Consider the following 46,567-nt stretch of genomic DNA (forward strand, 5'->3'; position numbering starts at 1 on the left):
TGAAGCAGGGCCTTGCGTCGATCATTGATCGTTTTCCGAGCGTGGTTTCGGAAATCCGTGGTCGTGGTCTTCTGATGGGTATCAAATGCGTTGTGCCAAATGTGACGCTCATTCAGGCTCTGCGTGACGAACATTTTCTGAGCGTTGGCGCTGGTGACAACGTCATCCGACTTCTTCCGCCACTGGTCACGACGCCTGAAGAGGCTCGTGAAGCATTGAAGCGTATTGAGATGGCCGTAGAACGGCTTGCAATCGCAAATCCGACCAGTAAGACGGCGTGAGATTATGGCAAACAATAACGGTATCAAGCACTTCATCGACCTTTCAACTGTACCAGCCGGCGAACTCCGCGCTATCATGGAAGACGCCAAGGCGCGAAAGGCACGCTTGAAGGCTGGCGAACTCGAAAAGCCATTTGCGGGCAAGGTGCTGGCGATGATTTTCGAGAAGCCGTCCACACGTACCCGCGTCTCGTTTGATGTGGGTATGCGTCAGCTTGGCGGTGAGACGATCATGCTCACAGGCTCGGAAATGCAGCTCGGTCGCAGCGAGACCATCGCGGACACAGCCAAGGTGCTTTCGCGCTATGTGGATGCGATTATGATCCGCACAACGTCGCATGATCGCATGCTGGAACTGGCCGAGTATGCGACCGTTCCGGTTATTAATGCACTAACCGATGACACGCACCCTTGTCAGATCATGGCCGACGTTCTTACATATGAGGAACATCGCGGCTCGATCAAAGGCAAGACCTTTGCCTGGATGGGGGACGGTAACAACGTCCTTCATTCGCTTGTGGAAGCTGCGGCGCGTTTTGATTTCAACGTCAATATCGCAACGCCGGAAGGCAGCGAGCCGAAGCAGCAATATATCGATTGGGCAAAGGCAAACGGCGCGAACATCATGTCCACAGCGGACCCGGATAAGGCGGTACGCGGTGCAGATTGCATCGTGACCGACACTTGGGTTTCGATGGGGCAGGAAGATCATGCTCGTGGCCATAATGTTTTCATGCCCTATCAGGTTAATGCACATCTGATGGCTAAAGCTGACCAAGAGGCGCTTTTCATGCACTGCCTGCCCGCGCATCGCGGCGAGGAAGTGACCGACGAAGTGATCGACGGCCCTCAATCGGTCGTATTCGATGAAGCTGAAAACAGGCTCCATGCCCAGAAAGCCATTCTGGCCTGGTGCCTGCAAGGCGGCAATTTAGGAGCATAAATTGTCTGATAAGATCAGCAATGAGCAAATCGAAGTCGAAGACATCCAGATCGCTCTGGAAGACCTCGACTTCGCTGGCGACGATGCCGTTGTGCCCTTCCAGGTGGAGGGGCTCGACGTGCGTGGTCGCGCCGTACAATTGGGCGGCAGCATTGATGCCATTCTGAAGCGCCACAACTATCCGGAACATGTCGCGCGCCTTCTGGCCGAAGCAACGGTTCTGGCTGTGCTTCTTGGCACGTCCCTTAAATTTGAAGGCAAGTTTATCTTCCAGACCCAGTCCGACGGTCCTGTCGATATGCTGGTGGTCGATTTCCGTACGCCACGTTCCGTACGTGCCTATGCGCGTTTCGACGCGGAGCGCGTAAAGGAAGCGGTAGCGGCTGGTCAGACGCGTCCTGAGGAGCTACTTGGTCGCGGCACGCTGGCCTTCACCGTTGATCAGGGTGCTTATACGCAGCGCTATCAGGGCATCGTTGCTCTTGATGGATCGACACTGGAAGAGATTGCACGCACATATTTCCGCCAGTCGGAACAGATACCGACCGATATGAAGCTGAGCGTTGCCAAGCTTATTGAACGCGGTGCGGACGGTAAACTTGTCGAGCGTTGGCGCGCCGGGGGGCTGGTTATTCAGTTCCTGCCTGAGTCCGAATTGCGATCGCGCATACCGGATCTTCCGGGTGGTGATGGCGATGAAAACACGGTTGCGCGTGATCTGGAAGATGACGGCTGGGATGAGGCACGTTCGCTGGTCGGCACGATTGAAAGCTCTGAGCTGACCGATCCGCAAGTTGGCTCGGAACGTCTGCTTTATCGTCTGTTCCATGAACGCGGCGTGCGCATCTATGAAGCCGTTCGGGTTCTCGATGAATGCTCGTGCTCGCGCGAGAAGATTGAAGGTGTGTTTTCCAATCTCTCGGCTGAAGAAATTCAGGACAGCATCGAGGACGGAAAGATTTCAGTGACGTGCGAGTTTTGCTCGACACTTTACGAGTTTGACCCAGCGCAGTTTACGAAATAACAACAAGAAAAAGGCGCTTCGTGAGAAGCGCCTTTTTCAATTCAGCGTGCGGCGTGTTTCGGGAATATCGAGCGAGAACGCCGGAATATCGACTTCAAAAGCTTTTCCATCAGATGCCTGCATCTGATAGCGCCCGACCATCACGCCGGATGTGGTGTTGAGTGGACAGCCTGAAGAATACTGGTAGGAGTCTCCGGGGTTGAGCGTCGGCTGATCTCCGATAACACCGTCTCCGCGTACTTCTTCTATGTGGCCGTTGCCATCAGTGATCTGCCAGTACCGCGAGCGCAACTGCACGGTGTCGGAAGAATTGTTGGCGATCGTGATCCGATAGCCCCAGACATAGCGATTTTCTTCAGGCTCTGACTGATCTTCAAGATAAAAGGGCTCGGCTGTTACTTCGATACCCCGCGTCACCGCTCTGTACATACGCACCCGCCTTTGAATCGCATCAAGTCTTCATCTTCAACCTATCGCCAAAGTTGCGCTGGAGGTCAACGATTTGAAGCGGACAATTGCGCTACAATTGCCGAAATGTTCCGGCAATTGCGTTGTTTATGCATCATTTTGCGATCAAAAGGCGCTAAATTAGTCGATTTTTATTAACGAGCGGCGACAAGCGCTTCCAGCACGTCTTCAATCAGATCGTCCGTGTCCTCAAGACCCACCGAGATGCGCAGCATGCCATCTGAAATGCCAAGCTCGCTTCGGACTTCGTCGGTGAGGCTCTGATGCGTAGTGGTCGCCGGATGGGTGATGATGCTCTTTGCATCGCCCAGATTGTTGGAGATGCTGAAGACCTGAAGCGCATTCTCAAACTTGAACGCCGCTTCTTTGCCGCCTTCCAGCTCCAAAGCAATCAGCGTAGAGCCACCAGTCATCTGCTTGGCGATGATGTCGGCCTGCGGGTGGTCGGCGCGGCCCGGATAGATAACTTGCTTGACGCCAGCCTGGCCTGCAAGCGCGTCTGCAACGGCTGCTGCCGATTGTGTCTGCTGACGCACGCGTACGCCGAGCGTTTCAAGACCTTTGAGCATGATCCATGCATTGAACGGGCTCATGCCGGGACCGGTATGACGGAAGTAAGGCTGCAAAACTTCTTCAGTCCATTCCTGATCGGAAAGGACGATGCCGCCGAGGCAACGACCCTGACCGTCGATGTGCTTGGTCGTCGAATAGACGACGATATGCGCGCCCAGTTCCAGTGGCTTCTGGAAGAGGGGGGTCGCAAAGACGTTATCCACGATCAGCTTGGCACCGATCTCATTGGCAATATCTGCGACAGCGGCAATGTCGATGACTTCCAGCGTTGGGTTCGACGGGCTTTCAAGCAGCATTACCTTGGTGTTGGGACGGACGGCGGCTTTCCAGTTCTCGATATTCGCGCCATCGATTACGGAAATTTCCACGCCATATCGTGGCAATAGCGTTTCGACGATATAACGCGACGAGCCGAAGACGGCTCGGGCGCAGATCAGGTGATCGCCAGCCTGTACCTGACAAAGAATGGATGCAGCAACTGCTGCCATGCCTGATGTCAGTGCGCGAGCATCTTCCGCGCCTTCAAGCGCGCACATCCGCTTTTCAAACATATCGGTGGTTGGATTGGCATAACGCGAATAGATGAACCCAGGGTCTTCACCCTTAAAGCGAGCCTCAGCGGCTTCCGCCGTTGGATAAAGAAAGCCCTGCGTTAGATAGAGGGCTTCTGACAACTCTGCGAAACCCGAACGCAGCGATCCTGCGTGAACGAGCTGAGTTGCCGGGCGGAACTTGCGGGTAGTCTCATTCGTCATTTTTCCAACCTGTCGAAAGCTGGTCGGCCGGGGCGCGGAATTGCCTCGGCGGCCAATAAAAAACCGGCCTTGCGAAAACGCAAAAGGCCGGTAACGAACCGCGGCCTCATTTAGCGAATTCTTTAACGTGGCTGCAAGCCGGCCGGCCAAATCACCACGGAACACTTTTTCCTTATGCCTCTTGGGCGGGGTCGTCAATGCCAGAAGGATCAGTTTTCAGGAAAACGCCTGTCTGCCAAAGCTCTGATGGCTGTGATTCCTGCGGAAAACCCGCGAGCTGTGGGGTTTCAGGGTTGGCATTGGGGTCGAGAGCGGTCAATGGTCATAGACCAAATTTAAGTAAGTCACGGAGTTCAGTGTTATGACGCAGAGGGATGCGGGAATTCTGGCAGATGCGGATATTGCTGCACTGTTTGAAAGCGGTTTGCTGGCATCTGCGCGTCCATTGGATGCCGATCAGATTCAGCCTGCCAGTCTTGATCTGCGGTTGGGTGCCAAAGCCTATCGTGTGCGCGCATCCTTCATGCCCGGTCCCGGAACCCCGGTTATCGACAAGCTGGAACGTCTCAAGCTGCACGAGATCGACTTGACTGCGGGTGCAGTGCTTGAAACGGGTTGTGTCTATATCGTGCCTTTGCTTGAAAGCCTGTCACTTTCGCCAGAGCTTTCAGCATCCGCCAATCCAAAAAGCTCGACCGGTCGTCTTGATATCTTCACCCGCGTCATCACCGATGGTGCGCAGGAATTCGACAAGGTTCCGGCTGGTTACAAAGGCCCGCTCTATCTTGAAGTCAGCCCACGCACATTCCCGATTGTGGCACGTACTGGTTCTCGCCTGTCGCAGATCCGTTTCCGAAAGGGCCGCGCGCAGTTGAGCGAAGCGGAACTGGCAATCCTTCATCAGAACGAGACGCTGGTTGCTTCTGAAATGCCGAATATTTCAGGCGGCGGCATCGCGCTTTCGGTTGATCTGTCAGGCAGCGAAGACAGATTGATTGGTTATCGCGGCAAGCATCACACGGCTGTCGTCGATGTCGATAAACGCGCCGCGCATGACGTGCTCGATTTCTGGGAGCCGATCTATGATCGCGGTTCACGAGAGCTCGTGCTCGATCCTGATGAGTTCTATATTTTGGTTTCGCGTGAAGCCGTACATGTGCCGCCGCTTTTCGCAGCTGAAATGACGCCTTTCGACCCGCTGGTTGGTGAATTCCGTGTGCATTATGCGGGCTTCTTTGATCCAGGTTTCGGCCATAGCTCTGCTGGTGGTACTGGAAGCCGCGCGGTTCTGGAAGTGCGCAGTCATGAAGTCCCGTTCATTCTCGAACATGGACAGATTGTCGGCCGTCTTGTTTATGAGCATATGTTGAATCGCCCGAAGGCGCTTTACGGTGTCGATCTCGGATCGAACTATCAGGCGCAGCAACTCAAGCTCTCCAAGCATTTCAGGTGATTGCGCTCTTCCCGATCCTACTTCTATAAATTGGAGCGAAGTGGAGGAGGCCGGAAGAGTGAAGCATGGTAAGGATGATGTACGGGAAAACACAGTAGATGTGCCACCGCGCCGTCTGTTGGTGGGTATCGTCGCGCTGCCGGGCTTTACACTGACAGCACTCAGCCTGTTTCTTGATCCGTTTCGACTGGCAGCCGATGACCGTGACAAGAGCCGTCAGATCAGATGCGGGTGGAAAATCTGCACCTTGTCTGGCGATCCGGTTACGTCCAGTTCCGGCATGGTCATTGAACCGACCGCGCCCATAGGTGAACTTGATGAATGTGATTATGTGGCGGTGGTTGGCGGTTTGCTTGCGCAATATCGCCCGCGCCAGCAGGCGTTGATTGATCTCATCAAACGAGCCGACAAACGCGGCAAGACGGTGGTGGGCCTTTGCACGGCAGCTTTCCTGCTTGCTGAAGGCGGCTTGCTCGATGACCGCAATTGCTGCGTTAGCTGGTTTCACCGCGACGACTTCGTCGATCTTTTCGACGGTCATACGGCTGATACAACCAGCCTTTTTCATCGCAGCGGCCGACACTACACCTGTGCAGGCGGACTGGGCGCTGCGTCGCTTTCGCTGTCGATCATTCAGAATGAAATCTCCGAGGAACTGGCGCGCAAAAGCGCATCCATTTTGATGATCCCTTATGAGCTGGTACGATCTGAACAACCGGCGCTCAGCTTCAATGGCGTTCGCTCACCGATGATCCGCAAGGCGATCCGCATTTTCGAGGAAACGCTGGAAGAGCCAGTGCCGATGATTGATGTGGCGCGCAAGCTCGGTATTTCTGTCCGCCAGATGGAGCGAGGTTTCCGCATGGCTGTTGGGCGCACCGCTTTCGAGGTCCGTGAGGAGTTACGGGTCAAGAAGGCGCGCGAGCTGTTGTCTGAAACCGGGCTCTCGCTTCTGGAAGTGGCGGTCGCCAGCGGCTTTACCGACACCCGCAGCATGAACCGTTCGTTTATCAGACAGAAGCAAAAAGCCCCGCGCGAATATCGCAAACAGCACTGAGCTTGTCAGATAGCTTGCGAATCCCCCACTGACCTCCTATTTTCCGCGACGAAACTGCCAGTTTGGCAGAGGGGCTGAAACGCGTCGCATTTTATCGTATCCATACCGCGCGTTTAATGCCCTTTGTTTTTACACATGTCTTTAACGGAAAACCGGTTCCCGCTTTTCGGAGACATGCTTTTATGCAGGAGATTTGCATGTCTGATGGTGTAAACCGTTTTCTTGGCGATACGCCAGCGCGCGTGCTGATCAAGCTGGTACTGATCTCGCTTGTTGTCGGCGTGGTGATGAGCGCATTCCACTGGACGCCGTATGATATTCTCTATGGCATCCGCGATTTTGTGCTGCGTCTGTGGAATATGGGCTTCTCAGCAATTGCTGGTTTTGCCGATTATCTCATTCTTGGTGCGGCAGTCGTTATTCCTGCCTTTATTTTGCTCCGTATCCTGAGTTACCGGAAATAATCAGAGCATTTGAGCCAAGAGTGCGAAGCATTTTTGTGCCGAACAATGCTTCAATTTGAACCGCTCAGAAACCGGACAAATGCAGCAGAACGACACGTTTATTCTTTCCCGGCGGGGATTTTTGATCCTCGCCGGTGGTGCACTGGCTTTCGCCGCCTTGCCTGCGGGCTTTGCGGATGCCGCAGCAGACGTCGATCCAACGGACTTGTTCAATCAGATCCGCAAGGCCAACGGCCTGTCGTCGATGGCGACCGATAGCAAGCTCGAACAGGCCGCGCTTTATCAGGCACAGCGTATGGCAACCCATGGCAAGATTGGCCACTCGGTTGGCTGGGGTAATGGCTTCGTCTCGCGGCTTAAGCAGGCAGGCATTCGCGGTCCTGCTGCGGAAAACGTCGCTTCGGGCCAGCCCAATACCCAAGCGGTATTCGATGCCTGGATGAAATCGCCCGGCCATCGCAAAAACATGCTCGATCCCACATTCGGGCATTATGGCCTTGCCTGGGCAACACCTGAAAATAATCCGCGTCGCATTTATTGGGCGATGATGTTGGGGCTTTGAATTCTTTTGTCGGCCAAGAGTCCGGAAGCCAGATGCTGAAACACATCTACAGCCTTTTTCAGCGCTGACGCTGGATTGTCGCTTGCGGCAACCCAAAGCGCTGCATTCAGTGCTGCTCCGCTTAACAGGCGCGCCGCAGCATCCACATCGACGGACTTCAAAACACCTTCTGCGATCAGAACTTCAACCGTTTTGCGCGTGACGTCGAGGCAGGCATTCTGGCTGGGCCATTGTGAAGGGTCTCCCAGAAAAGCCGGGCCATCTAAGAGGACGATCCGCTGCACTTCTGGTTCCAATGCCATCTCGATATAGGTCGTAGCCTCCGTTATCAGCGCATCCCAAGGGTCAGCTTTAACGGACGCTGCTTCCTTGGCACGTGCAGCCATTTCACCATCAATCTGTGCAACGACGGCGGCCAGCAAGCCCTTCTTGTCACCAAAATTATGATAGAGCGCGCCGCGTGTCAGCCCCGCTTCAGCGGTTAGATCGTCCATGGATGCGGCTGCAAAGCCTTTTTCGGCGAAGGCTTTCCTCGCTGCAACCAGCAGCAATTGGCGGTTTTCCATCATGGTTTCAGCACGAGACCTCGGGGCCATGCAAATCTCCGGTGTTGACATACGGTGCGTATATGAAATACACATACGTTACGTATATCAAACTTGTAGGCTTAAAAAAAGCTGTATATCGAAAGGATGTTCCATGAGCCGCATCGCTATATTTCCCGATGGTCGCCAGGACCTTTATGAACAAAACGGTTACTCGGCTGCCATTCGCTCCGGCGACCTTCTCTTTGTATCTGGGCAGGTTGGTAGCCGTGAAGACGGATCGCCCGAACCTGAATTCAAAGCACAGGTTGAACGCGCATTCGATAATCTGCGCAATGTATTGGCAGTGGCGGGCTGCACATTCGATAACATCGTGGACGTGACTACATTTCATACAGACCCGCAAAACCAGTTTACGACAATCATGGACGTGAAGACGCGCATGTTTGCCGAGAAGCCTTATCCAAACTGGACCGCTGTGGGCGTCAACTGGCTTGCTGGTTTTGACTTCGAGATCAAGGTTATTGCGCGCATTCCGAACGCTTAAACGCATTTCCAGCAAAAGTTGGAACCGGTTTTGCGTTCGGAAATGCGTAAAAACAAATAGTTACAGGGGTTCCAACGATTCAATATTAACTGGAACCGCTGTAATGAATTGAAAACTCTGCGGACATAGTGTTGTCAGGCCTGCGACAATGCGGTGGCCGAATTTTCTGTCGTTTCCAGAAATTCCAGAGTAGAGCTTCCTCCAATTGCTAATGAGTTGTTGGGGTCAGCCATGGATCAGATGCTGCACGAAAAGAGCATCGTTTCCAGACCATTTGATGTGACGCATCGCATGGTGATGATGATCGCCGTGCCGATGACGCTGGCGGCTGTCACCACGCCTTTGCTCGGCCTTGTCGACATGGGCGTGGTCGGTCAGATGGGGCAGGCCGAACTGATTGGCGGATTGGCAATTGGCGCGCTGGTTTTCGATTTTCTGCTGACGATGTTCAGCTTCCTGCGCTCGGGCACGACCGGCCTTGTGGCACAAGCCATGGGTGCGGAGGACAAGGCAGAAGAACAGGCGATCTTCTGGCGCGCAATCATCATTGCAATCGTTGCGGGTTGTCTGATGATCCTGAGCTTGCCGCTTGTTCTCACTGTCGCGTCCGATTTTATTCATCCAACGCCTGCAACACAGGCTGCGATGGTAAGCTATGTTTCCATCCGCATGTTGTCGGCACCTGTGGCGCTGATCAATTATTCAGTGCTCGGTTTGCTGCTTGGCCGCGGGCAGGGCGTGCTTGGCTTGAGCCTCCAGGTGCTTATCAACGGCATTAACATTGTGCTGTGCATCGTGCTCGGTCTGGAACTGGGCTGGGGTGTCGAAGGCGTTGCCTGGGCGACAGTGACTGGCGAAACGGTGGCCGCTATTGTCGGGCTGTACCTTGTTATGCGCCATTTTCACAAGCAAACGGGTCGCCACCCAGATATCAAGCACATTCTGCACAAGGCTGGTATTGTGCGGATGATCGCGCTCAATCGAGACATCATGATCCGCTCGATCCTGCTTTTGACGGCATTTGCTTTCTTCACGCGCGCGGGCTCGGAGCTTGGACCAGTGACGCTTGCAGCAAATGCGGTGTTGATGAACTTCTTCCTCGTCTGTGGCTTCTTCCTTGATGGAATGGCAGCGGCGGTTGAGCAGATCGTCGGGCGTTCGGTCGGCGCGCGTCACAGTCCGGCTTTTGTGCGTGGCGCCAAGCTGACCTTCGTCTGGGGACTGGTCATGGCCAGCGCGATTGCGCTCATCCTGATGGTGTTTGGTGATGCGATTATTGGTCTGCTGTCGAAGGCCGAAGACGTGCGCGATGAGGCGATCAAATATCTGCCGTGGGCGGCACTGACAGGCCTCACGGGTCTTCTCGCTTTTCACATGGACGGCGTCTATATCGGCGCAACATGGTCGCGTGATATGCGCAACATGATGTTCTTCTCGCTGATATTCTTTTTGGTGGTGCTTTATGCAGCAAAGCCCATGATGGGAAATCACGGGCTTTGGTTGGCACTCAATCTGTTTTTATCGATCCGCGGCGTAACGCTTCTGACGCTGTTGCCGCGCAGATATCGATCAGAATTTTCCCGGAATTAATCCGGAAGGCGACGCGCGGCCCATTGCTTGGTGTCGCGGTCACGCAGTTCGGCGATATTGGCAGCACCTTCGTTTTTCACAGCCTCTGAGAGGCCGCGCAGGATTTCTGACGCGAGGCCCGGACCGCGATAGATCATGCCGGTGTAAAGCTGGATGAGATCGGCACCAGCCTTGATTTTGGCGAGCGCTGTTTCGGCACTATCGATACCACCTACGCCGATCAGCGGCATGTCAGCGCCGACGCGTTCGCGCATACGGGCCAGAATGACTGTTGAACGCTCGAAAAGTGGTGCGCCAGAAAGACCACCGGTTTCTTCATGGTTCTCGGCACTTTTCAGGCCATGGCGTGAAAGCGTGGTGTTGGAAACGATAATGCCGTCGAGCTTCTGTGCTGTAGCTTCGGCCGCGATATCGTCCAATTCTTCATTGCTGAGATCGGGTGCGATCTTGAGAAAGACAGGCCGCTTCAGGGTGCACATCTTGCCTTCTTCGTCGCGCGCTGCAAGCACGCGCGATAGCAGTTCGCGCAATGCCTCTCGCGACTGAAGGTTGCGCAGGCCGGGCGTGTTGGGCGAAGAAACATTGACGGTAAAATAGCGCGCAAGCTGATAGAACTTACGGATACCAGCCACATAATCGCCGATACGATCTTCAGCATCCTTGTTGGCACCGATATTGACGCCGACAATGCCGCTTTTGCCTGCACGTTGCGACAATCGCTTGAAAGCTGCATCGTGGCCTTCATTGTTGAAGCCAAGGCGGTTGATGACGGCGTGATCATCTGGCAGGCGGAAAATACGCGGGCGTGGATTACCGCTTTGCGGACGCGGGGTGATCGTGCCGACTTCTGTGAAGCCGAAACCGATTTTCAAAAGCGCATCCGGCACTTCGGCATTCTTGTCATAGCCTGCGGCCATGCCCAGCGGGTTCGGGAATTGCAGTCCTGCAATCTTAACCGAAAGCGCAGGGTCATTGGAGCGGTTGCATGTAACGATGCCGGTTTTAAGACCGGCAATGGACAAACCATGCGCCTGCTCGGCATCGAGCGAGAACAATGCACGTCGCCCGATAAGTTCAAAAAGCCCGCTCATTTATCCTCAAGCTCCGGAAAGATATGGAGACCATCTTTGTCGAGCGGCAAGGGCTCGACTTTTGTGACTGCCGACATTGGCAGCGCTGCATAAAGATGCGGAAAGAGTGCTCCGCCACGCGAGGCTTCATATTTCAGCGCATCGCCCAAACTGCTTGTAAGAAAATCCGCATCCACGCTCACAAGCAGCAGATCCGTTTGCCCGGCAAAGTGTTTGGCGGCTGTTTCCCGCACCTGTGTATAGGTAGAGAAATGGATATAGCCATCAGCAATATCAACCGGTGCCCCGGTAAAAATGCCAGCTTCTTCTGCCTGCGCCCAGAGATCGCGCGGGGCGATCTTGTAGATGGTCGTTTTGGTCATGGCAGCTCTCTAGACCGAATTAGTTAGAAAATCAAAGCATGACGTGTTCGTTTTTCTTGCATAGCTCCCATATGATGGGTGGAAGTTGAAAGCGCGTCACGAAAAGTGTGACACGGATTTCGGACAAGCTGCGCTTAGAACATGCGTTAAAGGAGATCGAAACATGTCTGGCAAAACCATCCCGTTATTTCGCACACTAGCCGCTGTTTCATTGCTGGGTACAAGCTTTGCAGCAAGCGGTGCTCATGCTGAGGAAAATGGGCGCTATCGCCTTGAAGGCACCGAAACCGGTTACGTGCGGCTCGATACTCGCACCGGCGCATTGTCGGTTTGCAACGAGCAGCAGGGGCAGCTTATCTGCAAGATGGCGACCGAGGATCGAGAAGCTTACGAAAATGATATTTCCGATTTGCAGGATCGGGTGAAGAAGCTTGAGGGCAAGGTTACAGCTCTTGAAGCAGGTGGTGCATCTGCTTCTGCATCCAAGCTGCCAACAGATGCGGAGTTCGAGCAGTCTCTTGGCTATATGGAGCGTTTCATGCGTCGTTTCATGGATGTAACGAAGAGTTTCGACAGCGAGACCGATAAGCCCGCAGAGGGTGCGGCACCCGCTCAATAGAAGGGCGCATTTTTGTGGGACGGCTCTAACTAATTGATAATAGGGTAGACCTTGCGCGCTAACTATGAAAATGCTTGCCTTCCCCTGTGTGTTACCTCCAATTATTAGGGTAACAGCAGGGGAGGATGGTCCGGCAATGCAGGGCTGGGGAATTATAGGCGCGGCCTTTTTATATCTGTTGATGCTGTTTGCGGTTGCAAGCATCGGCGACAGGCGCGCCGCTCGCTGGAGCAGCGCTCCACGCCCCTATATTTATGCACTCAGCCTCGCGGTTTACTGCACATCGTGGACATTCTTCGGCTCCGTCGGCCTTTCGGCCCAACGAGGGCTTGAGTTTTTGGGCATCTATATCGGCCCGATTCTCGTCTTCACGCTTGGCAATCGCCTCTTGCGCCACATCGTGCGGTTAGCGAAGTCAGAACACATCACCTCCATCGCTGATTTTTTGGCCGCTCGCTATGGCAAGAGCTTTGGCGTGGCCTCTCTTGCTACCTGTATCGCAGCCGTCGGCTCCATTCCTTATATTGCGCTGCAACTCAAAGCCGTTTCTGGCAGCGTCGGGTTGGTGATGGAGCATTACGGCTCGGCTTTTGACCCAGCCTCTTTTGTTTTTGGCGATATTTCTTTGCCGGTGGCGGCTGTTCTGGCTGTCTTTGCCATTCTGTTCGGCACACGCCACACAGATGCGACCGAACATCAGAACGGCCTGATTCTGGCTGTTGCACTTGAATCGGTGATCAAGCTTTCCGCATTTCTTGCAGTTGGTTTTGCCTGCACGTTCTTTGTTTTCGGCTCACCGGGAGAATTGATCGAGAAGATTTCGCAATCTCCTGCGGCCCTTGAGGCCTTTCATTATGAAACCTCAATCGGTACGTGGATCGTGCACACAACGCTGAGTGCTGCCGCTATCATCATGCTGCCGCGCCAGTTTCATGTGACGGTTGTCGAAAGCCGCAGTGAAAAAGAATTGCGCACCGCCTCCTGGCTGTTTCCGCTTTATCTGATCCTGATCAATATTTTCGTTTTCCCGATTGCACTCATCGGCGTCATGACGCTTGGCAATACAGTCAGTGGTGATCTCTATGTGCTGGCACTGCCACTGTCAGCTGGTGCGCACTGGCTTGCGCTGATAGCCTTTCTCGGCGGGCTTTCGGCGGCGACAGCGATGGTCATCGTCGCTTGCGTGGCGCTGGCGATCATGATCTCCAATCACCTTGTGCTGCCGCTTATAATTCGCAGGCTCGCTGTTCGTCATCCGACGGAACAGCGTGATCTGACGATGATCATTCTCAATACGCGGCGACTGACGATTATCGGCATTCTGGCGTTGGCATTCGTCTATTACCGCATGGCGTCTAATAATATCCACCTCGCGTCCATCGGCCTTATATCTTTTGCAGCTATTGCACAGTTCATGCCCTCGTTCATTGGTGGGTTGTTCTGGCGCAACGCCAATGGACGTGGCGCAATGCTCGGCTTGTCGGCAGGGTTTCTCATCTGGGCCTATACGTTGCTTCTGCCAACCATGGCTCCAGAAGATGCGGAGATATTGCGCGAAGGCTTTCTTGGCTTTACCGCATTAAGACCTGAAGCCCTGTTTGGCACAGATGCTTTGCCTCTGACCAATGGCGTCATGTGGAGCCTTGCGGCTAACACCTTGTTCTACATTCTTGGGTCGCTTTCACGTGCTTCAACACCGCTTGAACGCATTCAGGCGAGCATTTTCCTGCCGCGCTATTTCATTGGTACACCGACCCTCAAGCGTTTTCGGACAACGGTTACGGTCGCAGAACTCAAAGCGACTATGGCTCGCTATCTGGGGGCCGAACGTGTTGAGCGTGCTTTCCTGCGTTTTGAAGGACGAGAGCAACGCAGGCTCGATCCCGGCATGACGGTGGACACGCCGTTGATCCGTTACGCCGAGCAATTGCTGGGAACGGCAGTTGGTTCCTCGTCGGCCCGCCTCGTCCTGTCTTTGCTACTTCAACGCAACGATGCTTCTGCGCGTGACGCAAGGCAATTGCTTGACGATGCTTCCGTCGCCCTGCAACAAAATCGTGACCTCCTGCAAATTGCGCTCGATCAGATGGATCAGGGCATAACGGTACTCGACAAGGATCTGCGGCTGACATGCTGGAACCGTCAGTTCCGTGCCCATTTTGATCTGCCGGATGAAGTGATGCAGGTTGGGATTCCGGTGTCCGAGATTGTCGAACATCTGGCCAGCAGCGGCGATCTTGCCGTCAATGCGCAAAACTCGGCCATACGATCCCTTGCAACTCTCAGACAGCCATGGCGGATGACTTTAAAATCGACCGGAAAGGTGCTGGAGATCAACTCCAACCCCATGCCGGATGGCGGACTTGTCGCGACCTATACAGACATTACTGCCGAAGTTGAGGCCGATCTGATGCGCCAGAAGGCGGCTGAGGTGCTTGAACAGCGCGTCGCTGACCGCACTGCCGAACTAACGCATGTGAACCAGAAGCTTGCAAAGGCACAATCCGCAGCCGAAGAAGCAAACCTTGGCAAGACACGGTTTCTGGCAGCAGCTGGCCACGACATTCTGCAGCCACTCAATGCAGCACGGCTTTACAGTACGGCGCTAACAGAAAAGCTTGGACGTGCGGAAACCAGCCAGCTCGCCCGCAACATCGATTCTTCACTTGAATCGGTTGAGGCCATTCTGGGAATGGTGCTCGATATATCGCGGCTCGATACGGGTGCGCTCAAGCCAGAAGTCTCGGTGTTCCGTCTCGATAAGCTTTTAAGCCAAATTGCGACGGACTTCACACCAATGGCTCGGAAAAAAGGCCTTAAACTGCGCGTTGTGCCTTCGAGCATTGTGGTGAAGACAGACCGCAACATGCTGCGACGCCTCATCCAGAATCTGGTTTCAAACGCAATCAAATATAGCCGCAAGGGTGGCATTCTGTTTGGTGTTCGCCGACGTGGCAATTTCATTGAGCTGCAAGTGCTTGATACCGGTATCGGTATCCCGCAGCCGAAGCTGAAACTGGTTTTCCGTGAGTTTACACGTCTTGATGAAGGCATGCGTGAGGCGGAAGGACTTGGGTTGGGCCTTTCCATCGTTGATCGTATTGCCCGTGTTCTGTCGCTGCCCTTGACGCTATCCTCAACGCCTGGAAAGGGCAGCGTTTTCTCGCTGCGCATTCCGATCAGCGCAGCACCTGCTCCCATCGAAGAGGTTGCAAGTCGTAAGGGCATAAAGCGCGCATCAAGCCTCACTGGCCTTGATGTGCTTTGTATCGACAATGACGCCAATATTCTGGCTGGGATGGAAACGCTTCTGCTTGGTTGGGGGTGCAATGTCACCACTTTGCGCAGAGGAGCTGAGTTGAAGGTATTTTGCATCGAGCGCGAAGTCGCCCCCGATGTTATCGTGGCAGATTATCATCTCGACAATGAAAACGGGCTGGACATGATCGGTTTTGCGCGGGAAAGCTTCAAACAAGAAATTTCGGCTATTCTGCTGACAGCCGACCGCTCCAAAGAAGTTCGCAAACGGGCTGACGACGAAAATGTCATTGTCTTGCACAAGCCATTGCGTCCGGCAGCTCTGCGTTCGCTACTATCGAGCGCGCTACATCAACGTGAAGGTGCTTCCAGCCGCCCAACAGCTGCAGAATGACTTTATAGCTTTTCCCGTAAAAGCGCGAAGCGGTGTGCGTAGGATAATGAGTAAAGACAAATAAAGCATGTTTCCCAAAAGTGGGAATCGGTTTTGGGAAAAAGACATGCTTAAAAACAAAGAATTAAAGCGTGTCACATGGATATTGTAAAACGCGGCACGCTTTAGTTTCAGCTGGCTTCTGAAGTCAGTGCGTCGTTGCCAATCCGCGATAAAAGAATGACCGCCTGTGTGCGACTATCAACGCCGAGTTTTTGCAGAACAGCAGAGACATGTGCTTTGACCGTCGCTTCTGATACATTCAGTTCGTAGGCGATCTGCTTGTTGAGCAGGCCTTCGGCAAGCATGGTCAGTACGCGTGTCTGCTGGGGGGTAAGTGTTCTTATCTTGTTGATGAGCGCTTCGATTTCAGGGTCGTGCGCCTGATCGAGGTCGATATCGGATGGTGTCCAGATATCGCCTGCAATAACTGCGTGTACTGCTTCGCCGATAGTTTCCATGCTTGCGGATTTCGAGATGAAGCCAGATGCACCAAGCTCGACGGCGTGCCTGATGGTTGCAGTGTCATCAGTGGCCGAGACGATAATGATCGGTAATGCAGGCTGAAGTGCTTTCAACGTGACCAGGCCAGAAAGGCCAGTCCCGCCGGGCATGGTCAAATCAAGCAAAAGCAAATCGATATCGTCGCGTTCTACGACCAGCTTTTTCGCTGCATCGAAATCGCCGACTTCGAGGATTTCTGCTTCTTCAGGAAGGCTCGACAGAACCTGTCGCAACGCACCTCTGAAAAGCGGATGGTCGTCAGCGATGATGAATTGCATAAGCCTCGCACGCCATTCTGAAAGTCCTCCCCATGCGCTGCACTTTACATGCAGCTCTTCCGTTTTATGCCGTTTTTCGTTCCGGGCAACCAAAAATAGCGTTGCTTAGCTGGATTCATATGTCGCATTGCCGCCTTCTGGCCGCATTATGTGCTAATTTCAATTATGAACGAGAGCATTCCCAGTAAAACTAAGAATGCTCTAGCGGGAACGAAAAGGCACTATATGACGCGCAATACGCTTTATCCGGAAATTCAGCCCTTCAAGGAAGAGATGCTGCAGGTTTCGTCATTGCACCGCATCCATGTCGAGCAGTGCGGCAATCCTGATGGTAAACCTGTTGTCATGATCCACGGTGGGCCGGGCGGCGGCATCACGCCCGCAATGCGACGCCTGCATGATCCAGAGAAATACCGTATCATTCTTTTCGATCAGCGCGGCTGCGGTCGCTCGACGCCACATGCAGAACTGCGCGAGAATACCACCTGGGATCTCGTGGCCGACATGGAGCACATACGCGCGCATCTTGGCATCGACAAATGGCAGGTTTTCGGTGGCTCATGGGGTTCAACGCTGGGCCTTGCCTATGCCGAAACCCATCCTGAACGCGTGTCGGAAATCATTCTGCGCGGCATCTTCATGGTGCGCCGCTTTGAAGTCGACTGGATGTATTCCAACGGTGCGAGCATCATTTTCCCGGATCATTTCGAACCCTATCAGGAGCATATCCCTGAAGAAGAACGCGGCGATATGATCGCAGCTTACTACAAGCGTCTGACCGACCGTAATCCGCAGGTGCAGCTTGCAGCCGCTCGCTTGTGGGCACGATGGGAAGGCTCAGTGCTTTCGATCCAGCCTGATCCGGCACGTATTGAAGCTTTTGGCGAAGATCATCACGCCATCGCTTTTGCACGTATCGAATGCCACTACTTCCAGAACCGTGGTTTCCTTGACAGCGACGATCAGCTTCTGCGGAATGTTGAACACGTCCGGCAGATTCCGGGCGTAATTGTCCATGGCCGCTATGATATCTGCACGCCATTTATCAATGCATGGCAGCTCAAGAAGATGTGGCCGGAGGCTGATCTCAAAATCGTTGAAGACAGCGGTCATGCGGTGACCGAACCCGGTATTACGCATGAATTGATTGAAGCAACCAAGCGTTTTGCTGCTTAAGCTTCTTAAGGAGGCGCATCTTTTGCGCCTCCAGCTCCAAAACATCAGCAAACTCAGAAAAATACACCTCTAAACGGTGCATTTTGCATAGTTCATCTTTTCTTTGGGTATTTTAGCCTACAAACTAGGGAGTGAACATTTGTGATCCTCCCCGATCCCATCGGTTCATCGTATAGATTTTATCTGGCGAACCTTATCCGCAGCAAAGACGGCCCGGTTTAAGTTCGTGTTCGAGAGGGATACAGGCTAATGTTGAAAGAATTCAGAGAATTTGCTCTCAAGGGCAACATGGTCGATCTGGCCATCGGTGTTATCATTGGCGGGGCGTTCGGTGGCCTCGTCAATTCTATCGTCAATGACATCATCATGCCGATCATCGGTTTGCTGACGGGCGGTATCGATTTCTCCAACATGTATATCCAGCTTGCTGGCGATCCGAAGGGAACGCTTGCTGCAGCCCGTGAAGCCGGTGCGACCATCGCTTACGGCAACTTTGTCACGCTGCTTATCAACTTCCTTATCATTGCATGGGTTTTGTTCCTCGTCGTCAAAGGCATGAACAGGCTCAAGAAAAAGGAAGAAGCCAAGCCGGAAGCCGCTGCAGAACTGCCACGCGACGAAGTGTTGCTGGCTGAAATCCGCGATCTTCTCGCAAAGCAGAGCAAAGCCTGATTTTTCCAGAACAGTCGACAAAGGACGGAGCCTTTATGGCTCCGTTTTTTTGTGCGCTCATTCCCAAAGACGATAGTTGGTTCGACCCATCAATGCGGTTGATCGGATCATCACAAAATGCCGCGTGATTTCATGATTGCGCCTTGCTAAGCAGGTGTAATCAAATTCGAATTTTATGTGGGAACAAATGACGCTTATCGCCAATCTCCGCCGTGAAGCAGCTCAATCACCTGAAAGCGGCATCGTTGCCGTAGCCAATCACGGTCGTGGCAAAGAGGGCCTGATTCCGTTGTGGGTCGGGGAGGGTGATCTGTCTACGCCTGATTTCATTCGGGAGGCGGCGCAGAAGGGAATTGCCGACGGCGAAACCTTCTACACATGGCAGGCTGGTATTCCTGATCTGCGTGAAGCACTTGCTCGCTACCATGCGCGCCATTTTGCGCAGTCCTTCAAGCCAGAAAATTTCTATGTAACTGGTTCGGGCATGCACGCCATTGAAATGGCGCTGAAGGCAACAACGGGTGCTGGCGAAGAAGCGATTTATCTGTCTCCAGCCTGGCCGAATTTTGTCGGCGCAGCTGGACTTGCCGGCGCGGTTCCAGTGCCGGTGGAACTCGAGTTCGGAGCCAATGGCTGGGTGCTTGATCCTGAAAAGATTGCGAGCGCCATCACGCCACGCACGCGCGCAATGTTCATCAATACGCCGTCCAACCCGACGGGTTGGACTGCGGATCGCGAAACGCTGCGCTTTATTCTCGATCTGGCGCGTGAGAAGGGCCTCTGGATCATAGCCGACGAGATTTACACTCACTTCTATTACGGTGGGGGGCGTGCTCCGTCTTTCATGGATATCATGGAGCCTGACGACCGCATCATTTTCGTCAACTCGTTCTCAAAGAACTGGGCGATGACTGGCTGGCGCGTGGGCTGGATGACCGTGCATCCTTCGATTGGCCCCGTCGTTGAAAACATGATCCAGTATTCCAATTCGGGTGTCGCGCAGTTCATGCAGCGTGGTGCGGTTGCAGCACTCGATCATGGCGATGATTTCATTGCCATGCAGGTGGAACGCGCGCGCTCAACGCGAGATCACCTGTGTGCTAGTTTGCAAAGCACAGGAAAAGTACGTCTGACTCCGCCGCAGGGCGCATTTTATCTGTTCTTCGGTGTGGATGGTGTGAAGGATTCGGTCAAAGCTGCAATCGACATGGTCGACAATGCTGATGTGGGCCTGGCACCGGGTAGTGCATTCGGGCTTGGCGGCGAGGGCTTCTTCCGCCTCTGCTTCTGCCGTGATCCGCAGCAGGTGGATGAGGCCGCGGCAAGGCTGGTTCGCTGGATCAACAATCTCTGAAGCGCATCCCGCAAAGTGTGAAACGGTTTTCGCGCAAGATGCGTGTCCAAAATAAAAAAGGCCGGTGAAACCGGCCTTTTTCAATTTCCTACGACTGCGTTTATCAGCCGCCTGCTTTTGAAACCATCAGCGGAATAACGCGGTCGGAGTTTGCAGCCTTCGGCGCATCCGGTTCGGCAAATGGAATGCCGAGCGTATTCCATACTTCCAGCAACGCATCTTTGAGGCCGTCGATCAGCAGGTCGTCATGCAATGGCGACGGTGTGATGCGAAGACGCTCTGTGCCGCGTGGCACAGTTGGATAGTTGATCGGCTGGATATAGATGCCATGCACGTCGAGCAGACGGTCGCTGGCTTTCTTGCACAGTTCCGGATCGCCAACCAGAATTGGTACGATGTGGGTTTCAGACGGCATGACCGGAAAACCGGCAGCCAAAAGAACATCCTTGGCGCGCTGCGACTGACGCTGCTGGCCATCGCGCTCAACTTGAGAAACTTTCAGGTGGCGGATCGCAGCGGTAGCGGAAGCTGCTACTGCCGGCGGCAGAGAAGTTGTGAAGATGAAGCCCGGTGCATAGGAGCGAACGGCGTCGATGATAGCGCGTGAACCGGTAATGTAACCGCCCAAAGCGCCGAATGCTTTTGCAAGCGTGCCTTCGATAATGTCCATGCGGTGTGCAAGGCCGTCTCGTTCGGTGATTCCACCGCCGCGCACGCCATACATGCCAACTGCATGAACTTCATCGATATAGGTCATGGCATTATACTTGTCGGCCAGATCGGCAATCTTCTCGATCGGCGCGATGTCGCCATCCATCGAATAGACAGATTCGAACACGATCAGCTTGGCGCGAGAATGGTCCGCAGCCTTGAGAAGTTGTTCCAGGTGCTCGACGTCATTGTGACGGAAAATCTTCTTTTCTGCACCCGAACGACGCACACCTTCGATCATCGAAGCGTGGTTGAGTTCGTCAGAAAGGATCAGGCAGTTTGGAAGCAAACGTGCAATGGTCGAAATCGATGCTTCGTTGGACACAAAACCGGACGTGAAGACGAGGCCAGCTTCCTTGCCATGCAGGTCAGCAAGTTCGGCTTCAAGTTCTACAAGTGGGTGATTGTTGCCCGAAATATTGCGAGTGCCGCCTGCGCCGGAGCCGGTGCTGTTGGCGGTATCGCACATCGCCTGGATGACGTCAGGATGGTGCCCCATGCCCAGATAGTCGTTAGAGCACCAGACGGTGATCTCACGTGCAATACCATTGTTGCGCCAGGTAGCTCGGGGGAAACGTCCAACAATGCGCTCAAGATCGGCAAAAACGCGGTAACGCTTCTCGGCGTGCAGCTGGTCGATCGCTTCTTCAAAAAACCGGCGATAGTCCATTATACGCTCCTTGTTACTGCTCTAGTACCGCTTTTGCGTGATTGCGTCCATGGCGCAATGACGGGCAATTTGCCACGCTTTCGTGAAACTGCATTGATCAAAATCAAACAAATAGCGGGTTTTCAGGCAGTGGGCGAAAAAGTTGGTTATTTCGTCATCAGGCGGAAAATGAATTTTGGCGCCAAATCTCTGCGGCGGACATAAACGCGCGGCATGCCAAAGGGATCGTCGCTTGCACGCGCCCGTGCATGAACGGTCGTTGTCGCAGTTTCAAAACCGGCGTCGCGGCACATGTCGCGGTGAATCTGGTGATTCCCGCCATAGGGATAAGCGAAGTTTGTCACTTCTGATCCCAGCATGTCCTCAAGCATGGTCTTGGACTGCACGATCTGTCGGCGAGCTTCCTCTTCCGGGGTGTTTTCCAGATTAACATGGTCGACCGTATGCGCGCCAACTTCATGGCCCAAGGCGGCCCATTCGCGCATCTGTGTCACAGACATGCAGGGGGTTAACGGAACACCCATGGACTGATCCCAGATATTGCTGCCGCCAATCTGATTGGCGACAAAGTAATTCGTTGCGGTGAAGCCGAATTCCGCAAGGACTGGCAGGGCATTCTCATAATTATTGAGAAACCCGTCATCAAAGGTGATGACTGCAACCTTCCCCGTTTTCTCGCCCTTGATATAGGGCATGGCATTTCGCAGCGAGAGGCCCTGATAACCGAGCCGCTTCAGCCATGCCATCTGGCTGCGAAACTTGTCTGGATGAACCCAAAGTCCGCGAAACGGGATCTTCTTGTGCGGCAGAGGGGCAATCTGGTGATAAAGAAGAACAGGGACCGCCATTTGTCTCACTTCGATCTTGAGGAGAACCCGCGCACGCGCATCCGGTAGATGGGACGGAGGATTTCCCTTTTAAGCTTATCGGAAAAGGATTTCTTGTGCTGAATGGTCGTGCCGCCAAGCTGCGCAGAAATTTCTTTCACGCCACCGGGAATGACTGCGAGCGGCTGCAAATCAGTAACCCATCGCATCTGGATTGTTGTGTCGACAGGGCGATCAAACTGTTCGGTGATCGCAAGCAGCTTTTTTGCAGCATCGAAGCTTACAAGCTGTGCGACCATACCGAGCCCAATCGGGTTTGGAATGATGATACGCACCTGATTGTTACGGAAAACTTCGCGCCCAACCTCACGGTCGTCGCGGAAGGTAAAACGTACGAAGCCGCCCGGCTCGAAATGATTGCCGGCCGCGTGGAAGGCAGCATTGAAAACATCAGTGAGTTCAATATCGTCTTCGATGATGAAGCCCGCGTCGAGCTGCTGGTCGACGATCACCTGCCATGCTTTGCGATGGGACAAGAAGCAGGCAATTTCGTTTTTGCTAAGCTCAAACGGATAACGGGGCGCATGAAGTTGCCGCTTGTAAACGCGGCTTATCTCGGCGCCTGTGAGGACGTGGCTATCTACAGCGTCGATTACTTCCGTTTTTACCGGCAATTCGTGAATGAGCTTTTCCACTTGCGGCTTGCGATCAGTCGCGCGCGCTAAATGAATGATGAAAGCCTTGATGTTCATGTAAAACCTAAGCGCGCGAAAAGTAATTTCAGCCGAAGCGGCGTTCTATATCTGCTATGCGCATGATTTTCGCAAGTCACACTTATTAGCCTACTTTATGTAGACGTCCTGCGGCGATTCTTTCTTCAATCCACTTTCGTTCGGCATTCCAGTTATGGCGCTTCCAGCCTTCCCAGCTAAAGCCGCAAATTTTGATATCCCAGTCAGGTAAGGAATATTTGCGCAAGACGAGCCAGATGCCAAAAAAACCGGTGCTGGGGAAGACTTCTTTCATCCGATCGGCACCAATGCCAAGCTCGTCGCAAACGGCAAAATAATCCTGCGAAGGCATGATGCGGATTTTCTTGCCAGCACGGCCGAAATAGTCAATCGCCTCATTGGTCCAGTCAGCGCGACGACCCTTGAGCCGTGATAGAATGTTTGGGTGGTGATGGAACCGCTTGATGATGCTCGGGTGGAAGGCAAACAGCACTTCCGGCGTATTTCGGACAATTTCCGAATTGATGAAGGTTGGATCCTTGATCCATTGCTCCATCTGTTTGCTCGACGTGGCGAGCATGAGCATGTCAGTCTTTTTGCCACTCATTCCAAGAGAGACGCGTGGTTCATTGAAACGCAGGACAAGATCGGCGGCGTCAATTTCGGCGGACAAATCACGGTCCAGCGGACCATTGCCGACAATAAATATCGTTTTGTTCATACGTTGGGAAATCTTATCCTGTTAAGCCAATTAAATAGATTTAATTAAAATTCGAAGATTACAAGTTTCTAAGCCTCTCCCAACAGCTGTGAGGCCAGTTTTGACGATCACTTTTGTCGCGCAGGCTAGCGAACTGCGTTACTTATATATCCTCGTAAGGTCGCAGGTTTGGCATTGCAGCCATGCAGTTTATGCACTTCTCAAAACGATTAAAAAGGCGGAAGCTTCATATCGGGAGGAAGGCAAAAGCTTAGCGCTTTCACAGCGCGGCACATAAGGGGATACCACCATGAACCACCTTCGTACCCAGTTTTCCCGTTGGATGCAGTATCGCGAAAACCTGCGCGAACTCAGCGGCTGCAGCGACCGCGAGCTTTATGATCTCGGCCTGTCACGCACAGATATCCGCCGCGTTGCACACGAGGCTGCTTTCGCCTGATTTCTCAGGCGAAACTTTCTCCACGCAGCCTGCTGGTTTCAAACCTCACCTGGCCGCTTAAAACGGATGTGGATATTATCATCCGCAAGATCAAAGCCCGCATAGTTGCGCTGGAAGGCGATGAGGGCATCATTGACGCCTTTTGAATAATCGTCTTCCTGCACTTCAACGTGGTGTCGGTAAATGATCCTGTCGTCTTTGTAGAATATAACCTGACCTTCCATGATGGCCTCCTCTTAAAGCCGTATGGGTGATGAGAGCCTATAGCTCCCTTTATGTCGGTGTATTCAATTGAGATAGGCGAAAAAGCCTAGGTTTCAAGCCTTGTTGCTGCTGTTTTCGTTCTTGCACAGTGTGAGCCAGGCCCGTGCCGCATGGGATAAAAATGCGCCTTTTCGCCAGATCAGGGCCATGTCCCAGTTCAGTTCTGCGTCTTTGATTTTATGGATGCGGACATCGCGATGCTTGCGCTGTTCGGCGATCATCTGTGGCAGAAAGCCGATACCCATACCTGCTGCAACCAGCTCCACGATAAAATCAATCTGGCTGGAACGCATGGCAATGTGTGGGGACAGTCCTTGCGAATGACATGCATCGAGAATGATGTGATTGAGGGCAAAGCCGCTTTCGAAAAGAATGAAGGGCTGGCTGGCAATGTCGTGCAGTGGGATGCCGTCATTGTCGGTGAAGCGGTGGTTGGCAGGAAGCAGGGCCACCACGGGCTCACAACGAACGGCCTGCCACTCGAAGCTGCTTTCGACGGACAGAAGCGAAGCGGCAAGCTCGATATCACCTGCAAGCAGCAATTCTTCCAGTCGCCTGCTGCCATGCTCGACGAGCTGAATGTCGATGTCAGGATAGAGCTTGGTAAAGGTGGCAAAGACTGGGGCGAACAGAACGCTGGAGCCGATGGGTGGCAATCCGAGGCGCAAAAGACCGCGCTTCAACCCGCGCAACTCGCCAAGCTCAGTCAGCATGTCGTCTTTTTCTGTCAGTATGGCCAGTGCACGTCGATAAACGATTTCACCTGCACTTGTCAGGCGGGGAGGGGTGGCTTCGCGATCGAGCAAGATGATCTCAAGTTCATCTTCGAGCTGACGCACCGTCTTGCTGACGGTGGATTGCGTGGCATTGATCGTGCGGGCCGCAGCGGAAAAGCCGCCCTGCCGCACCACTTCCACGAATGCCTGAAAGCCACGTAAGTTCATAAGCTATTCTATAATGGAATAGCTGCAATGAAATCAATTCATTTCTGGAATATCAATTCAGCGCCTATAGTGTTTTCACAAATACCAGCATTGGAACACAATCATGAATGCCCATAACCTGATGATCCGCTTTCGCTATGCGCTGCACAACAGCCGCTTGATGCAGATTGCGACGCTGGTCGGCTTCTGGTTGGCGGGTGAAGCATTTGTTCGTTTAAGCGGTCTGCCGCTGCCGGGTGGCATTGTTGGTATGGCACTGGTTTTGGCCCTGCTTTTGAGTGGCCGTGTAAGCCTTTTCAGCATGAAGCGCGGTGCAGAATGGTTTCTGGCAGAGATGCTGCTGTTCTTTGTGCCTGCCGTTCTGGCAGTTCTGGAGCATCAGGAGTTGCTTGGTATGCTGGGCGTTAAGATTATGGCCGTCATTCTGGTTGGCACTCTGACCGTTATGACTGTGACTGCACTGACAGTAGACTTCTGCTACCGGCTGAGCGCACGCTATGCCACTAAGTAATCCTTATGTGGCGACACTGTTCTGGTCTGCTGCCACAATCCTTCTCTATCTTGCTGCAAAGCGCGTTTATCGCCGCTTTCCCATGTGGTGGTTGACGCCGCTTGCCATTACGCCGCTGTTGCTTATGGCTCTTCTCATTGGTCTCAATGAAAACTATCGCGGCTATTTCAGTGCAACGCATTGGCTGGTCGCACTGCTTGGGCCTGCGACGGTGGCTTTCGCCATTCCGATCTATCAGCAGCGCGCAACCATTCGTCGCTATTGGCCGGTTTTGTTGGTTGGTGTTGTGGTCGGCAGTTCGTCCGCGATGTTTTCAGCCTGGGGTCTTGCGCAGCTTCTTGGTCTGAACGATGCAATAAGCCTCAGCCTTATGCCGCGCTCCATGAGTACGCCTTTCGCCATGACGGTTTCCGGTGATATTGGCGGTACACCCGATTTGACAGCCATTTTCGTGGTGCTGACCGGCGTATTTGGCGCGGCGCTCGGCGAAGTCATGCTCTACTGGCTGCCGCTTCGTTCAGCTCTTGCGCGCGGCGCGCTGTTCGGTATGGGCGCACATGGCGCAGGTGTAGCCAAGGCGCATCAAATCGGCAGCGAGGAAGGCTCGATTGCCGGACTCGTCATGGTTCTGGTCGGATTGGTCAATGTTCTGGCTGCACCATTCATCGCCCAGCTTCTCTGAGTTGCTGATTTTTCAGCATATTTTTTATAATATGCTCATTATATAAGCATATTCATCCCGCTTCTGTTTCTGCAATAATCTTAAGCATCGGCGTATTTGCATAACTGATATGCGTTATTGGCCGTTGTTGAATAAAGAGGCTGCGGGTATTCATTGGTCATCGGGTTCACTCCTCCTCCCAGAACCCGATGACGGATACGGCACTCCTCCTCCCAGCCGTATTCAAGATCAGGCCGCGCATCCTCCTCCCGCGCGGCCTTTTTCTTTTTCTGATCCCCCAATATCCTGATCTGTTAACAGTGCGTCGCCGCATCGCCATATGGGCAAGCGTGGTGATGTAAACTATCTCTCGTGCAACTTCACATTTGCGGTGATTGTCTCCGTCTGAGAGACTTGCCGCTACGAAACGCGGGAGATTGCAATCATGACCAGCGGTATCCATCACCTCACGCTGATTACGCGCAAGGTTCAGGCCAATGTCGATTTCTATGCTGGCTTTCTTGGCCTGCGCATTGTCAAACAGACAGGCGGATTTGAAGATGCGGAGCAGCTGCATCTGTTCTATGGCGATCATTCCGGCACGCCGGGCTCCCTGATCACTTTCCTTGTTTGGGAAGATGGCGCAAAGGGCCGAGTCGGGCATGGTCAAGTGAGCGAAATCGCTCTTGCTATTGACCGCACCTCGGTCGGCTTTTGGCTGGAGCGGGCACTACGCTATCACGTGCAGTCTGAAGGTCCTGTGCAGGAATTTGGCGAACCGGTACTGCGTCTGCGCGATCCTGATGGTGTTATCGTCAAGCTGGTCGGCAGCGATCTTGCAGCCAATGATGCATGGGTTGCAGGCGATATTCCTGCGGAACATGCGGTCCGCCGGATACGCTCGGCGACCATTTTGTCGGAGACACCAGAACAGACAATTGGCTTCATTGAACGCTATTTTGGTTTTCGCGCTCAGGCCAGGGAAGGCACAATCGATCGTCTGGTTTCCGATTCAGGCGATGTGATTGACGTGCGCGACGCAAGTGGCTTTTGGCCGGGTATTCCCGGAACGGGCATTGCCGACCACGTGGCATTTCGTGCGGCTACAACGCAGGATGTGACAACACTGGAAAAGGAGCTTTCAAAACTCAATTCCAGTGAAGTGAACGTGCATGATCGCAAATACTTCACGTCGCTCTATGTTCGCGAGCCGGGCGGAACCCTGTTTGAATTTGCCACCGATACTCCCGGGTTCACGTTGGATGAACCGGTGGAAACGCTGGGTCAGGTTCTGTTCGTACCGCCGGGCAACGAGCATCAGGCGGATGCGATCCGAGCTCGCATGCCGCAATTTGGCTTGCCGGGTGAGGAGCGGGTGATCTATCGCGACTTGCCTTTTGTGCACCGTATCCACCAGCCGGAAAATCCAGATGGGACTACGCTTATTCTGTTGCACGGCACAGGCGGTAATGAAAACGACCTCATGCCGCTTGCTCGTCTGGTTGCACCACGTGCAACGCTTCTCGGCGTTCGCGGACGCAGCACGGAAGAGGGTATTCAGCGCTGGTTTCGCCGTTTCGACCTGAAACGGTTCGATCAGGAGGACATTCGGTCTGAGGCAGAGGCTTTCGAGGCTTTCGTTCAAGGTGCAATTGCGGCTTACCGTATCGACCCCGAGCGGACTGCGTTCATTGGCAACTCCAATGGCGCCAATATGCTCGCGGCCTTCATGCGGCTGCATCCGCATGTCATACGCAAAGCCGTATTGCTGCGTGCTATGGACGTTTTGGAAGAGCAGCCGATTGCTGATCTTTCGGATGCCAAGATACTGTTGCTCAATGGAATAGGCGATCCGTTTGGCGATGCGTCGGGCAAACTCGCACAGGCATTGCGAACCGATGGAGCTGAACTCGATATCCGTTCCGCTAAAGGTGGCCATGGTGTGACTGCTGAAGATGTCCGTATGGCAGGTGAGTGGCTACAGCAAAAGCTGTGACACGATTGTGTTAGATAAAGAAAAGGGCCGCCGGATAAATCCGGCGACCCTTTTTGTTGGTTTAATCCAGTGGCTTCAGGCCCTTTTCAATCGCCTGCCTTTTTCCTTCCAGAAAGGGTGGCAGTGACAGGCTTTCTCCAAGGCTTTCGAGAGGTTCATCGACTGCAAAGCCGGGACCATCTGTTGCAATCTCAAACAACACACCATTGGGTTCGCGGAAGTAGAGCGAGCGGAAGTAATAACGCTCGACCTCGCCGCTGGATGGAATGCGCAGTGCGCGCAGACGATCCACCCATTCCTGCATGGTTTCCTGATCCGGTGTGCGGAACGCAACGTGATGCACGGCACCTGCGCCCTGACCAGCCGGTGACAGGTTCGGCTGCACAGCGATATGGAGTTCTGCGCCGGCACCGCCTGATCCCATTTCAAACACGTGGACATGTCCTTCGCCATCGGGCGAAGCATAGTCACCGGCTTCACGCATGTTCATTACCTTTTCCAGCACGATTTTTGTCGGTGCCAAATCAGGAACGCTGAGCGTAATGGGGCCAAGGCCACGTATCTGCCGCTCGGCAGGAACAGGACTTTTCTCCCAGCTATGTGCCGCACCGATGCCTCCATCATCGGTCAAACGCAGGCGCTGACCCTCAGGGTCCTCGAAATCAAGCACTGCGCGACCAGCAATCTCGAATATATCACCAGTTTCGATGCCTTTCTCCTTGAGGTGGTTGCGCCACCAGTCGAGGCTTTCAACGCCATTTACACGCAATCCGGTGCGGGAAACGCTATGCGTGCCGCGCCGTTCTCGCTGCACTGGCCAGTCGAAGAAGGTGATATCGGTGCCGGGCGAGGCCAGCCCATCAGCGTAAAACAGATGGTAGGCACTGGTGTCGTCCTGATTGACGGTCTTCTTGACGAGGCGAAGGCCGAGCGTGTCGGTATAGAAGCGCCTGTTACCGGGTGCGTCTGCGGTGATTGCTGTCAAATGATGCAACCCTGTGAGTTGCGGGGTAAGGTCTGAAGTCATTTTGTGTCCTCCTGCGCAAAAAGCGGAATTGTCTGCGCTGTTGGCTTCAATATTGGGCGCAAGAGGCGTGTGGGAAAGTGTCGGTTAATGAAACAGTGTGTAACCGAGAAGCCGCAGCGACGGTATCTTTCCACAGTCTTGAATAATTGGGGCTTGGCTTCTCTCGTCAGGTAAAGAATATATTAACCGGGCGCTAATCCGTGTAGGAGAGGCGTGCGGTTGTGTGTCTTTTGGGGAGATCTAGGTTTTGCGGAGCATTTTTCGTCGTACTGCCCCGGCATTACTTGTCTGCCTGACCCTAATCGCGGGCTGCGCCAGCCGTCCTGACGGTGTTCTTATTCCCGTTGCGGAAAGCGTTCCCGGTGCCTCCAAGGTTGATCTTCTGGTGGCGACAACCCGTGCGCCTTCCGGTAATCCCGGAACGCTGTTTTCCGGCGAACGTGATCAGGAAATTAGCCTGACAGAGATCATGGTCTCCATCCCGCCGGAAAAGAATCGCAAGGTTGGTGAAGTTCAGTGGCCCAAAAAGCTCCCGGCAAATCCGCTGAAGGATTTCACGACCGTTGAAGTTAAAGCGATCAGCACAGAATCCGGCGCCCGCCAATGGCTCAATCACAGCCTGCCGAAATCCCGCCGGGTCATGGTCTTCGTCCATGGCTTCAATAATACCTATGAGGATTCGGTGTATCGTTTTGCGCAGATTGTGCATGATTCTGGAGCCGATGTCGCACCGGTGATCTTTACCTGGCCATCGCGCGGTAGTGTGTTCGATTATAATTACGACAAGGAAAGCACGAATTATTCGCGGGACGCGCTGGAAATGACCTTGCGCAAGATCGCCGAAGACCCGCGTGTAAAAGACATCACCGTCATGGCCCATTCCATGGGCAGCTGGTTGACGGTTGAAGCACTGCGCCAGATGGCGATCCGCGATAAGCGCGTTAATCCGAAGATTACCGACGTCATTCTCGCGTCGCCCGATCTGGATGTGGATGTATTCAATCAGCAGTTCCGCGCCATGGGCAAAGATCATCCGCGTTTCACATTGTTCACTTCACGCGATGATCGCGCGCTCCGGGCATCCCGCTTTATCTCCGGCAATGTTGATCGACTGGGGCAAATCGATCCTTCGGTCGAACCCTACCGTTCGCAGCTTGAAAAAGCGGGAATCACGGTGATTGATCTCACGCAGCTCAAAGCGGGTGACAGCCTCAACCACGGCAAGTTCGCTTCAAGTCCTGAAGTTGTTCAGCTGATCGGTCAACGTCTCGTAACAGGCCAGACTATTACCGATTCTGATATTGGGCTGGGCGAGCGGCTGGGTGCTGTTGCACTTGGCACTGCGCAGGGCGTGGGCAGTGCTGCTTCGCTTGTCGTCAGCGCGCCGATCGCAGTCTTCGACCCGAATACTCGTCGAACCTATAATGAGCAGATCGATAGGTTTGGCAGAACAGTTGGCAACACGGTGAGTGGCACGGTCGGTAACTGAGGCGCATCGCATCCCTCAGATATTCATTAGCAAAAGCGCTGTTGTCATATCTGAGGGCGCGCTGTAGGACTGGCGACCAAATCTGGTTGCTGGCAGGGAGACCGTTATGCAGATCATCCATACGATTGAAGATTTGCGGCAGGCGCTTGGCGTGGCGCGCAAGAGCGGTGAATCCATCGGCCTCGTGCCGACGATGGGCTATCTTCACAAAGGGCATCTCGAACTTGTTCGCCGCTCGCGCGGAGAAAACGACGTGACGGTCGTGTCGATTTTCGTCAATCCGCTGCAGTTCGGTGCCAATGAAGATCTCGATAAATATCCGCGTGATCTCGAACGCGATGCGAATCTGCTCCGCGATGCGAATGTGGATTTTCTCTTTGCGCCTGCCGTTTCCGACATGTATCCGCGCCCGATGCAGACCGTGGTCGATGTGCCAACACTTGGCAACCAGATGGAAGGCGAGGCGCGTCCGGGACACTTTGCTGGTGTTGCTACCGTGGTCAGCAAGCTTTTTAATATTGTAGGTTCCGATGCCGCCTATTTTGGCGAAAAAGATTTCCAGCAGCTCGTTATCATCCGCCGCATGGTTGAGGATATGGCTATTCCCGTGCGCGTGGTTGGTGTTGAAACCGTGCGTGAAGATGATGGGCTCGCCTGTTCATCACGTAACGTCTATCTGACAGCAGAACAGCGTGCCGCTGCGATTATTGTGCCAAAAGCACTCGATGAAGCGGAGCGACTTTATCGCTCTGGTATTGATGATCCGGAAACATTTGAGGCTGCAATCCGTGCGTTCATTGAAGCGGAACCGCTGGCTGTTCCTGAAGTGGTGGCATTACGCGATCCTGAAACACTTGAGCGTCTGACCTCGGTGCAGGGAAGGCCAGTACTTGTGGCGCTGTTTGTACGGCTGGGCTCCACACGCCTTCTTGATAACCGGGTGATTGCGCATTTGGCGCAGGAAAAGGCCGCCTGAAATGAGCACGACCGTTAAAAAGAAACGTCTTTCGCCCAAAGCCATAGAGGCGATGAAGGGCGAGCGCCCGATTGTCAGCCTCACAGCCTACACGACGCCAATCGCGCGCCTGCTCGATCCACATTGCGATCTGCTGCTGGTGGGTGACTCGCTCGGCATGGTGCTTTACGGGATGGATTCGACCCTCGGCGTTACGCTCGACATGATGATTGCGCATGGACAGGCAGTCATGCGTGGCGTTGAGCATGCGTGCGTTATCGTTGATATGCCGTTCGGTTCTTATCAGGAATCGAAGGAACAGGCTTTCCGCAACGCAGCGCGCATCATGCAGGAAACTGGCTGCGACGGCGTGAAGCTTGAGGGTGGCGAGGAGATGGCGGAGACGGTGGAGTTTCTCGTCAAGCGCGGCATTCCGGTCTTTGGCCATGTTGGGCTGATGCCACAACAGGTCAATACGGTCGGCGGTTTTCGCTCGCTGGGGCGCGATGATGAAGAAGCCAATCAGATTCGCCGCGATGCAGAGGTAATTGCAGATGCGGGTGCTTTTGCGCTGGTGATCGAAGGTACTTTCGAGCCATTGGCTCGCGAGATCACCGCGACGCTGACAGTTCCCACAATTGGGATTGGTGCGTCATCCGCTTGTGATGGCCAGATTCTCGTTTCTGACGATATGCTCGGACTGTTTCAGGATTTCACACCGCGTTTTGTGAAACGCTTTGCTGAACTTGCACCGCAGGTTTCAGACGCCGCAAAAGCCTACGCGGAAGAAGTGCGCGCCCGGTCTTTCCCGGGGCCCGAACACGTGTTCGGTGCCAAAAAGTAATAGTCTTTGAGGTCTAAACCCTCACTGACTTGAGAAAAAGATCTTGTACGCCAAGAACCATTTCGGTGCGCTCAATCGCGTCTGAGCGGATGATAAAGTCGTCAACCGCGCCATGCAAGGCATGGAAGAGGAGCGTTGCCAACAGGCGGGTATTCTCGATTTTCCACACCCCGGAGGCTTTGCCTTCGCTTAAGAGTTTCTCAAGGCGAAGGATAGCCGGATTTTCCTGCTTCACATGTCTCATGGGTGGGTGAAAATCATAGAAAACAAGATCGTGTAGGCGGTAATTATCAAGATAACCTGCGACACCGGTTGCTGCCCAGGCCGCAAGACGCCCGTTCCAATCACCCATCGGCACTGCGTCCAATTCCCTGTCGAGGGCATCGCAATAAGAATGAACAAACCGCTCACGTAACGCGACCAGAATCTCATCTTTGCTGCGAAAATGCAGATAGAATGTGCCCTTGGCCACATCGGCTTTGCGTACTATTTCATCGACGCTTGTGGCCGCAAAGCCTTTTTCCAGAAAGATTGCTTCAGCCGCCGCCATCAACTCACTGCGGCGTATTTCAGCCGGTTTCGTGCGAGGCTTGGTCTTGGCTGCAGGCAATCTATGTCTCCAGTTTCGCGCGGATCGCTACCCTGTCAAAGGCAAGTTGATTGGGACGCACAACTCTGTCTTCGAGCCAATGCAGCGCCGCATCGACATTAGAAAATGTGCCTGCTGGCACGCGAAACAGCTTTTCCGCATCCATACGGCTCGCTTCCTCATACACGGATTCTGGCACGATGCTAATCATCGCCATAACCTGATTGCGGATACGTTCGGCATTTTGCTGAAACCATTGTTTGATTTCGCGTGGAGCACCGTCTGGATGAACGAGAGCTGCCTCGTCAACAAAGCGACGGATGGCAATGAACGGCTTTCCTTCGTCCAGCCATGCGTTCCAGCTGTCGAAAAATGCGCGCACATCTTCAATCGTGGATGGGCCTTTGGCAAGGGTAACTATGTAAGGCCATTGTTCTGTATCGTGGAACATAGGATCTCGCTTCTGCCGCAGCAGTCTTGGAGCGCATCCCGAAAAGTGCGAAGCGGTTTTCGGTGAAGATGCGCGTTAATAAGGATCGCGTGCATCCCGAACAGCTTAAAATAGGTCCGGGATTTCACGTGTTAGGAACAAACAGTCAGATCGAACCGAACCGCAGTACCATCTTTGGTTCATTCTTGAGGACGACAACCTGAAAGACCTGCACGCACACTTTAGCCAGCCTTCCAGATTGCCGCTTGCACTGACTGATAGTCAGTCAGTTACAATTGCCATGTAAACATGAATATTGCAATCATGTTTTTTCATTTGTGAAATACGAACTGGAGTTACATTGTGCGAAGATCAGACTTCGTTGCCGCATCGCGCTGATAGCCTGTTCGCAGTTTGCGAACAGGCCTCGGTTTAAAGCATTTCCAGCAAAAGTGGGAACCGGTTTTGCGTTCGGAAATGCGTAAAAAACAAATAGTTAAAGCGGCTCCAACGATTCAATATTAACTGGAACCACTGTAATAGGTCACTTGCCGTGAACGGCGCTCTGCCAATAGTGATAAAGCGCTGCAGTATCACCGCTGGTTAAAATGGCCATGGCCCCCTTCAACTGATCGTCAGACCAATCCCACCACTGCATTTCCAGGAGCATTTTTACGCTTGCTTCGTCGAAACGCGAACGGATGGTGCGGGCAGGGTTGCCGCCGACAATTGCGTAGGGTTCGACGTCGCGCGTGACCAATGCACGTGTGCCGATAATCGCGCCATGGCCGATCTTCACGCCGGGCATGATAATAGCCTCTGAGCCGATCCAGACATCATTGCCGATGATTGTATCGCCTGATGGGGCGTAGCCGTTTTCAGAACCCGCAAATATGTCCACTTCTGGCATGAAGAAGAACGGGAAGGTGCTGATCCAGTCGTGTCGATGGCCCTGATTACCCGCCATGATGAAAACGGCACCCGATCCGATAGAGCAAAAGCTGCCGATGATAAGCTTATCGGCATCTTCATCGGGCAGGAGAAAGCGGGCGCAGTCGTCAAAACTATGGCTATGATAATAGCCAGAATAATAGCTGTAGCGCCCAACGACGATGTTCGGATTTGTGACCTGTTTGTCGAGCGTGATGCCCTTGAATGGGCTTTCGAAGTAATTTTTCATGATAATGCTCACTGCATCAAGCATATCCGGCAAAAGTGACGAAGCAGCTTTGTACGGGATAATGCACAATCGCCGATCAAATCGGCATTTATTCGCCTACATATATGCAAACGAAAGACCCGCAAGAAACCGGAAGGTTGCTTGCGTTCATGCTCCCAGTGATGAAACTTGTGATGTAATCACAGGAGCGCGATGCAGGGGGTACTCGAACACTTTATCATGATCGCGAGCATAATGCCCACAATGCCGAAAGCCAAGCAGGAACGTACTAGAGCATAATTTTAACGTGTTAGAGCGACCTTTGTGCGCCTAAGTGGGTGCACGACGCTCTAAAGCATGTCTCAGTTAAATGGATTCATTTAACGTTCGCGAACATGCGACAATTAAAAGAATCTAGAGCGAGCACCATGGGTGCGATTAAACCTGATACGCTCTAGTTTGGCTTCCCCAGAGTTTTGTCGAAAAATGCAGCGATTTCAATATTGATACGCTCATGAAGCGCGGTTCTATCTAAACCGGGATTATCGGTGCATAGCACTGGCGCCGCTTCAGCAAGTTCCGTTGAGCAAGGCGCGAGAAACGTAAAGTGTCCGGCTTGTTCGATTATCTTCAATTGTGCTTTGGGTAGCTCAGAAGCAAGAACCACAGCATTCTCTTTTGACGACAATTCTTCGTCCCGATCGCCGACATAGATCAGGGTCGGCGCTTTCACTGCCGTCAGACTGTCAGGTGCAAAGATGACGCTGAGCGGTGCCAGAAAGACATAAGCACCAATGCGCGGGTCAGCCTTTGGCGTTAGATTAGGACGATCAATTCTGATTTTACCCTTAGCCTCGCAGACACTGTGATCATCCGGACGTTGGGCGCAGTAATGTTCAAGCCCCGAAAGATCGGGCTTTGCGCCTGCGAGGATAAGGCCCGTCGTGCCGCCCGCCGAGAAGCCCACAAAACCGATACGATCCTTGTCTATATGAGGAGCAAGGGTCGTATCTTCGAGCGCTGTATTTAGCGCTGCCGAAATCTGCATCGGACGACCGTATGTTGAGCTTGTGGTCCCCAGTCGGCTTGGGTCTTTGAAATTGTCGCCGGGATGGGTCACGGTCACAACGATATTGCCATTTCGGGCAAGGCCCTCGGCCAGATCATGATGCCCCCACATGCTGCCCATTGTGCCGTGCGACAACAAGATCACAGGAAAATGGCCTTCTGCAATTGGGGCCGTTGGTGATGCGACAACTCGATAAGGCCCGATCTGAGTCTCGTGTGTATTTGCTGGGCTGGGAAAGAAGACGACTGCTTCCATCGGGCGGCTATCGACTGGATCGACAACGGCGAGTTTCTTGAGGCCGCTGCCAGCAAAATCCCCGGCATTCGCTACAGGCGCGAGCAAAAGAACAGCGATAACGAAAGCAAATAATCTCAGAAACATTTCAAGGCGATCCTATAAACAGGTACGTTGAGACCTGCATAAAGCACTCAAAAAACAAAAGGGAGGCATGTGCCTCCCTTTTCATCTCTATGCTTCGTGTTTTACTTCTCGACGAAAGCCTTTTCGATCACGAAGTGACCGGCTTCGCTCTGGCTGCCTTCTTCAAGGCCGAGGCCTTCCAGAATCTGGCGCATGTCGGCGAGCATTTCTGGACTGCCGCAAAGCATCATGCGATCGTCCTGCTCGGAGAATTTCGGAAGGCCGAGATCTTCAAAAATCTTGCCGGAGCTGATGAGGTCGGTGAGGCGACCCTTGTTGCGGAATTCTTCACGCGTCACGGTCGGGTAATAGATGAGCTTTTCGCGCACCATTTCGCCCAGGAACTCGTCTTCCGGCAGTTGCTTGGTGATGAGATCGGCATAGGCCAACTCGTTCACTTCGCGCACGCCATGGACCAGAATGATTTTCTTATAGCGCTCATAGGCTTCCAGATCGCGGATGATCGACAGGAACGGCGCAAGGCCGGTACCGGTCGAAAGCAGCCACAGATTGTCGCCCGGAATAAGGTTGTCATAGAGCAACGTTCCGACCGGCTTTTTACCGACGAGAATCTTGTCCCCCTCTTTCAAATGCTGCAGGCGTGAAGTCAGCGGGCCGTCCTGCACCTTGATCGAGAAAAATTCGAGCTGTTCGTCGTAGACGCTGGAAGCAATCGAATAAGCGCGCAACAGCGGTTTTCCGTTCACTTCAAGGCCGATCATGATGAACTGGCCGCTCTGGAAGCGAAAGCCCTGGTCACGCGTGGTGCGGAAGGAAAACAGCCTGTCGGTCCAGTGGTGAACGTCAAGAACGGTTTCCTGATTAAAATTGCTGCTCATTGTCGGAACTGTCTCTGTTTCGCTTTTCACGGTGCTCGCTTCGTGGGAAGTGAGCGACTTTTATCGCAATCATAGGGGATCGCGTCTGGCTGCCTTCAGGGTGGCTTCCGCGAGGTCGTGATTTGCCGGTATGCTGCACCATAGTCGGCCGCTGCAAACTCCTTAAACTTGAAAAATTTTAAGGAGTTTGCAGCAAACATAAAATTCTAGAGCGACCTTTTTGCGCCCAATTAGGCGCACGGCGTTCTAGCGATTACGGAAGTTGGAATAATGCTTCTGCGTCCCGACATCAAGAGTTCATCGATTGGTATTCTCCGCGCAATTAAATCGAATCCAAATGCAGTCTCAAGGAATTCTGTTCTAATCACGATAACCTCCGAAGCATGATATGCTCAGGAGGCTATATTTCCTGTCTCAGCGAGAGCTGCGAACGAGTGCTATCGCTGCAAAGAGTGCAATGCTCGACATGACGGCAAAACCAATGAACAGCCAGAGGGCCGCATTTGATATTCCTGCAAAGCCGCCGGGATTGCTGAGGCCTGCCAGATTTGCAATCATTCCTGCAAGTGCTGCACCCATAGCCGTAGTAAAAAGCTGCACCGTAGTCAGAGATGCCGAAGCCAGATTCTGGTCCGCTGCTTCTGCACGTTTGAACACGCGGGTAAGCAGGTGCGGCCATGTCATGCCCACACCAAAGCCGATAATTGCCATGGCAAGACAGATTGGCAGCAGGTTATACCAATGCCCTTCACTACCCGGAGGCACCAGAATTGCGAGTGTTATCATGCCGACGATGCCCATAATGGGTGCGGCAAGGATAACCCGGTTTACGCTTTTGCCTGTCACGCCGGATGAGCCGATGGAGCCAAGTGTCCAGCTGCCGCCCATGAGCGCTGCAAGATAACCGGCCACCAGTGGCGACTGGTTATGCAGTACCTGAAAGAACAGCGGTACGAACACTTCAGAACTCGTGACTGACCCGCCAAGGAAACCCATGGTGAGATAAAGTGCACCAAGGCGGCTCATGCTGAATGTGCCTTTTGGCAGGATGCGCTTTGTGGATCTGTGCTCTACCCAGACAAGCAGCATCAGCACAGCAAAAGCAATTGAAACGCCAGCGACATTCCAGAATGTGCTTGCCGAAATACTCGCAGCCGAAACGATCAGAACAGCTGCAGTCAGCAGAATAAGCTGCGGCCATGCAAACTTGTCTTTGGCTTCGTCATCGCCCGTGCGCTTTGGCAGGATCAATGTTGCCATGACGGCGAAGATACCAATCACCGGCACGAGCGACCAGAAGGCGGCGCGCCACACGCCAAGTTCAGCAAAAATGCCGCCTATGGCCGGGCCAACAAGTGTTGCCACACCCCACATGCCGGACACGAGCGCTATGGCACGTGGCCAGAGCGATTCATCAAAGACGATGCGGATCATGGCATAGGACAGCGCCAGCATCATGCCGCCGCCAAGCCCCTGCACGACACGGCCTGCAAGCATAGCTGGCATGGACGGTGCCAGACCACAGGCAAGTGTTCCGGCTGCAAAGATGATGGCTGCCACAAGATAGGCGTTACGTGGACCGGTCTGCGAAAGAAGTTTTGGCACAAGGGCCGAGCCAAGAATGGAGGCTGTCACAAACAGCGCTGTGTTCCAGGCGTAATAGTCCATGCCGCCAATATCGGCGACGACAGTTGGTAATATGGTTGTGGCAATGAAAACATTGATGGCGTGGAGTGCTACGCCGCCCACGAGCGTCAGCGAACGGATCGCATTCTTGCCCGCGAACAATTCTCCCCAGCCTGCGGTAGCCCCTGCTGTTGCAGTGGCGGCTGGATTATCATTCTGCATTTCTTCCCTGGTCCTATCCCGCATTTCAGTGGCGGGTTGATGCCCGCTGACCGCACGCGATGGCCGACCTTATAAAATGCTTTTTCGATCTTCGGAATGGGGGATGAAGTAAAACGGCATCAATAAAAATTCAAAGGGGTTCAAATTCGGCGGAAAAACTCTATATGAAGCTGAGAATTACAGAATCCGCTGCCGCGTCAGAGAATTTTTTCTCTAAACGTCTGTGGCGGATTTGTGTTTCTGTCACAAGCTTCCTATAAGCCTGTCCAGTAACAGCTCCTGTAGCTAACAACGCGCTCGCCAGCCTAGCTGGACAGGCCATATTTTCCCAACTGACGACCCGGAACGCTCATGATCCAGACGCCCTACTATCTGATCGACAAGACCAAGCTGAAGCGCAACATGGAAAAGGTTGCCTACGTGCGCGAGAAATCCGGCGCAAAGGCCCTTTTGGCGCTGAAGTGCTTTGCCACATGGTCGGTGTTTGATCTGATGAGCGAATATATGGACGGCACGACGTCGTCTTCGCTTAATGAAGTGCGTCTTGGTCATGAGAGATTTGGCAGCGAAACCCATGCCTATAGCGTGGCCTATGCTGATCATGAGATTGATGAAGTCATCAGCCATGCTGACAAGATCATCTTCAATTCCATTGGCCAGTTCGAGCGTTTTGCCGATAAAGCGTCGCATATCAAGCGCGGCCTGCGTCTTAATCCGGGCATTTCGTCATCGAGCTTTGACCTTGCCGATCCGGCACGCCCGTTCAGCCGCCTTGGCGAATGGGACGTCGCCAAGGTCGAGAAGGTCATGGACCGCGTTACCGGCTTCATGATCCATAACAATTGCGAAAATTCCGATTTTGGTCTTTTCGACAAGATGCTGAACGATATTGAAGAAAAGTTCGGCTCGCTCCTGCATCGCGTTGAATGGGTGAGCCTTGGCGGCGGCATCCACTTCACTGGCGATAATTATCCGGTCGATGATTTCTGCGCACGCCTGAAGTCGTTTTCGGAAAAGTTCGGCGTACAGGTTTATCTGGAGCCAGGCGAAGCTTCGATCACCAAGACCACGACGCTGGAAGTGACGGTCCTCGATACGCTTTATAATGGCAAAAACCTCGCCATCGTCGATAGCTCGATTGAAGCGCATATGCTGGACCTGCTCATCTATCGCGAAAAGGCGAAGATGGCACCAAACGACGGCGATCATAGCTACATGATCTGCGGCAAGTCCTGCCTTGCCGGTGATATTTTCGGCGAGTTCAATTTCGACAAGCCTTTGCAAATCGGCGACCGTCTCTCATTTGAAGATGCGGCCGGTTATACGATGGTCAAGAAGAACTGGTTTAATGGCGTGAAAATGCCAGCCATTGCCGTGCGCGAACTTGATGGCACGGTCACAGTTGTCCGCGAATTTGATTATGCGGATTTTGAAGGGTCGCTTTCATAAAGATCCTGTTGCAGCGGTTCAGACTGCAATGAACTCATGTGTTCCGACGGGAAAGTGATCGGGACGAGAAACAGATGGCGGGTAACCGCTGGAAGAGGAAGCATCGACAGAAAATGAAGAAGAACGTTCTCATTATCGGCGCCGGGGGCGTGGCACAGGTTGTTGCACATAAATGTGCGCAAAACTCTGACATTTTGGGCGATATCCATATTGCGTCCCGCACGGTTGAGAAATGCCGCAAGATTATCGATAGCGTGCATGAAAAGAAGAGCCTCAAGACTGAGGTGAAGCTGGAAGCGCATGCGCTGGACGCTCTGGATGTGGAAGCCACCAAGGCTCTGATCCAGAAGACAGGCGTTCAGATCGTCATCAATGTCGGCTCGGCCTTCCTCAATATGTCGGTCCTCCGCGCCTGTATCGATACGGGCGTGGCTTACATGGACACTGCGATCCATGAAGACCCAAAAAAGATCTGCGAGACTCCACCGTGGTATGGCAACTACGAATGGAAGCACCTGAAGGAATGCGAAGAGAAGGGCATCACTGCCATTCTCGGCATTGGGTTTGATCCGGGTGTGGTCAATGCCTATGCGCGTCTGGCTGCTGACGATTATCTCGATGAAGTCAAATCCATCGATATCGTTGACATCAACGCCGGTTCGCATGGCCGCTGGTTCTCGACCAACTTCGACCCGGAAATCAATTTCCGCGAATTCACCGGCACGGTTTATTCCTGGCAGAATGGCGATTGGCAATCGAACAAGATGTTCGAAGTTGGCCACACCTTTGACCTGCCTGTCGTTGGCCCGAGCAAGGCCTATATGACCGGCCATGATGAAGTGCATTCGCTTGCAAAGAACTATCCGAACGCTGATGTGCGTTTCTGGATGGGCTTTGGTGATCACTACATCAATGTCTTCACGGTGCTGAACAATTTGGGCCTTCTCTCTGAGCAGCCAGTCAAGACCGCTGAAGGTCTGGAAGTTGTGCCGCTCAAGGTGGTCAAGGCCGTTCTGCCTGATCCATCGTCGCTGGCACCAGACTATACCGGCAAGACCTGCATTGGCGATTTCGTGAAGGGAACCAAGGACGGCAAGGAGAAGGAAGTCTTCATCTATAACGTTGCCGACCACAAGGAAGCCTATAACGAAGTTGGTTCGCAGGGCATTTCCTACACGGCAGGCGTACCACCGGTTGCAGCCGCGATCCTGATCGCTTCGGGCGAATGGGATGTGAAGAAGATGGTCAATGTGGAAGAGCTTAATCCAAAGCCTTTCCTCAACATCCTCAACCATATCGGCCTGCCATCGCGCATCAAGGATGAAGATGGCGACCGCGCTCTCGATTTTGCGTAATCTTGGCCTGAATATTTAAAATAAACCCCGCCCAATGCCATGGCTTTGAGCGGGGTTTTTTGTTGTGTGTCTTGTTGTTCTCCCCCTCGATCCTCATCCTGAAGAGGCCCGTAGGGGCGTCTCGAAGGGTTGAGGGCGAGGGGTTGGCTGCGAGAGGCGCGGTCATTGTGTTTCAGGTGCTCACTGGACCTCGTCCTTCGAGGCTGCGCTACGCGCCGCACTTCAGGATGAGGTGTGAGTTTATTCCGGCATATTCGGCCAAGTGTCTGACAGGCGATATCCACTCGGAAACGGGTCGCTTGGATCGAGCATGAGCTGCGAAGTGCCTGTCACCCATGCGCGACCGGAAATGATAGGGCTGATAGCGGGTTTCCCGCCCAATTCCAGAGCCTTGTCCAGCCGGCAATGAAATTCGGTGCCAAGTACGGATTTGCCGATAAATCTTTCACCGACCTGCATTTGGCCTTTTGCGTGCAGCACTGCCATACGCGCCGAACAACCGGTACCGGTTGGTGAGCGATCAAGCTTGGCCGGGCGGATCGCCACGGTGTTGACGCCGGTGAGTACATCGCCATCGCGTGTCACCGGTTCAGTGATCTGGCAGAATGAAATGTGGTTCCAATCTTTTTCCGGATGGCGGAAACCAAGCTGCTCATTGGCAGCCTTGGTGATCTTTACGCCGATTTCTGCCAGTTCCCGCGCCTGACCGGGTTCGATCTTCATGCCGATAAGTGCTGCGTCGACGATGACGAAGCTGTCGCCACCATAGGCGGTATCGACGGTGATAGTGCCAAGACCTTCAACTTCCAATGAAGCGTCCAGACGGTCTGCAAAGGATGGCACATTGCGTACGCTGATGCGCTCGGCCTTGCCGTTCCGGCATTCAGCTTCCACCTCAATAATACCGCCCGGTGCTTCAAGAACCATGCGTGTCACAGGTTCCTGCATCGGAATGATGCCGCTATCAAGCAGGACAGTTGAGACGCAGATCGAGTTCGATCCAGACATGGGCGGTGTGTCGGCAGGTTCCATAATGATGAAGCCCATCTGCGCACGCGGGTCCTTCGGCGGTACCAGCAGATTGATGTGGCGAAACACGCCGCCACGCGGCTCATTCAATACGAAGTTGCGTAAGGTCTCGTCGCTGGCGATAAAGCGCGACTGATCCCAGACCGTTTCACCCGGAGGAGGGGCCACACCACCGACAATGACATCACCGACTTCACCTTCGGCGTGACAACCGACGATATGGATGACCTTGGTGCTTCGCATGATTTCCCTCGCAAAATTGTGTCTGCATCATTCCTAGATAATCGGATATTAGGGTCAACTGTTCTGCGGACAGGAAAATGCATTTTTGCGACATGTCTGGAAATTGATTTCCTCACATGTCAGGAGGTAAGAATTTACTTCCCAGGGTGTGTTGCTTCTTTAAGCAAGTCTGATATCCATTGTGCTCTTAATTTGTGCAAATCGATGCGCAGCCCGCTTGGCTCCGGATCAATTTCTGGAACATCCACAACGTTCCCATTAGAAATTGAACAACCCGAAAAGTGGGGGTGTTATCGCTGCTGAAGCGATGAACACTCTTAGCCGGCATGGGACGATCGATATTCGTATCACACGCCATTCTCCTCAGATCGACATGGTCTCTGAGCCTTTGATGTCTCGGCGCGTGTTTTAGCTATGGATTGTCCGGTGGGTTGACGGCCCCGGATGGTTCGGGGGAGTGAACTGTGACCAATACATTTGATGCGGGCTTTCACGAGCCACATATGAGCAGCGTTCGGCGCTGGACCCGGGAAATGGCGACGGCTCTCAAATTGGGCTGGCCGCTGATTCTGACCAATCTTTCGCAAGCTGCATTGACGGCAACCGACGTGATCTTCATTGGCCGTCTTGGCAAGGACACACTGGCCTCGGCGCTATTGACCACGAGTTTTTATCACACGCTGATGATCTTCTCGATGGGTCTGGTTTCGGCTGTGATGCCAATGATCGCTATTGCACTGGGCAGGAACCGTCATTCAGTGCGCGATGTGCGCCGTACCGTGCGTCAGGGCATGTGGTCGGCGATCATCATCTCGATTCCGATCTGGATCGTACTCTGGCATTGCGAGGAAATATTCCTCTTCCTTGGCCAGCAACCGGATATTGCCGCGCGCTCGACCGATTTCATGCATACGCTGCAATGGGCGCTGTTGCCGTATCTGTTTTATATCGTGCTGCGCTCATTCTTCGCGGCGATGGAAAAGCCGATGTGGACGCTGATTGTTGCGGCAGTTGCTATCGGGTTTAACGCGCTGGCTGGCTGGACACTGATTTTCGGCCACTTTGGTTTTCCAAGAATGGAACTCCATGGCGCGGGTATCGCCACCACTCTGTCGAGCACGATGATGTTCTTGGGCATGGCATTCATTACCATGCGCCACCGCCGCTTTCGCCGTTATCGGCTGTTCGGACGTTTTTGGCGTCCGGACTGGCCGCGTTTCATAGAGCTATGGCGCATTGGTTTTCCGATGGCGCTGACCTTTGTGTTTGAAACGTCGATCTTTTATGCGGCCGTTGTCATGATGGGCTATATAGGCCCTACTGCAATGGCAGCCCATGCGGTTGCGATACAGGTCGCTTCTCTGAGTTTCATGGTGCCGCTTGGTTTCGGGCAGGTTGCCACGGTACGGGTGGGGCGCGCCTATGGACGCGGCGATACTCAAGCTGTGGCCTATGCGGGATGGAGCGCTTATGCACTTGGCGTTGGTTTCATGGCGATCATGGGACTGCTGATGATCCTGATTCCGCGTTTGTTTATCGGTGTGTTTCTTAACCTGAAGGACCCGGAAAACTTCGCCGTTATCGAACTTGCGGTCACATTCCTTGCGCTTGCGGCACTTTTCCAGATTGTCGATGGGGCACAGGCAGTAGCCGCAGGCATGCTACGTGGCCTCAGGGATACGCGCGTCCCTATGTATCTGGCATTGGTCGGCTACTGGGGCGTAGGGTTGCCGTTCGGCGCGCTGCTTGCGTTCCAGTTTGGCTTTGGTGGTTCAGGCGTCTGGCTTGGTCTGGCCGCAGGGCTTGCGATAGTTTCGGTGCTGATGACCATGCGCTGGCGACGTTCTCTCATGCGCATTAGAGCATAATCCGACCGGAGTAAAACGAGGGTCGATAAGATTATGCTTTAAATATAATAAGTTAGAGCGCCGATCCAATTCAATCAGATCGAAACGCGCTCCAGTGTCGTATCAAAATAACTTGGAGCATTTGAACCACAAACGCGATGCAGTTTTACGTGGTATATTGCATAAAGACAAACATTTGGAGCGGGTACAAGGGTTATGTATCCACCGGAGCCGCTCTAAGTTTGAAGGGCTTTTTCAGGCTGGACAAGCATAAGATTTTCAATCAGCGCGGATCGCAAAAAAATGCCGCACGGTAGAAACCATACGGCATGATCTGCGATGCTGCGGATATCGTTTTGTACCCGCTAAAATCAAGTGCCCCCAAATTATTTCGTGAGTGCAATAATACGGTCGAGCGCTGCGCCGTAGCCTTTCAATGAAATTTTAAAAGCCACGGCCTGACTTGGGCTAAGCGCAGTCGCATTCACGTTCAAATTAGTACCGGCCTTCAAAGCGGCCACTTGCTTGGCATCAAAACTCACTGGTGCCAGACAGCCCTGTGGCAGACAGGTCGAAAAAGCCAGCTGTGGTCCGTCAGCTTCATCAATCTTGAGCGTTACGCCCTTAGCGATATCAAGGCCAAACGGCATTAGAATGACGCCTTCAACCTTACCGCCAGCTGTATTGCGCAACTCGGCAGTCAGAACGCGCTGACCCGTCTGCGTGCTGCTTTGATCCTGCCGTACAGCGCAGACAGTTGTTTCTTTTTCGGACTGACAGGAAACTGTCCAGTCCTGATACGTTTCCTGCAGTGTACTTGCACCGCCCGGGAGAGGGGCAGCAAACGCTGGAACACTCGAAATCACAGCAAGGCCAATTGCAAGACCGATTGGTGTATAGGTTTTCATAAATACATTCTCTTTTAAGCGGTAATGAGAAAGGTCGTTAAACAAACTGTGAGCCCAACGATACTCATAGTCATAAACGTAATTGAATACAATATGTAATATATTGACATCTATCAACAATATAAATGTTTTCTAAAATATATCCGCTCTAATATTAAATATTCGAATAGAATACGCATATGAAACACTTGAGAGAAGGCAGGTTTCAGGCACCTTCGCATGGTGTGGCCTTGTCGGATAATGCGCCGTCAGAGCCTGAATCATAATGAATTTAACGATATCAGGCTCTTGCGATGCGCCGCGTGAGGAAGCGTATGTTTGCGATGTAGACCCACGCTTCGGAAGAAGCGATGGTTTTCTCGAAGTCTTTGGCCAGTCTGCGACATCGTCCCAGCCATGCAAAAGTGCGCTCGACAACCCATCGGCGTGGGAGTAATTCGAAACCTTCAGCGAGATCGGACCGCTTGACGATTTCCAGTGTAAACTTACCGACCTTTTCCAGTCTGCCTTTGAGCTTTGGTCCTGCGTATCCGCCATCAGCAAAGATATGCCGCAACCATGGCCAACGTTTGAGAATTGTTTT

Annotated in this window: 46 protein-coding genes and 1 riboswitch (1 of these 47 running past the window's edge); of the genes, 24 read left to right on the forward strand and 22 right to left on the reverse strand. The window is 53.3% G+C overall.

The annotated features are described in order from the left end of the window. The 3 genes in view from OIV19_RS02960 to OIV19_RS02970 are tightly spaced (at most 4 nt apart) and all read left to right on the forward strand, a layout consistent with a single transcriptional unit that may run on beyond the window. On the forward strand, positions 1 to 281 hold the 3' end of the coding sequence (locus OIV19_RS02960) for an aspartate aminotransferase family protein (protein WP_095446030.1). The gene continues 931 nt to the left of window position 1, outside the view; the window shows 281 of its 1,212 coding nt (coding positions 932–1,212); the start codon falls outside the window, past its left edge; it ends in the stop codon at positions 279 to 281. Positions 282 to 285: 4 nt separating this feature from the next. Further along, on the forward strand, positions 286 to 1,224 hold the full coding sequence (argF, locus tag OIV19_RS02965; RefSeq protein WP_095446031.1) for an ornithine carbamoyltransferase: 939 nt from the start codon (positions 286 to 288) through the stop codon (positions 1,222 to 1,224). Position 1,225: 1 nt separating this feature from the next. After that, the gene (locus OIV19_RS02970; protein WP_264230614.1) at positions 1,226 to 2,248 is read left to right on the forward strand and encodes an Hsp33 family molecular chaperone; all 1,023 of its coding nucleotides are present in this window, start codon (positions 1,226 to 1,228) and stop codon (positions 2,246 to 2,248) included. 36 nt (positions 2,249 to 2,284) lie between these two features. Here OIV19_RS02970 and apaG read toward each other — a convergent pair whose 3' ends face one another. Together apaG and OIV19_RS02980 are read right to left on the reverse strand one after the other, a co-directional pair. After that, positions 2,285 to 2,677 (reverse strand): Co2+/Mg2+ efflux facilitator ApaG/CorD, encoded by a 393-nt coding sequence (apaG, locus tag OIV19_RS02975; RefSeq protein ID WP_095446033.1) that lies wholly within the window; start codon positions 2,675 to 2,677, stop codon positions 2,285 to 2,287. A 173-nt stretch (positions 2,678 to 2,850) separates the two neighbouring features. Further along, positions 2,851 to 4,044 carry an O-succinylhomoserine sulfhydrylase gene (locus OIV19_RS02980; protein ID WP_264230615.1) on the reverse strand — a complete coding sequence of 398 codons (1,194 nt, stop codon included), beginning with the start codon at positions 4,042 to 4,044 and terminating at the stop codon, positions 2,851 to 2,853. An 88-nt stretch (positions 4,045 to 4,132) separates the two neighbouring features. Further along, a riboswitch (SAM riboswitch) is annotated at positions 4,133 to 4,212 on the reverse strand. A 193-nt stretch (positions 4,213 to 4,405) separates the two neighbouring features. Here OIV19_RS02980 and OIV19_RS02985 point away from each other — a divergent pair. From OIV19_RS02985 to OIV19_RS03000, 4 genes are all read left to right on the forward strand, one after another. Then, positions 4,406 to 5,497, forward strand: coding sequence for a 2'-deoxycytidine 5'-triphosphate deaminase (locus OIV19_RS02985; RefSeq protein ID WP_095446035.1), 1,092 nt, complete (start codon positions 4,406 to 4,408; stop codon positions 5,495 to 5,497). Between the two features lie 40 nt (positions 5,498 to 5,537). Next, a complete protein-coding gene (locus OIV19_RS02990; protein ID WP_404900665.1) occupies positions 5,538 to 6,554 on the forward strand; it encodes a GlxA family transcriptional regulator in 1,017 nt (338 codons plus the stop codon). Positions 6,555 to 6,751: 197 nt separating this feature from the next. Continuing rightward, positions 6,752 to 7,018 carry a DUF6460 domain-containing protein gene (locus tag OIV19_RS02995; RefSeq protein ID WP_007873508.1) on the forward strand — a complete coding sequence of 89 codons (267 nt, stop codon included), beginning with the start codon at positions 6,752 to 6,754 and terminating at the stop codon, positions 7,016 to 7,018. Positions 7,019 to 7,097: 79 nt separating this feature from the next. After that, positions 7,098 to 7,580, forward strand: coding sequence for a CAP domain-containing protein (locus OIV19_RS03000; protein ID WP_264230616.1), 483 nt, complete (start codon positions 7,098 to 7,100; stop codon positions 7,578 to 7,580). Here OIV19_RS03000 and OIV19_RS03005 read toward each other — a convergent pair. Further along, entirely contained in the window at positions 7,553 to 8,176 is a 624-nt protein-coding gene (locus OIV19_RS03005; protein WP_264230617.1) for a TetR/AcrR family transcriptional regulator, read from the reverse strand. The genes OIV19_RS03000 and OIV19_RS03005 overlap by 28 nt on opposite strands. 103 nt (positions 8,177 to 8,279) lie before the next feature. Between OIV19_RS03005 and OIV19_RS03010 the strand changes: the two genes are divergently transcribed. Next, positions 8,280 to 8,672 carry a RidA family protein gene (locus OIV19_RS03010; RefSeq protein ID WP_264230618.1) on the forward strand — a complete coding sequence of 131 codons (393 nt, stop codon included), beginning with the start codon at positions 8,280 to 8,282 and terminating at the stop codon, positions 8,670 to 8,672. A gap of 240 nt (positions 8,673 to 8,912) precedes the next feature. After that, positions 8,913 to 10,262, forward strand: a complete 1,350-nt coding sequence (locus OIV19_RS03015; protein ID WP_412535055.1) for an MATE family efflux transporter — start codon at positions 8,913 to 8,915, stop codon at positions 10,260 to 10,262. Here the strand turns inward: OIV19_RS03015 and OIV19_RS03020 are convergent. Continuing rightward, entirely contained in the window at positions 10,259 to 11,353 is a 1,095-nt protein-coding gene (locus OIV19_RS03020) for a quinone-dependent dihydroorotate dehydrogenase (protein WP_264230619.1), read from the reverse strand. The two genes, OIV19_RS03015 and OIV19_RS03020, sit on opposite strands and share 4 nt — an antisense overlap. After that, the gene (locus OIV19_RS03025) at positions 11,350 to 11,715 is read right to left on the reverse strand and encodes a DUF952 domain-containing protein (protein WP_095446042.1); all 366 of its coding nucleotides are present in this window, start codon (positions 11,713 to 11,715) and stop codon (positions 11,350 to 11,352) included. Before OIV19_RS03025 ends, OIV19_RS03020 begins: the two co-directional genes overlap by 4 nt. Positions 11,716 to 11,878: 163 nt before the next feature. Between OIV19_RS03025 and OIV19_RS03030 the strand changes: the two genes are divergently transcribed. Together OIV19_RS03030 and OIV19_RS03035 are read left to right on the forward strand one after the other, a co-directional pair. Then, positions 11,879 to 12,334, forward strand: coding sequence for a hypothetical protein (locus tag OIV19_RS03030; RefSeq protein WP_095446043.1), 456 nt, complete (start codon positions 11,879 to 11,881; stop codon positions 12,332 to 12,334). 136 nt (positions 12,335 to 12,470) lie between these two features. Beyond that, positions 12,471 to 15,986, forward strand: a complete 3,516-nt coding sequence (locus tag OIV19_RS03035) for a PAS domain-containing hybrid sensor histidine kinase/response regulator (protein WP_264230620.1) — start codon at positions 12,471 to 12,473, stop codon at positions 15,984 to 15,986. A 170-nt stretch (positions 15,987 to 16,156) separates the two neighbouring features. Here the strand turns inward: OIV19_RS03035 and OIV19_RS03040 are convergent, their stop codons facing one another. After that, positions 16,157 to 16,807 (reverse strand): response regulator transcription factor, encoded by a 651-nt coding sequence (locus tag OIV19_RS03040; protein WP_095446045.1) that lies wholly within the window; start codon positions 16,805 to 16,807, stop codon positions 16,157 to 16,159. 225 nt (positions 16,808 to 17,032) lie between these two features. Between OIV19_RS03040 and pip the strand changes: the two genes are divergently transcribed. The 3 genes from pip (at position 17,033) to OIV19_RS03055 (ending at position 20,009) form a co-directional block, all read left to right on the forward strand. Continuing rightward, complete coding sequence (pip, locus tag OIV19_RS03045; protein ID WP_264230621.1) at positions 17,033 to 17,983, forward strand: prolyl aminopeptidase; 951 nt, start codon at positions 17,033 to 17,035, stop codon at positions 17,981 to 17,983. 249 nt (positions 17,984 to 18,232) lie between these two features. Further along, positions 18,233 to 18,655 carry a large conductance mechanosensitive channel protein MscL gene (gene mscL / locus OIV19_RS03050; RefSeq protein ID WP_095446047.1) on the forward strand — a complete coding sequence of 141 codons (423 nt, stop codon included), beginning with the start codon at positions 18,233 to 18,235 and terminating at the stop codon, positions 18,653 to 18,655. Between the two features lie 187 nt (positions 18,656 to 18,842). Then, positions 18,843 to 20,009 carry a pyridoxal phosphate-dependent aminotransferase gene (locus tag OIV19_RS03055; protein ID WP_264230622.1) on the forward strand — a complete coding sequence of 389 codons (1,167 nt, stop codon included), beginning with the start codon at positions 18,843 to 18,845 and terminating at the stop codon, positions 20,007 to 20,009. 103 nt (positions 20,010 to 20,112) lie between these two features. On the opposite strand, the gene hemA is transcribed toward OIV19_RS03055, so the two are convergent. From hemA to OIV19_RS03075, 4 genes are all read right to left on the reverse strand, one after another. Continuing rightward, the gene (hemA, locus tag OIV19_RS03060; protein WP_095446049.1) at positions 20,113 to 21,390 is read right to left on the reverse strand and encodes a 5-aminolevulinate synthase; all 1,278 of its coding nucleotides are present in this window, start codon (positions 21,388 to 21,390) and stop codon (positions 20,113 to 20,115) included. A gap of 146 nt (positions 21,391 to 21,536) precedes the next feature. Then, entirely contained in the window at positions 21,537 to 22,238 is a 702-nt protein-coding gene (locus tag OIV19_RS03065) for a polysaccharide deacetylase family protein (protein WP_264230623.1), read from the reverse strand. 5 nt (positions 22,239 to 22,243) lie between these two features. Then, positions 22,244 to 22,969: a glycosyltransferase family 25 protein gene (locus tag OIV19_RS03070; protein WP_264230624.1), complete on the reverse strand. Its 726-nt coding sequence runs from the start codon at positions 22,967 to 22,969 to the stop codon at positions 22,244 to 22,246. Between the two features lie 85 nt (positions 22,970 to 23,054). After that, a complete protein-coding gene (locus OIV19_RS03075; RefSeq protein WP_264230625.1) occupies positions 23,055 to 23,669 on the reverse strand; it encodes a hypothetical protein in 615 nt (204 codons plus the stop codon). Positions 23,670 to 23,958: 289 nt separating this feature from the next. Between OIV19_RS03075 and OIV19_RS03080 the strand changes: the two genes are divergently transcribed. Then, on the forward strand, positions 23,959 to 24,108 hold the full coding sequence (locus OIV19_RS03080) for a DUF1127 domain-containing protein (RefSeq protein WP_151095100.1): 150 nt from the start codon (positions 23,959 to 23,961) through the stop codon (positions 24,106 to 24,108). 38 nt (positions 24,109 to 24,146) lie between these two features. On the opposite strand, the gene OIV19_RS03085 is transcribed toward OIV19_RS03080, so the two are convergent. Together OIV19_RS03085 and OIV19_RS03090 are read right to left on the reverse strand one after the other, a co-directional pair. Beyond that, positions 24,147 to 24,332 carry a hypothetical protein gene (locus OIV19_RS03085; RefSeq protein WP_094578894.1) on the reverse strand — a complete coding sequence of 62 codons (186 nt, stop codon included), beginning with the start codon at positions 24,330 to 24,332 and terminating at the stop codon, positions 24,147 to 24,149. 93 nt (positions 24,333 to 24,425) lie between these two features. After that, a complete protein-coding gene (locus OIV19_RS03090) occupies positions 24,426 to 25,316 on the reverse strand; it encodes a LysR family transcriptional regulator (RefSeq protein WP_264230626.1) in 891 nt (296 codons plus the stop codon). Between the two features lie 103 nt (positions 25,317 to 25,419). Here OIV19_RS03090 and OIV19_RS03095 point away from each other — a divergent pair, with 103 nt between their 5' ends. The 3 genes from OIV19_RS03095 to OIV19_RS03105 all read left to right on the forward strand — a co-directional run bounded on the left by OIV19_RS03095 (position 25,420) and on the right by OIV19_RS03105 (position 28,484). Beyond that, entirely contained in the window at positions 25,420 to 25,827 is a 408-nt protein-coding gene (locus tag OIV19_RS03095; protein ID WP_036567364.1) for a CidA/LrgA family protein, read from the forward strand. Then, positions 25,814 to 26,509 (forward strand): LrgB family protein, encoded by a 696-nt coding sequence (locus tag OIV19_RS03100; protein ID WP_264230627.1) that lies wholly within the window; start codon positions 25,814 to 25,816, stop codon positions 26,507 to 26,509. Before OIV19_RS03095 ends, OIV19_RS03100 begins: the two co-directional genes overlap by 14 nt. 424 nt (positions 26,510 to 26,933) lie before the next feature. After that, positions 26,934 to 28,484: a VOC family protein gene (locus tag OIV19_RS03105; RefSeq protein ID WP_264230628.1), complete on the forward strand. Its 1,551-nt coding sequence runs from the start codon at positions 26,934 to 26,936 to the stop codon at positions 28,482 to 28,484. A gap of 61 nt (positions 28,485 to 28,545) precedes the next feature. Here OIV19_RS03105 and OIV19_RS03110 read toward each other — a convergent pair whose 3' ends face one another. Beyond that, a complete protein-coding gene (locus OIV19_RS03110) occupies positions 28,546 to 29,511 on the reverse strand; it encodes a ring-cleaving dioxygenase (protein ID WP_095446057.1) in 966 nt (321 codons plus the stop codon). 247 nt (positions 29,512 to 29,758) lie between these two features. On the opposite strand from OIV19_RS03110, the gene OIV19_RS03115 reads away from it, so the two are divergent. The 3 genes from OIV19_RS03115 to panB all read left to right on the forward strand — a co-directional run bounded on the left by OIV19_RS03115 (position 29,759) and on the right by panB (position 32,799). Continuing rightward, positions 29,759 to 31,000, forward strand: coding sequence for an alpha/beta hydrolase (locus OIV19_RS03115; RefSeq protein WP_095446058.1), 1,242 nt, complete (start codon positions 29,759 to 29,761; stop codon positions 30,998 to 31,000). Positions 31,001 to 31,106: 106 nt separating this feature from the next. Beyond that, on the forward strand, positions 31,107 to 31,976 hold the full coding sequence (panC, locus tag OIV19_RS03120; RefSeq protein WP_264230629.1) for a pantoate--beta-alanine ligase: 870 nt from the start codon (positions 31,107 to 31,109) through the stop codon (positions 31,974 to 31,976). Position 31,977: 1 nt separating this feature from the next. Further along, positions 31,978 to 32,799, forward strand: coding sequence for a 3-methyl-2-oxobutanoate hydroxymethyltransferase (panB, locus tag OIV19_RS03125; RefSeq protein ID WP_264230630.1), 822 nt, complete (start codon positions 31,978 to 31,980; stop codon positions 32,797 to 32,799). 13 nt (positions 32,800 to 32,812) lie between these two features. On the opposite strand, the gene OIV19_RS03130 is transcribed toward panB, so the two are convergent. The 6 genes from OIV19_RS03130 to OIV19_RS03155 form a co-directional block, all read right to left on the reverse strand. Continuing rightward, positions 32,813 to 33,409 (reverse strand): TetR/AcrR family transcriptional regulator, encoded by a 597-nt coding sequence (locus tag OIV19_RS03130; RefSeq protein WP_264230631.1) that lies wholly within the window; start codon positions 33,407 to 33,409, stop codon positions 32,813 to 32,815. Position 33,410: 1 nt separating this feature from the next. Further along, the gene (locus OIV19_RS03135; protein WP_095446061.1) at positions 33,411 to 33,839 is read right to left on the reverse strand and encodes a hypothetical protein; all 429 of its coding nucleotides are present in this window, start codon (positions 33,837 to 33,839) and stop codon (positions 33,411 to 33,413) included. Positions 33,840 to 34,362: 523 nt separating this feature from the next. Continuing rightward, positions 34,363 to 34,998, reverse strand: coding sequence for a type B chloramphenicol O-acetyltransferase (catB, locus tag OIV19_RS03140; RefSeq protein ID WP_264230632.1), 636 nt, complete (start codon positions 34,996 to 34,998; stop codon positions 34,363 to 34,365). A 433-nt stretch (positions 34,999 to 35,431) separates the two neighbouring features. Next, positions 35,432 to 36,427 (reverse strand): alpha/beta hydrolase, encoded by a 996-nt coding sequence (locus tag OIV19_RS03145; protein ID WP_264230633.1) that lies wholly within the window; start codon positions 36,425 to 36,427, stop codon positions 35,432 to 35,434. A gap of 101 nt (positions 36,428 to 36,528) precedes the next feature. Next, complete coding sequence (locus OIV19_RS03150; RefSeq protein ID WP_264230634.1) at positions 36,529 to 37,305, reverse strand: ferredoxin--NADP reductase; 777 nt, start codon at positions 37,303 to 37,305, stop codon at positions 36,529 to 36,531. Positions 37,306 to 37,719: 414 nt separating this feature from the next. Continuing rightward, positions 37,720 to 39,153 carry an MFS transporter gene (locus tag OIV19_RS03155; protein WP_264230635.1) on the reverse strand — a complete coding sequence of 478 codons (1,434 nt, stop codon included), beginning with the start codon at positions 39,151 to 39,153 and terminating at the stop codon, positions 37,720 to 37,722. A 351-nt stretch (positions 39,154 to 39,504) separates the two neighbouring features. Here OIV19_RS03155 and nspC point away from each other — a divergent pair, with 351 nt between their 5' ends. Together nspC and OIV19_RS03165 are read left to right on the forward strand one after the other, a co-directional pair. Beyond that, positions 39,505 to 40,602 carry a carboxynorspermidine decarboxylase gene (gene nspC / locus OIV19_RS03160; RefSeq protein ID WP_264230636.1) on the forward strand — a complete coding sequence of 366 codons (1,098 nt, stop codon included), beginning with the start codon at positions 39,505 to 39,507 and terminating at the stop codon, positions 40,600 to 40,602. A 113-nt stretch (positions 40,603 to 40,715) separates the two neighbouring features. Next, positions 40,716 to 41,957, forward strand: coding sequence for a saccharopine dehydrogenase family protein (locus tag OIV19_RS03165; protein ID WP_264230637.1), 1,242 nt, complete (start codon positions 40,716 to 40,718; stop codon positions 41,955 to 41,957). 240 nt (positions 41,958 to 42,197) lie between these two features. Here OIV19_RS03165 and OIV19_RS03170 read toward each other — a convergent pair whose 3' ends face one another. Further along, positions 42,198 to 43,229, reverse strand: a complete 1,032-nt coding sequence (locus OIV19_RS03170; RefSeq protein WP_264230638.1) for a trans-3-hydroxy-L-proline dehydratase — start codon at positions 43,227 to 43,229, stop codon at positions 42,198 to 42,200. 464 nt (positions 43,230 to 43,693) lie between these two features. Here OIV19_RS03170 and OIV19_RS03175 point away from each other — a divergent pair, with 464 nt between their 5' ends. Then, a complete protein-coding gene (locus OIV19_RS03175; protein WP_095446068.1) occupies positions 43,694 to 45,097 on the forward strand; it encodes an MATE family efflux transporter in 1,404 nt (467 codons plus the stop codon). Between the two features lie 365 nt (positions 45,098 to 45,462). Here the strand turns inward: OIV19_RS03175 and OIV19_RS03180 are convergent, their stop codons facing one another. Further along, on the reverse strand, positions 45,463 to 45,984 hold the full coding sequence (locus tag OIV19_RS03180; RefSeq protein WP_264230639.1) for an invasion associated locus B family protein: 522 nt from the start codon (positions 45,982 to 45,984) through the stop codon (positions 45,463 to 45,465). A gap of 280 nt (positions 45,985 to 46,264) precedes the next feature. Continuing rightward, the coding region (locus OIV19_RS03185; RefSeq protein ID WP_264230640.1) for a transposase at positions 46,265 to 46,567 on the reverse strand (303 nt) is incomplete at its 5' end.

Origin of the sequence: Brucella sp. HL-2 (assembly GCF_025846885.2) — a bacterium.
Taxonomy (GTDB): domain Bacteria; phylum Pseudomonadota; class Alphaproteobacteria; order Rhizobiales; family Rhizobiaceae; genus Brucella; species Brucella quorumnocens.

Coding starts and splice junctions, on each gene's coding strand:
- argF (WP_095446031.1), top strand. CDS start 286: ATGGCAAACAATAACGGTATCAAGCACTTCATCGACCTTTCAACTGTA.
- apaG (WP_095446033.1), bottom strand. CDS start 2,677: ATGTACAGAGCGGTGACGCGGGGTATCGAAGTAACAGCCGAGCCCTTT.
- OIV19_RS02980 (WP_264230615.1), bottom strand. CDS start 4,044: ATGACGAATGAGACTACCCGCAAGTTCCGCCCGGCAACTCAGCTCGTT.
- OIV19_RS02985 (WP_095446035.1), top strand. CDS start 4,406: ATGACGCAGAGGGATGCGGGAATTCTGGCAGATGCGGATATTGCTGCA.
- OIV19_RS02995 (WP_007873508.1), top strand. CDS start 6,752: ATGTCTGATGGTGTAAACCGTTTTCTTGGCGATACGCCAGCGCGCGTG.
- OIV19_RS03000 (WP_264230616.1), top strand. CDS start 7,098: ATGCAGCAGAACGACACGTTTATTCTTTCCCGGCGGGGATTTTTGATC.
- OIV19_RS03005 (WP_264230617.1), bottom strand. CDS start 8,176: ATGGCCCCGAGGTCTCGTGCTGAAACCATGATGGAAAACCGCCAATTG.
- OIV19_RS03010 (WP_264230618.1), top strand. CDS start 8,280: ATGAGCCGCATCGCTATATTTCCCGATGGTCGCCAGGACCTTTATGAA.
- OIV19_RS03015 (WP_412535055.1), top strand. CDS start 8,913: ATGCTGCACGAAAAGAGCATCGTTTCCAGACCATTTGATGTGACGCAT.
- OIV19_RS03020 (WP_264230619.1), bottom strand. CDS start 11,353: ATGAGCGGGCTTTTTGAACTTATCGGGCGACGTGCATTGTTCTCGCTC.
- OIV19_RS03025 (WP_095446042.1), bottom strand. CDS start 11,715: ATGACCAAAACGACCATCTACAAGATCGCCCCGCGCGATCTCTGGGCG.
- OIV19_RS03030 (WP_095446043.1), top strand. CDS start 11,879: ATGTCTGGCAAAACCATCCCGTTATTTCGCACACTAGCCGCTGTTTCA.
- OIV19_RS03035 (WP_264230620.1), top strand. CDS start 12,471: ATGCAGGGCTGGGGAATTATAGGCGCGGCCTTTTTATATCTGTTGATG.
- OIV19_RS03040 (WP_095446045.1), bottom strand. CDS start 16,807: ATGCAATTCATCATCGCTGACGACCATCCGCTTTTCAGAGGTGCGTTG.
- pip (WP_264230621.1), top strand. CDS start 17,033: ATGACGCGCAATACGCTTTATCCGGAAATTCAGCCCTTCAAGGAAGAG.
- mscL (WP_095446047.1), top strand. CDS start 18,233: ATGTTGAAAGAATTCAGAGAATTTGCTCTCAAGGGCAACATGGTCGAT.
- OIV19_RS03055 (WP_264230622.1), top strand. CDS start 18,843: ATGACGCTTATCGCCAATCTCCGCCGTGAAGCAGCTCAATCACCTGAA.
- hemA (WP_095446049.1), bottom strand. CDS start 21,390: ATGGACTATCGCCGGTTTTTTGAAGAAGCGATCGACCAGCTGCACGCC.
- OIV19_RS03065 (WP_264230623.1), bottom strand. CDS start 22,238: ATGGCGGTCCCTGTTCTTCTTTATCACCAGATTGCCCCTCTGCCGCAC.
- OIV19_RS03070 (WP_264230624.1), bottom strand. CDS start 22,969: ATGAACATCAAGGCTTTCATCATTCATTTAGCGCGCGCGACTGATCGC.
- OIV19_RS03075 (WP_264230625.1), bottom strand. CDS start 23,669: ATGAACAAAACGATATTTATTGTCGGCAATGGTCCGCTGGACCGTGAT.
- OIV19_RS03080 (WP_151095100.1), top strand. CDS start 23,959: ATGAACCACCTTCGTACCCAGTTTTCCCGTTGGATGCAGTATCGCGAA.
- OIV19_RS03085 (WP_094578894.1), bottom strand. CDS start 24,332: ATGGAAGGTCAGGTTATATTCTACAAAGACGACAGGATCATTTACCGA.
- OIV19_RS03090 (WP_264230626.1), bottom strand. CDS start 25,316: ATGAACTTACGTGGCTTTCAGGCATTCGTGGAAGTGGTGCGGCAGGGC.
- OIV19_RS03095 (WP_036567364.1), top strand. CDS start 25,420: ATGAATGCCCATAACCTGATGATCCGCTTTCGCTATGCGCTGCACAAC.
- OIV19_RS03100 (WP_264230627.1), top strand. CDS start 25,814: ATGCCACTAAGTAATCCTTATGTGGCGACACTGTTCTGGTCTGCTGCC.
- OIV19_RS03105 (WP_264230628.1), top strand. CDS start 26,934: ATGACCAGCGGTATCCATCACCTCACGCTGATTACGCGCAAGGTTCAG.
- OIV19_RS03110 (WP_095446057.1), bottom strand. CDS start 29,511: ATGACTTCAGACCTTACCCCGCAACTCACAGGGTTGCATCATTTGACA.
- panC (WP_264230629.1), top strand. CDS start 31,107: ATGCAGATCATCCATACGATTGAAGATTTGCGGCAGGCGCTTGGCGTG.
- panB (WP_264230630.1), top strand. CDS start 31,978: ATGAGCACGACCGTTAAAAAGAAACGTCTTTCGCCCAAAGCCATAGAG.
- OIV19_RS03135 (WP_095446061.1), bottom strand. CDS start 33,839: ATGTTCCACGATACAGAACAATGGCCTTACATAGTTACCCTTGCCAAA.
- catB (WP_264230632.1), bottom strand. CDS start 34,998: ATGAAAAATTACTTCGAAAGCCCATTCAAGGGCATCACGCTCGACAAA.
- OIV19_RS03145 (WP_264230633.1), bottom strand. CDS start 36,427: ATGTTTCTGAGATTATTTGCTTTCGTTATCGCTGTTCTTTTGCTCGCG.
- OIV19_RS03150 (WP_264230634.1), bottom strand. CDS start 37,305: ATGAGCAGCAATTTTAATCAGGAAACCGTTCTTGACGTTCACCACTGG.
- OIV19_RS03155 (WP_264230635.1), bottom strand. CDS start 39,153: ATGCAGAATGATAATCCAGCCGCCACTGCAACAGCAGGGGCTACCGCA.
- nspC (WP_264230636.1), top strand. CDS start 39,505: ATGATCCAGACGCCCTACTATCTGATCGACAAGACCAAGCTGAAGCGC.
- OIV19_RS03165 (WP_264230637.1), top strand. CDS start 40,716: ATGAAGAAGAACGTTCTCATTATCGGCGCCGGGGGCGTGGCACAGGTT.
- OIV19_RS03170 (WP_264230638.1), bottom strand. CDS start 43,229: ATGCGAAGCACCAAGGTCATCCATATCGTCGGTTGTCACGCCGAAGGT.
- OIV19_RS03180 (WP_264230639.1), bottom strand. CDS start 45,984: ATGAAAACCTATACACCAATCGGTCTTGCAATTGGCCTTGCTGTGATT.